The organism is Streptacidiphilus sp. PB12-B1b, from assembly GCF_014084125.1.
Lineage (GTDB): Bacteria > Actinomycetota > Actinomycetes > Streptomycetales > Streptomycetaceae > Streptacidiphilus.
The window spans coordinates 6,789,001-6,845,397 of the sequence record NZ_CP048405.1 but is presented as its reverse complement, the minus strand read 5'-3'; the positions used below and the strand labels follow the sequence as shown (position 1 = coordinate 6,845,397).

At 73.5% G+C, this 56,397-nt stretch carries 49 protein-coding genes, 1 pseudogene and 1 riboswitch (1 of these 51 only partly in view); of the genes and pseudogenes, 26 read left to right on the top strand and 24 right to left on the bottom strand.

Going from position 1 to position 56,397, the window contains the following annotated elements; translation table 11 throughout:
- Positions 1-876: the 3' portion of a succinate--CoA ligase subunit alpha gene (sucD, locus tag GXW83_RS29710; protein WP_182446119.1), read on the top strand. Its footprint begins 6 nt before the window's first position; 876 of the gene's 882 nt are visible here — the last part of the coding sequence; its start codon lies off the left edge, out of view; its stop codon occupies positions 874-876.
- Between the two features lie 10 nt (positions 877-886).
- On the opposite strand, the gene GXW83_RS29705 is transcribed toward sucD, so the two are convergent.
- The gene (locus tag GXW83_RS29705; protein ID WP_182446118.1) at positions 887-2,236 is read right to left on the bottom strand and encodes an RNA polymerase sigma factor; all 1,350 of its coding nucleotides are present in this window, start codon (positions 2,234-2,236) and stop codon (positions 887-889) included.
- Between the two features lie 134 nt (positions 2,237-2,370).
- Between GXW83_RS29705 and GXW83_RS29700 the strand changes: the two genes are divergently transcribed.
- Positions 2,371-3,885, top strand: a complete 1,515-nt coding sequence (locus GXW83_RS29700; protein WP_182446117.1) for a DUF6350 family protein — start codon at positions 2,371-2,373, stop codon at positions 3,883-3,885.
- Here GXW83_RS29700 and GXW83_RS29695 read toward each other — a convergent pair.
- Positions 3,806-4,600: a hypothetical protein gene (locus GXW83_RS29695; protein ID WP_182446116.1), complete on the bottom strand. Its 795-nt coding sequence runs from the start codon at positions 4,598-4,600 to the stop codon at positions 3,806-3,808. The genes GXW83_RS29700 and GXW83_RS29695 overlap by 80 nt on opposite strands.
- Positions 4,601-4,955: 355 nt before the next feature.
- Between GXW83_RS29695 and purN the strand changes: the two genes are divergently transcribed.
- Together purN and purH are read left to right on the top strand one after the other, a co-directional pair.
- A complete protein-coding gene (gene purN / locus GXW83_RS29690) occupies positions 4,956-5,648 on the top strand; it encodes a phosphoribosylglycinamide formyltransferase (RefSeq protein WP_225447580.1) in 693 nt (230 codons plus the stop codon).
- Positions 5,649-5,678: 30 nt separating this feature from the next.
- Positions 5,679-7,274, top strand: coding sequence for a bifunctional phosphoribosylaminoimidazolecarboxamide formyltransferase/IMP cyclohydrolase (purH, locus tag GXW83_RS29685; RefSeq protein WP_182446115.1), 1,596 nt, complete (start codon positions 5,679-5,681; stop codon positions 7,272-7,274).
- 87 nt (positions 7,275-7,361) lie between these two features.
- Here purH and GXW83_RS29680 read toward each other — a convergent pair whose 3' ends face one another.
- Together GXW83_RS29680 and GXW83_RS29675 are read right to left on the bottom strand one after the other, a co-directional pair.
- Positions 7,362-8,084 carry an RDD family protein gene (locus GXW83_RS29680; RefSeq protein ID WP_182446114.1) on the bottom strand — a complete coding sequence of 241 codons (723 nt, stop codon included), beginning with the start codon at positions 8,082-8,084 and terminating at the stop codon, positions 7,362-7,364.
- A 125-nt stretch (positions 8,085-8,209) separates the two neighbouring features.
- Entirely contained in the window at positions 8,210-8,749 is a 540-nt protein-coding gene (locus GXW83_RS29675; protein WP_182446113.1) for a DUF2752 domain-containing protein, read from the bottom strand.
- 228 nt (positions 8,750-8,977) lie between these two features.
- Between GXW83_RS29675 and GXW83_RS29670 the strand changes: the two genes are divergently transcribed.
- The gene (locus GXW83_RS29670) at positions 8,978-9,829 is read left to right on the top strand and encodes a bifunctional methylenetetrahydrofolate dehydrogenase/methenyltetrahydrofolate cyclohydrolase (protein ID WP_182446112.1); all 852 of its coding nucleotides are present in this window, start codon (positions 8,978-8,980) and stop codon (positions 9,827-9,829) included.
- Positions 9,816-10,331 (top strand): DUF3017 domain-containing protein, encoded by a 516-nt coding sequence (locus GXW83_RS29665; protein WP_182446111.1) that lies wholly within the window; start codon positions 9,816-9,818, stop codon positions 10,329-10,331. The genes GXW83_RS29670 and GXW83_RS29665 overlap by 14 nt, the downstream gene beginning before the upstream one ends.
- 82 nt (positions 10,332-10,413) lie before the next feature.
- Here the strand turns inward: GXW83_RS29665 and GXW83_RS29660 are convergent, their stop codons facing one another.
- Entirely contained in the window at positions 10,414-11,016 is a 603-nt protein-coding gene (locus tag GXW83_RS29660; protein ID WP_182446110.1) for a hypothetical protein, read from the bottom strand.
- 185 nt (positions 11,017-11,201) lie between these two features.
- Between GXW83_RS29660 and GXW83_RS29655 the strand changes: the two genes are divergently transcribed.
- From GXW83_RS29655 to GXW83_RS29630, 6 genes are all read left to right on the top strand, one after another.
- The gene (locus GXW83_RS29655) at positions 11,202-12,176 is read left to right on the top strand and encodes an XRE family transcriptional regulator (protein WP_182446109.1); all 975 of its coding nucleotides are present in this window, start codon (positions 11,202-11,204) and stop codon (positions 12,174-12,176) included.
- A 295-nt stretch (positions 12,177-12,471) separates the two neighbouring features.
- Positions 12,472-13,461, top strand: a complete 990-nt coding sequence (locus GXW83_RS29650; RefSeq protein WP_182446108.1) for a malate dehydrogenase — start codon at positions 12,472-12,474, stop codon at positions 13,459-13,461.
- Positions 13,462-13,551: 90 nt separating this feature from the next.
- A riboswitch (ZMP/ZTP riboswitch) is annotated at positions 13,552-13,640 on the top strand.
- Between the two features lie 53 nt (positions 13,641-13,693).
- Complete coding sequence (glyA, locus tag GXW83_RS29645) at positions 13,694-15,001, top strand: serine hydroxymethyltransferase (protein ID WP_182446107.1); 1,308 nt, start codon at positions 13,694-13,696, stop codon at positions 14,999-15,001.
- Between the two features lie 47 nt (positions 15,002-15,048).
- The gene (locus GXW83_RS29640) at positions 15,049-16,407 is read left to right on the top strand and encodes a hemolysin family protein (RefSeq protein WP_182446106.1); all 1,359 of its coding nucleotides are present in this window, start codon (positions 15,049-15,051) and stop codon (positions 16,405-16,407) included.
- Between the two features lie 70 nt (positions 16,408-16,477).
- Entirely contained in the window at positions 16,478-17,491 is a 1,014-nt protein-coding gene (gene trpS, locus GXW83_RS29635; RefSeq protein WP_182446105.1) for a tryptophan--tRNA ligase, read from the top strand.
- A complete protein-coding gene (locus GXW83_RS29630; protein ID WP_225447324.1) occupies positions 17,475-18,086 on the top strand; it encodes a 2'-5' RNA ligase family protein in 612 nt (203 codons plus the stop codon). Before trpS ends, GXW83_RS29630 begins: the two co-directional genes overlap by 17 nt.
- 87 nt (positions 18,087-18,173) lie before the next feature.
- On the opposite strand, the gene GXW83_RS29625 is transcribed toward GXW83_RS29630, so the two are convergent.
- Both GXW83_RS29625 and GXW83_RS29620 read right to left on the bottom strand, forming a co-directional pair.
- Complete coding sequence (locus tag GXW83_RS29625; protein ID WP_370466803.1) at positions 18,174-19,736, bottom strand: hypothetical protein; 1,563 nt, start codon at positions 19,734-19,736, stop codon at positions 18,174-18,176.
- Complete coding sequence (locus tag GXW83_RS29620) at positions 19,733-23,311, bottom strand: bifunctional glycosyltransferase family 2 protein/CDP-glycerol:glycerophosphate glycerophosphotransferase (protein WP_182446103.1); 3,579 nt, start codon at positions 23,309-23,311, stop codon at positions 19,733-19,735. The genes GXW83_RS29625 and GXW83_RS29620 overlap by 4 nt, the downstream gene beginning before the upstream one ends.
- Before the next feature lie 183 nt (positions 23,312-23,494).
- Here GXW83_RS29620 and GXW83_RS35480 point away from each other — a divergent pair, with 183 nt between their 5' ends.
- Positions 23,495-24,709, top strand: coding sequence for a glycosyltransferase (locus GXW83_RS35480; RefSeq protein ID WP_370466801.1), 1,215 nt, complete (start codon positions 23,495-23,497; stop codon positions 24,707-24,709).
- A gap of 2 nt (positions 24,710-24,711) precedes the next feature.
- Positions 24,712-25,695: a CDP-glycerol glycerophosphotransferase family protein gene (locus GXW83_RS35475; RefSeq protein ID WP_370466800.1), complete on the top strand. Its 984-nt coding sequence runs from the start codon at positions 24,712-24,714 to the stop codon at positions 25,693-25,695.
- Positions 25,696-25,733: 38 nt separating this feature from the next.
- On the opposite strand, the gene GXW83_RS35155 is transcribed toward GXW83_RS35475, so the two are convergent.
- Positions 25,734-29,330, bottom strand: coding sequence for a bifunctional glycosyltransferase/CDP-glycerol:glycerophosphate glycerophosphotransferase (locus tag GXW83_RS35155; protein ID WP_182446102.1), 3,597 nt, complete (start codon positions 29,328-29,330; stop codon positions 25,734-25,736).
- 221 nt (positions 29,331-29,551) lie between these two features.
- Between GXW83_RS35155 and GXW83_RS29605 the strand changes: the two genes are divergently transcribed.
- The 5 genes from GXW83_RS29605 (at position 29,552) to GXW83_RS29585 (ending at position 33,757) form a co-directional block, all read left to right on the top strand.
- Positions 29,552-30,658: a YihY/virulence factor BrkB family protein gene (locus GXW83_RS29605; RefSeq protein ID WP_225447323.1), complete on the top strand. Its 1,107-nt coding sequence runs from the start codon at positions 29,552-29,554 to the stop codon at positions 30,656-30,658.
- Between the two features lie 78 nt (positions 30,659-30,736).
- Complete coding sequence (locus GXW83_RS29600) at positions 30,737-31,432, top strand: response regulator transcription factor (RefSeq protein WP_182446101.1); 696 nt, start codon at positions 30,737-30,739, stop codon at positions 31,430-31,432.
- Entirely contained in the window at positions 31,429-32,907 is a 1,479-nt protein-coding gene (locus GXW83_RS29595; protein WP_225447322.1) for a HAMP domain-containing sensor histidine kinase, read from the top strand. Before GXW83_RS29600 ends, GXW83_RS29595 begins: the two co-directional genes overlap by 4 nt.
- 155 nt (positions 32,908-33,062) lie before the next feature.
- A complete protein-coding gene (locus GXW83_RS29590; RefSeq protein WP_182446100.1) occupies positions 33,063-33,509 on the top strand; it encodes a hypothetical protein in 447 nt (148 codons plus the stop codon).
- A gap of 2 nt (positions 33,510-33,511) precedes the next feature.
- A complete protein-coding gene (locus GXW83_RS29585) occupies positions 33,512-33,757 on the top strand; it encodes a hypothetical protein (RefSeq protein WP_182446099.1) in 246 nt (81 codons plus the stop codon).
- Between the two features lie 18 nt (positions 33,758-33,775).
- Here GXW83_RS29585 and GXW83_RS29580 read toward each other — a convergent pair whose 3' ends face one another.
- On the bottom strand, positions 33,776-34,960 hold the full coding sequence (locus GXW83_RS29580) for a D-alanyl-D-alanine carboxypeptidase family protein (RefSeq protein ID WP_182446098.1): 1,185 nt from the start codon (positions 34,958-34,960) through the stop codon (positions 33,776-33,778).
- 106 nt (positions 34,961-35,066) lie between these two features.
- Here GXW83_RS29580 and GXW83_RS29575 point away from each other — a divergent pair, with 106 nt between their 5' ends.
- On the top strand, positions 35,067-35,342 hold the full coding sequence (locus GXW83_RS29575; RefSeq protein WP_182446097.1) for an SCO4848 family membrane protein: 276 nt from the start codon (positions 35,067-35,069) through the stop codon (positions 35,340-35,342).
- Between the two features lie 103 nt (positions 35,343-35,445).
- Here GXW83_RS29575 and GXW83_RS29570 read toward each other — a convergent pair whose 3' ends face one another.
- The 6 genes from GXW83_RS29570 to GXW83_RS29545 form a co-directional block, all read right to left on the bottom strand.
- Positions 35,446-36,225 carry a succinate dehydrogenase iron-sulfur subunit gene (locus GXW83_RS29570; protein ID WP_182446096.1) on the bottom strand — a complete coding sequence of 260 codons (780 nt, stop codon included), beginning with the start codon at positions 36,223-36,225 and terminating at the stop codon, positions 35,446-35,448.
- Positions 36,225-37,979 (bottom strand): succinate dehydrogenase flavoprotein subunit, encoded by a 1,755-nt coding sequence (gene sdhA, locus GXW83_RS29565; RefSeq protein WP_182446095.1) that lies wholly within the window; start codon positions 37,977-37,979, stop codon positions 36,225-36,227. Before sdhA ends, GXW83_RS29570 begins: the two co-directional genes overlap by 1 nt.
- A 28-nt stretch (positions 37,980-38,007) precedes the next feature.
- A complete protein-coding gene (locus GXW83_RS29560; protein ID WP_182446094.1) occupies positions 38,008-38,463 on the bottom strand; it encodes a succinate dehydrogenase hydrophobic membrane anchor subunit in 456 nt (151 codons plus the stop codon).
- Positions 38,464-38,471: 8 nt separating this feature from the next.
- A complete protein-coding gene (sdhC, locus tag GXW83_RS29555) occupies positions 38,472-38,849 on the bottom strand; it encodes a succinate dehydrogenase, cytochrome b556 subunit (protein WP_182446093.1) in 378 nt (125 codons plus the stop codon).
- 274 nt (positions 38,850-39,123) lie between these two features.
- Complete coding sequence (locus tag GXW83_RS29550) at positions 39,124-39,708, bottom strand: 2-oxo-4-hydroxy-4-carboxy-5-ureidoimidazoline decarboxylase (protein ID WP_182446092.1); 585 nt, start codon at positions 39,706-39,708, stop codon at positions 39,124-39,126.
- Between the two features lie 225 nt (positions 39,709-39,933).
- Complete coding sequence (locus GXW83_RS29545; RefSeq protein WP_182446091.1) at positions 39,934-40,701, bottom strand: SDR family oxidoreductase; 768 nt, start codon at positions 40,699-40,701, stop codon at positions 39,934-39,936.
- A 305-nt stretch (positions 40,702-41,006) separates the two neighbouring features.
- Here GXW83_RS29545 and GXW83_RS29540 point away from each other — a divergent pair, with 305 nt between their 5' ends.
- The 3 genes from GXW83_RS29540 (at position 41,007) to GXW83_RS29530 (ending at position 44,129) form a co-directional block, all read left to right on the top strand.
- Positions 41,007-42,227, top strand: a complete 1,221-nt coding sequence (locus GXW83_RS29540; RefSeq protein ID WP_370466799.1) for an amidohydrolase — start codon at positions 41,007-41,009, stop codon at positions 42,225-42,227.
- 142 nt (positions 42,228-42,369) lie between these two features.
- Positions 42,370-42,756, top strand: a complete 387-nt coding sequence (locus tag GXW83_RS29535; protein ID WP_182447642.1) for a cytidine deaminase — start codon at positions 42,370-42,372, stop codon at positions 42,754-42,756.
- Between the two features lie 92 nt (positions 42,757-42,848).
- Positions 42,849-44,129: a thymidine phosphorylase gene (locus GXW83_RS29530; RefSeq protein WP_182446089.1), complete on the top strand. Its 1,281-nt coding sequence runs from the start codon at positions 42,849-42,851 to the stop codon at positions 44,127-44,129.
- A gap of 12 nt (positions 44,130-44,141) precedes the next feature.
- Here the strand turns inward: GXW83_RS29530 and GXW83_RS29525 are convergent, their stop codons facing one another.
- On the bottom strand, positions 44,142-45,518 hold the full coding sequence (locus tag GXW83_RS29525) for an MFS transporter (RefSeq protein ID WP_182446088.1): 1,377 nt from the start codon (positions 45,516-45,518) through the stop codon (positions 44,142-44,144).
- Between the two features lie 110 nt (positions 45,519-45,628).
- Here GXW83_RS29525 and GXW83_RS29520 point away from each other — a divergent pair, with 110 nt between their 5' ends.
- Complete coding sequence (locus GXW83_RS29520; protein ID WP_225447321.1) at positions 45,629-46,573, top strand: LysR family transcriptional regulator; 945 nt, start codon at positions 45,629-45,631, stop codon at positions 46,571-46,573.
- Positions 46,574-46,747: 174 nt separating this feature from the next.
- Positions 46,748-47,179 carry a hypothetical protein gene (locus GXW83_RS29515; protein WP_182446086.1) on the top strand — a complete coding sequence of 144 codons (432 nt, stop codon included), beginning with the start codon at positions 46,748-46,750 and terminating at the stop codon, positions 47,177-47,179.
- A gap of 95 nt (positions 47,180-47,274) precedes the next feature.
- Here GXW83_RS29515 and GXW83_RS29510 read toward each other — a convergent pair whose 3' ends face one another.
- The 5 genes from GXW83_RS29510 to GXW83_RS29490 form a co-directional block, all read right to left on the bottom strand.
- Positions 47,275-47,469, bottom strand: a complete 195-nt coding sequence (locus GXW83_RS29510; protein WP_182446085.1) for a PspC domain-containing protein — start codon at positions 47,467-47,469, stop codon at positions 47,275-47,277.
- Between the two features lie 320 nt (positions 47,470-47,789).
- Entirely contained in the window at positions 47,790-48,404 is a 615-nt protein-coding gene (locus GXW83_RS29505) for a VanZ family protein (protein ID WP_225447320.1), read from the bottom strand.
- A 95-nt stretch (positions 48,405-48,499) separates the two neighbouring features.
- Positions 48,500-48,940 carry a hypothetical protein gene (locus GXW83_RS29500; RefSeq protein WP_182446084.1) on the bottom strand — a complete coding sequence of 147 codons (441 nt, stop codon included), beginning with the start codon at positions 48,938-48,940 and terminating at the stop codon, positions 48,500-48,502.
- Positions 48,937-50,577 (bottom strand): HAMP domain-containing sensor histidine kinase, encoded by a 1,641-nt coding sequence (locus GXW83_RS29495; RefSeq protein ID WP_225447319.1) that lies wholly within the window; start codon positions 50,575-50,577, stop codon positions 48,937-48,939. The genes GXW83_RS29500 and GXW83_RS29495 overlap by 4 nt, the downstream gene beginning before the upstream one ends.
- Positions 50,578-50,620: 43 nt before the next feature.
- A complete protein-coding gene (locus GXW83_RS29490) occupies positions 50,621-51,298 on the bottom strand; it encodes a response regulator transcription factor (protein ID WP_182446083.1) in 678 nt (225 codons plus the stop codon).
- Between the two features lie 522 nt (positions 51,299-51,820).
- Between GXW83_RS29490 and GXW83_RS29485 the strand changes: the two are divergent.
- A pseudogene (locus tag GXW83_RS29485) lies at positions 51,821-52,336 on the top strand (SigE family RNA polymerase sigma factor); the annotation flags it as partial.
- Positions 52,337-52,781: 445 nt separating this feature from the next.
- Here GXW83_RS29485 and GXW83_RS29480 read toward each other — a convergent pair.
- The 3 genes from GXW83_RS29480 to deoC all read right to left on the bottom strand — a co-directional run bounded on the left by GXW83_RS29480 (position 52,782) and on the right by deoC (position 56,277).
- A complete protein-coding gene (locus GXW83_RS29480; protein ID WP_182446082.1) occupies positions 52,782-53,687 on the bottom strand; it encodes an aldehyde dehydrogenase family protein in 906 nt (301 codons plus the stop codon).
- A complete protein-coding gene (locus GXW83_RS29475) occupies positions 53,680-55,119 on the bottom strand; it encodes an aldehyde dehydrogenase family protein (protein ID WP_182447639.1) in 1,440 nt (479 codons plus the stop codon). The genes GXW83_RS29480 and GXW83_RS29475 overlap by 8 nt, the downstream gene beginning before the upstream one ends.
- A gap of 141 nt (positions 55,120-55,260) precedes the next feature.
- Positions 55,261-56,277: a deoxyribose-phosphate aldolase gene (deoC, locus tag GXW83_RS29470; RefSeq protein ID WP_182447638.1), complete on the bottom strand. Its 1,017-nt coding sequence runs from the start codon at positions 56,275-56,277 to the stop codon at positions 55,261-55,263.
- Between the last annotated feature and the right edge of the window lie 120 nt (positions 56,278-56,397).

The following is a 56,397-nucleotide window of genomic DNA, read 5'->3' as shown; positions in this document are numbered from 1 at the left end:
ATCTTCCTCACCAAGGACAGCAAGGTCATCGTCCAGGGGATGACCGGCGCCACCGGCATGAAGCACACCAAGCTCATGCTGGCCGACGGCACCAACATCGTCGGCGGCGTCAACCCGCGCAAGGCCGGCACCAGCGTCGACTTCGACGGCACCGAGGTCCCCGTCTTCGGCTCCGTCGCCGAGGCGATCGAGAAGACCGGCGCCGACGTCTCCGTCATCTTCGTGCCCCCGGCCTTCGCCAAGGCCGCTGTCATCGAGGCGATCGACGCCGAGATCGGCCTCGCCGTCGTGATCACCGAGGGCATCGCGGTGCACGACTCCGCGTCCTTCTGGGCCTACGCGGGCGAGAAGGGCAACAAGACCCGGATCATCGGCCCGAACTGCCCCGGCCTGATCACCCCCGGGCAGTCCAACGCCGGCATCATCCCGGGCGACATCACCAAGCCCGGCCGCATCGGCCTGGTGTCGAAGTCCGGCACGCTGACCTACCAGATGATGTACGAGCTGCGCGACATCGGCTTCTCCTCGGCCGTCGGCATCGGTGGCGACCCGATCATCGGCACCACCCACATCGACGCCCTGCAGGCGTTCCAGGACGACGCCGACACCGACATCATCGTGATGATCGGCGAGATCGGCGGCGACGCCGAGGAGCGCGCGGCGGCCTACATCGCCGAGCACATCACCAAGCCGGTCGTCGGCTACGTCGCCGGCTTCACCGCGCCCGAGGGCAAGACCATGGGCCACGCCGGCGCCATCGTCTCCGGCTCCTCCGGCACCGCCCAGGCCAAGAAGGAGGCCCTCGAGGCCGCCGGCGTCAAGGTCGGCAAGACGCCGTCCGAGACCGCCCGCCTGGCCCGTGAGCTGATCGGCTGACCCGCAGCCGTCACCGACCGCCCCGCACCCGATCGCCTCGGTGCGGGGCGGTCTGCTGTCCCCGGGAGCGCCGGTGCAGCGGAGCCGACCGGGCGGCCAACGGCGCGGGCGCGGGCAGCCCCACCGCCTTGGCGGCGCTCGTGCTCGGCCGTGCCACCGCCCCGGGCTGCGGCGACCGCGCGGGCTGCCGGGGCTGCGCCGGGCCGCTCGGCGCGGACTGCCGTCCGTGCAGGCTGCCGTAGGTGACGAAGGGCATCCGCCCCGGGTGGAACGGTGTGCCCCAGACGATTCCGGCGGTCAGCGCCCCCGCCACGGCCAGGGTGACCGTCGCCGCCCCCACGGTGAGCGTCCGCTCGCGCCGGGCGGAGCGCCGCTGCAGGGCGTCCGGCCCGGCCCCGGTCGCCGGCTCCGGGCAGGCCCGGACGGCGGCGGTGCGCAGCAGGCCCCCCAGCCGGCGTCCGAAACCACGCGCCAGCGGGTTGGCGCCGGTGAGCCCGGGCACGGCCTCGGCGAGCGAGGCCCGGGCCAGGACCACCCTGCGGTAGGCGGTGGGCGTGGTGGACTCCGTCTCGGTGCTGGTCTGCTTCCAGTCCAGGCCGATGGCGTCGTGCAGCACCAGGGCGCGGCGATGGGCCCGGGGGAGCCGCAGCAGCGCGGCCACCAGCGCGCGGTCGTCGGCCCGTAGCTCCTGCGGCTCGACCACGACCGCCGGGACGGTCGGCGGTCCGCCCGGGCGGTGCAGCAGGGAGCGGAGCCGCAGGTTGCCCCGCTGCCACGGAGACAAAGCCAGGTCGAACGCGGCCGCCCGGACCCAGCCCTCGGGCGAGACGTCCAGGCCCACCGCGGCCCACTCGGCCCAGGCCTGCTCGAACGCCCGGCGCACGCAGTCGGCGGCGCGCTCCGGCGAGCCGGTGAGCAGGTAGGTCTGCCGGATCAGCCGCACCGCCGCGGTGTCGTGCAGCCGCGCGAAGTCCGCGGGCTCCGCGGCCGTGGCAGGCCCGTCCACAGCCCGGGCGGGCGGAGCAGCGACCGGGGCAGCCGGTCCGACGGCGGTCGGCCTGTCGGCAGTCGGACCGTCGGGCGTCGGCGGGGTCGGCTCGGCGGGCGCGGGCGCCTCGGCCGGGGAGCGTGCCTCCGCAGGCCCGTCCGCCTTCGGCCGCCCGCCGGGGTCGGAGGGGTCGGAGGGGTCGGAGGGCGCGCCGGGTGCCGGGGCTGCGGGCGTCTTCGGGCGCTCGGGGCGCTGCCGCCGCTCGCGGCCCTGCTGGGAAGTGCCGCCCTGGTTGCGGGCGGCTGCTTTCGCGGTCCGTGCACGCCCTGTCGACCTGCTGCGTCCCGCCGCATTGCCCTTCGGGTCAGTCATGGGCGTGCGCCGGGGGCGTGGGGGCGTGAAGCTGCCGTACAGCCGATGAGTGGCATATCTGAATTCTTGGGGCGAATGTCCGCAATCGCCACGTCAATGGTCACAACGGGTGGCCGGGCGGGGCACAGTGGGGCATGGCCTTCTTGGTGGACCGGTTGCGTCCCACGGCACCGGCCGAGCCCTCCCCGCCCCCGCTGCGCGCCGGGCTGCTCGTCGGGGCCGCTGCGGCGGCTGCGGGGGTGGCGGCCGTCGCGCTCCCGCTCTTCTTCCTGTGGATCGTCTCGCCCTACGTGGAGTCCGGCGGCGGCGGTGTGCTGCACCTCGCCGCCTGCCTGTGGCTGCTGGCGCACGGCGCGGGCCTGCGCTACGGCGGAACCCCGCTCGATGTGCCCCCGCTGCTGCTGACCGCGCTGGCGGTGGCCCTGCTGTACCGGGCCGCCGCGCACACCGCCCGGGACACCGACGCCGCGCAGACCGGACCGCTGCTGGCTGGGATCTGCGCGGGCTACCTGCTGGCGGGCGCGACGGCGGTGGCGGTGGCCGACGCCACCGGGGGGCTGCCGGGCCTGCGCCCGGCGGGCGCGGTCGGCGGCCTGCTGCTGGTGGCACTGCCCACGGCGGCGGCCGGTGTGCGGTCCGGAGCCGGGCCGGTCCGCCCGGAGCTGCCCCGGATCGCCGCTCCCGTCTGGGCGCTTCCACTGCTGCGCTGGGCCCGCCACCTGCTGCTGCGGCTGTACGTGCCGGGTGGCGCGGCAGCCGCCGTGCGCACCGCCGCGGCCGCCGGGGCGACCCTGCTGGGCGGGGGTGCGCTGGTGTTCGCGGTGTCGCTGCTGCTGCGCTTCGGCGCGGCCGGGACGATCTCGGCGCAGCTCGCCCCGGATCTGGTCGGGCGGTTCGCGCTGCTGCTGCTGTGCGCGGTGCTGCTGCCCAATGCGGCGGTCTGGGCGGCGGCCTACGCCCTCGGACCGGGCTTCGCGCTGGGCGGGCGGTTCGCCCCGCTGACCGCCACCACCGCCCAGCCCCCGGCGTTTCCGCTGTTCGCAGCGGTCCCGACGGCCGGACACGCGCCGTGGGGGCTGCTGGCCCTGGTGGTGCCGGTGGCGGCGGGCACGGTGGCGGCCGTGCTGCTGGGGCGGGCGGCAGCCGAGTGGGGCGTGCTGGCGACCGTGCGCGCGGGCGTGGCGGCGGCCATGTGCACCGGCGTGCTGACGGCGGTGTGCGCCGCCGCCTCCGGCGGAGCCCTGGGGACGGCGGCGCTGGCCCGGGTCGGCCCCGCGCCCTGGTGGACCGGACTCGCCGCGCTGGGCTGGACGCTGCTGATCGGCGTCCCCGGCGCGCTGCTGCTCCGCCTGCGCCCGGGTCTCGGCCTCCCGGCCTCCGGCGGCCGGGAGGCCGAATACGCCGAGTACGCGGAGGATGCGTACGACGACTACCCCGACGACGACTACGCCGACAGCGGGTACGCCGACAGCGGGTACGCCGACAGTGGGTACGCCGACAGTGGGTACGCCGCCGACGACGACCCCGACGGCGGGTGCCCCGCCCCGGGGGTCGGCGGGTTCGGCCGGTTCAGCCTCCGAGTTTCACCAGCCAGGCCGGCGGCCTGGGCGTCACGCTGGTGGCGCAGGTGTTGTAGACGGCCTGGGTGAGCGCGTCGCTCTGGCAGTCGTAGTAGTTCTTGTAGTACATCTGCACCCCGAACGCCCCGGCGAACAGTGCCAGCCCGACGACGGCGGCGATCAGCCCGCCGGTCGCGGCGGGCACCTGCGGCCGGGCCGGCGGCTGCGGGACGTACCGGCCGGGCGCCGGAGGCGGCACCGGTCCGGCAGGGCCCGCCGAGGCCGGGGGGCCGCCGAGCGCGGAGGTCGGCGTCTTGGCCTTGCCGCGCAGCGAGCTGATGGACCAGTACAGGGCCAGCGAGCACAGCAGGAGTGTGAGGTCGGGCACACCGAGGATCATGAAGAAGATCCCCCACATGCCGCTGAGCAGGGCGTAGCGGGCCTTGCGCTGCACCGGGTCGCTGGGGTCGAAGCGCGGCCCCTGCGGCATCGGGCCGTACGGCCGGGGCGGCTGCCGTCCCTGGTAGCCGGGGCTCCACGGGTGCGGCGGCGGCACCTGCGGCGGACGGTGCGGGTAGCCCTGCGGCGGGTCGCCGCCGTCGCCGGGGCCGGGCCCCTCCGGGGAGCCGCCGTCCGGCGTGCCGCCGTCCTGGCCACCGGTGCCGCCGGGGGCCTGCTGGTCGTGCGGGAGCCGGGTCGCGCCGCCCCGGGGCTGCCAGGGCCGGTCCGGGGCGTCCTTGGGTGGCGGAGCGAAGGGGTCGCGTGGACCCTCCGGAGGTGTGCCGCTGTCCGATTTCTGGACCATCGTCTTCGCCGTACTCCTGATTCTTGGCTCCGCTTAGGGCATACCCTCTCACCCCCGTGCCCGCCGTGGGGCCTCCCCACCCCATGATCGCCGACCGGGAGTGCGGGCGCGGATGCCCGTGCCGGTATCGTTGCTGACGACCGCGGTCCTCGGCGAGGGCCCCCGGTCGGCCTGCGGCGCCCGCCGCGAGGCGTTCGGCGGATGCGGATGCCGGTCACGAGATGACACCCCGCGTCCGCCTCACAGAGCCCGGCTCGTACCTGTTGCGTGCTTCCTCAAGCCGACGGAAGCCGACGGAGCGGCCGCGCCGTTACGGGAGGACCGAGCTGTGGCGTACCCGCCGACCGATCCGCAGGTGGACTTTCCCGCGCCCGTCGGCGCGGGTGAGGACGGAGCGGCCCGCCTGGTGGTCCTGGTCTCCGGCTCCGGCACCAACCTGCAGGCGCTGCTCGACGCCGCCGCCGACCCGGCCTACGGCGCCCGGATCGTGGCCGTCGGCGCGGACCGCGACGACATCGCCGGCCTGGAACGCGCCCGCCGCGCGGGCGTCCCCACCTTCGTGCACCGGGTCAAGGACCACCCCGAGCGCACCGCCTGGGACGCCGCGCTGACCGCCTCCACCGAGGCGTACCGGCCGGACCTGGTGGTCACGGCCGGTTTCATGAAGATCCTCGGCGGCGACTTCATGCGCCGCTTCGAGGGCCGCATCGTCAACACCCACCCCGCCCTGCTGCCCTCCTTCCCCGGCGCCCACGGCGTGCGGGACGCGCTGGCGTACGGGGTGAAGGTCACCGGCTGCACCGTGCACCTGGTGGACGAGGGCGTGGACACCGGCCCGATCATCGCCCAGGGCGTGGTCGAGGTCACCGACGCCGACCACGAGGACGGCGGCGAGGCGCTGCACGAGCGCATCAAGACGGTCGAGCGCAGGCTGCTCGTCGAGGCCGTGGGCCGGCTGGCCCGCGAAGGCCACCGCATCCGGGGCCGCAGGGTCAGCTACCTCCCGGCGGCCGCCGACCCGGCGCATCCGGCGCATCCGACTCCGTGACACCCACTCCAACCACAAAGGACTTTGGCAATGAGCTCCGGCAGCAACCAGCCCGCGCCCGCCTCCGAGAACGTACGGCCGATCCGTCGCGCCCTGGTCAGCGTGTATGACAAGTCCGGTCTGGAGGAGCTGGCGCAGGGCCTGCACGCGGCCGGCGTCGAGCTGGTCTCCACCGGCTCCACCGCCGGGCGGATCGCCGCGGCCGGCGTCCCGGTCACCGCGGTCGAGGAGCTGACCGGCTTCCCCGAGTGCCTGGACGGCCGGGTCAAGACCCTGCACCCGCGGGTCCACGCCGGCATCCTGGCCGACCTGCGGCTGGAGTCGCACCGGGCGCAGCTGGCCGAGCTGGGCGTCGACCCGTTCGACCTGGTCGTGGTCAACCTCTACCCGTTCAAGGCGACCGTGGCCTCCGGCGCCTCGCCCGACGAGTGCGTGGAGCAGATCGACATCGGCGGCCCGAGCATGGTCCGCGCCGCCGCCAAGAACCACCCCTCGGTGGCCGTGGTCACCTCGCCCGAGCGCTACGCGGACGTGCTGGCCGCCGTCGGCCAGGGCGGCTTCGACCTGGCCACCCGCAAGCGCCTGGCCGGTGAGGCGTTCGCGCACACCGCCGCCTACGACGTCGCGGTGGCCTCCTGGTTCGCCGGCGAGTACGCGCCCGCCGACGAGGCCGCGCAGAGCAGCGGGTTCCCGGTGTTCCTCGGCGCCGCCTGGGAGCGCGAGAACGTGCTGCGCTACGGCGAGAACCCGCACCAGGCCGCGGCCCTGTACGTCGACGGCAGCGGCGCCGGCATCGCGGCGGCGGAGCAGCTGCACGGCAAGGAGATGTCGTACAACAACTACGCCGACACCGACGCCGCCATCCGCGCCGCCTACGACCAGGCCGAGCCCTGCGTCGCCATCATCAAGCACGCCAACCCTTGCGGCATCGCGGTCGGTGCGGACGTCGCCGAGGCGCACCGCAAGGCCCACGCCTGCGACCCGGTCTCGGCCTACGGCGGCGTCATCGCCGTCAACCGCCCGGTGACGGTGGAGCTGGCCGAGCAGATCGCGCCGATCTTCACCGAGGTCGTCTTCGCCCCCGGCTACGAGGACGGCGCGGTCGAGGTGCTGGCCCGGAAGAAGAACATCCGGGTGCTGCGCGGCACCCCGGCCGCCCCGGCGGTCGAGGTGCGGCCGGTGACCGGCGGCGTGCTGCTGCAGCAGGCCGACCGGATCGACGCGGCCGGCGACGACCCGTCCACCTGGACGCTGGCCACCGGCGAGGCGCTGGACGAGGCCGGTCTGGCCGAGCTGGCCTTCGCCTGGCGCGCCTGCCGGGCCGTCAAGTCCAACGCCATCCTGCTGACCTCCGGCGGCGCCTCGGTGGGCGTGGGCATGGGCCAGGTCAACCGGGTGGACTCGGCGCGGCTCGCGGTCGAGCGGGCGGGGGAGCGCGCGGCCGGATCGTTCGCCGCCTCCGACGCCTTCTTCCCCTTCCCGGACGGGCTGCAGGTGCTGATGGACGCGGGCGTCAAGGCCGTGGTCCAGCCGGGCGGTTCGATCCACGACAGCGAGGTCGTCGAGGCGGCCAAGGCGGCCGGGGTGACCATGTACCTCACCGGCGCCCGGCACTTCTTCCACTGACCGGAGGCTGACCGCCGGTCAGCCGACAGCACTGCGGCCCGCCACCCGGTTCGTCCGGGGGCGGGCCGCTGCCTGTCACGGCACGGACTACTGGTTCTTGACGACCACCGTGCTGACGATCTTGTCCGCTAGGGTCTGCTTCTTGCCGTCCCACAGCGGCCACAGGAACCCGACGCAGCAGATCACCTCGTCGACGATGTGGGCCATCTCGCGGCCGAACGCCAGGCCGAAGCTGGCGCTCTGGCCGTCGGCCTCGCGCACCATGCGGATGCCCAGGGCCTTCTGGCCCAGGGACTGCCCCATCGTGCTCTTCATCCAGGCCAGCACGGCCGCGACGACGACGAAGGCGATGAAGTCGGCGAAGAAGTAGAGCCCCTGGCTGCCACTGGTCGTCGAATGAATGGCGCCGGCGCTGTCATAGGTGATCGTGGTGGTGGGCCGGGCCAGCGCGAAGACCAGGCCGTAGGGGATGAGCCCGATGGCTATGTGGTCGATCAGGAACGCGCCCACGCGGGCTATCCAGCTGGCGTAGAAGCCCGAGGGGTCCTGGTAGCCGGCGTACGGGTCCTGCTGCTGCGGGTAGGCGTACGGCGACTGCTGGCCGTAGCCGGGCTGCTGGGCGTACGGGTCGGCCGGCGGCTGCTGCGGGTAGCCGTAGCCCGGCTGCGGCTGCGGCGGCTGCTGGGGGTAGCCGTAGCCGGGCTGGGGCGGCTGCTGGCCGTAGGGATTGGGCTGCGGCGGCTGCTGGCCGTAAGGGTTGGGCTGCTGCGGCTGGCCGTACGGGTTGTTGGGGTCGGGCGGGTAACTCATGGAGCTGCCTCCGGGCAGGAAATGGAGCGGGCAGGACATCTTGCGGGAACGCGCGGGGCGGGGGACGGCGGGGTGTACCGCCGGCCCTGCTGACGCGCGGTGGGATCAGGGGAGCGGGCGGACGCTCAGACGGGCAGGAAACCGAACCGGTGCAGCTGCCACACCCAGGAGACGGCCGCCGCGACCGCGATGACGGTGTTCTGGCGGCGGGCCGTCTGCCGCCACCACCAGGCGCCGCCGCCCAGCGGGGCGAAGAGCAGGCAGACGCCCACCAGCACGGTCACCGGATTGGCCAGGACCGCCGCGCCGACATGCCCGGCGCCGAGGTCCATGAAGACCGACGTGCTGCCGCAGCCGGGGCAGGGCATGCCGGTGAACCTGCGGAGCGGGCACAGCACGCCGGGGTTGTCGTGCGCCTGCACGGCCGCGGCGACCAGGGCGACCACGCCCGCGCCCGTGCCGCGCATCAGCACCTGGCCGGGGGCGGCGTACGGTGAGCGGGCGAAGCGCGCCCAGCGGGCCCGCAGGGACCGGCGCAGGCCCGGCGCGGTCCCCCGGGCGCCGTCCGGCGCGCTGTACGATTCGTGGTACGAAGGGCGGCCGTGCGGCTGATCCAGTGGTGGCCGGTCGCGTGGGACCACCACTGGCTGGTACGAGCTGCTCACGTTCCCCCCGAGTACGTTGCGCTGCGGTCGAGCCCGTCCTCGCGGGCGACTCTGGAGGCAGCGCATTCTCGCGCCCCATGGTGGCTTTCTCCGGTGACGCTGTCCAGCGCCGGAGCGGGGCCCGGCGGAACTGTGCCGATACTGCAACCGGACCCCGGGCGTCCGTCCCGGGCGGCCCGGACCGGCCCTGGTTGCCCGCCACCCCCCGTCATCCAGGAGAATGGCTCCATGACCGCCCAGATTCTCGATGGCAAGGCCACCGCCGCCGCGATCAAGTCCGAGCTCGCCGTAAGGATCGAAGCGCTGAAGGCGCGGGGCATCACGCCCGGCCTCGGCACCGTCCTGGTCGGAGACGACCCCGGCAGCCACTCCTACGTACGCGGCAAGCACCGCGACTGCGCCCAGATCGGCATCGCCAGCCTGCAGCGCGAGCTGCCCGGCGACGCCACCCAGCAGGACGTCGAGGACGTCGTCCGCGAGCTGAACGAGAACCCGGCCTGCACCGGCTACATCGTGCAGCTGCCGCTGCCCAAGGGCCTGGACGAGAAGCGCGTCCTGGAGCTGATGGATCCGGACAAGGACGCCGACGGGCTGCACCCGATGAGCCTGGGCCGCCTGGTCCTGGGCATCGACGCCCCGCTGCCGTGCACGCCCAACGGCATCGTCGAGCTGCTGCGGCGGCACCAGGTGGAGATCAACGGCGCCGACGTCGTGATCGTCGGCCGCGGGATCACCGTGGGCCGCTCCATCGGCCTGCTGCTGACCCGCCGCAGCGAGAACGCCACGGTCACGCTCACCCACACCGGCACCCGGGACCTGTCGCACCACCTGCGCCAGGCCGACATCATCATCGCCGCCGCCGGTGTGCCGCACCTGGTCAAGCCCGAGGACGTGCGCCCCGGCGCGGTGGTGCTGGACGTCGGCGTCAGCCGCTCCGAGACCGGCCTGGTCGGCGACGTCCACCCGGGTGTGGCCGAGGTCGCGGGCTGGCTGTCGCCCAACCCCGGCGGTGTCGGGCCGATGACCCGGGCGATGCTGCTGTCCAACGTGGTCGAGGCGGCCGAGCGTGCCGCGCGCTGAGTCGTCGGAAACCCCGGCGGAGCCCGACGCGCCCGAGGCTTCGGCAGCGCCGGACACCGCCGGGGCGGGCGGCACGGCCGACGCGGGCGGGGCCGACGCGCCCAGGCCGAAGTCCCGCCGCCACCCGGTCGCCACCACCGGGACCTACCCCCCCGAGGGGTCGGCCGCGGCGCTGGGCAGCGGCCACCCGGTGCCGGTACGGCAGTGGCCGATCGTCATCGTGCTCACCATGGTCGGCGTCGGCCTCGCCGTCACCGCGCTGAACCAGTTCCGGCCGGGCGTGGTCACCATCGGAGCCGCCCTGCTGCTGGCCTGCGTGCTGCGGGTCGCCCTGCCCGACGTGGGGATGCTGGCGGTGCGCAGCCGCTTCACCGACGTACTGGTGATGGGGGTGCTCGGGGTCGCCATCATCCTGCTGGCCCTGGCCTCCGAGCCGGACCCGGTGATCACCCTGCCCTTCGTCAACGAGATCGCCCGCTTCCTGGGGCGTGGCGGAGGCTGACCGCACCGGGAACCGGCGACGGCGCCCCGCCCACCGCGTACCTGTGCGCGGAGGGCGGGGCGCCGTCGTGTGGGGCCGGCCGTCAGCCGCGGCGCAGGCGTTGGTGCAGGCGGTGGTGGCCCCGGTGGTGGCGGTGGTGGTGCCGCAGGCCGTGGTCCCAGCCCCGGTCCCAGCCGTGGTGCCCGGCGGCGTAGCTCTGCAGGCCCATCGGACGGGCGGCCAGCGGGACGGCGGCGCGCGGAGCGGCGGTGCGGTGCATCGAGGCGGCGAGGTCGTAACGGGCCGCCTGGTAGCCGGCGCCGCGGTAGCGGACGGCGTGGCTGCGGACGAAGTGGTCCCGGCGCGCGTGGTGGCGGTGGTGCCGGCGGCCGTGGTGCCGGACCGAGCGGACGGCCACCGGACGCACCCCCGGACGCATCGCCGGGCGGTCGGCCAGCGCCGGGGCCAGCTCGACCAGCGGCGCGCCCGGGCCGTCGGCCCGCTCGAACAGCGGCACGCAGTGGTGGTGCCGGAACGGCATACCGGCCGCGACCGTGCCCTGCTGGGCCCAGTCGTTCCAGGGGCCCCAGGGGGTGTGGGCGGTGGCGGCGGAGGCGGCGGGGGCGACGGAGAGCAGCAGGCCGAAGCCGGTGGCGAGCGTCGCGGCCCCCACGGCCAGACGCTTCCCTGCAGAACGTACGGACACGAGAACATCCTTCCCAGCGGCGGGAGGCCAGCCCGGTCGCGGTGGCCCCTCCTGTGACCAAGAGTTGCCAACCGACTACAAAAGCGGTAACCAGGAAGCCGAATCTGGGACAAGATGGGACGTCCCAGGCTGTGACCTGCTGGGACGTCTCGTCGAGTTCAGGAAACTGGGACAGGAGGTGGGACGTGACCCACTGGCAGCAGTTGCCGGACAGCCTCGACCCGGATGTGCGGCGGCTGGTGGAGCAGTTGCGCCTGCTTAAGGACCGCAGCGGGCGCAGCCTGCAGTCGCTGGCCGAGGCCACCGCCTGCAGCAAGTCCGCCTGGCAGCGCTACCTCAACGGGACGAAGTTCCCGCCGCGCGCCGCCGTGGCCGGCCTCGGCCGGATCACCGGCGCGGACGCGCCCCGGCTGATGCTGCTGTGGGAGGTCGCCGAGGCGGCCTGGCTGCCCGATCCGCTGCCTCCCGCCGCTCCGCCGCCGGTTGCGCTGGTCCCGGCCGTCCGTCCGGCGCCGCCGGTGCCGGTCGCCGTCCGGCCGACGGCCTTCCCGGCGCCGGACCCGCTGCCCCTGGTTGTGCCCGGCAGGCCGTCGGCGACACCCCGGCGACCCCTCGTTCCTGTGTTCGCCCTGGCCGGAGGGGCACTGCTGCTGGCCGCCGCCGGGGTGATCGCCGCCCCGACGCTGTGGCCCGGGGCGGACGTCGGCGGCAGCCCGGGCCTGTCCGGCCACCCCGGCCGCCCGGACCAGGACGCGCTCACGGCCGGCCGCTGCTCCGGCTCCTCCTGCCAGGGCCGCGACCCGTACGCCACCGGCTGCGACCGGGGCGCCACCGTGGCCGGATCGGTGGACGTGGACTCGCTCATCGTCCAGCTGCGCTACAGCCCCCGCTGCGGCGCGGTCTGGACCCACGCCCAGGGCGGCACCCGGGGCATGACCCTCCGTTCGCTGTCCATCAGCGGCGACAACGGCAGCGTGCTGGCGACCGTCCCCGTCGCCGGGGCCTCCGCGTCGGCCGACCACAGCCCGATACTGGCCGCTGGGAGCCCGGACCGGGCCGAGGCGTGCGCGGTCGTGGACGACGTCCAGGCGTGCGCGGGCACGGACGACCCGGGCGGCCCCCCGCGCGTGCTCACCTACCTGCCGTCCGGCCCCGGCTGACCGCGGGGGCGCCGGGCGCCACGCCGTCAGTACCGTGCTGATCTGCCTTCATGCCGATCCGGTATGGCCGTTCGGGAAACGTGACGAAGGCCGCGCGGGCAGACCCGGCCAGGAGGCGCACGCACCCCCGGCTCTGGGATAACCTGGCGGGGATCTCTTGAGATCAAGAGACAGATCAGGGACTGGCTCTACGCGGGCGTGCCCGACCGGTCCGAGACCGCCACCCGGCCTCGACCGCGCAGTCTGCTGCGGCCGAAACCTGACCTCCACCAGGTATCCAGCAGGAGACGTCATCATGACCCGCACTCCCGTCAATGTCACCGTCACCGGTGCCGCCGGCCAGATCGGCTACGCGCTGCTCTTCCGCATCGCCTCCGGCCACCTCCTGGGCGCCGACGTCCCGGTGAAGCTGCGTCTGCTGGAGATCCCGCAGGGCGTCAAGGCCGCCGAGGGCACCGCAATGGAGCTGGACGACTGCGCGTTCCCGCTGCTGGCCGGCATCGACATCTTCGACGACCCGAACAAGGGCTTCGAGGGCGCCAACGTCGGCCTGCTGGTCGGCGCGCGTCCGCGCACCGCCGGCATGGAGCGCGGCGACCTGCTCTCCGCCAACGGCGGCATCTTCGGCCCGCAGGGCAAGGCCATCAACGACCACGCGGCCGACGACATCCGCGTCCTGGTCGTCGGCAACCCGGCCAACACCAACGCCCTGATCGCCCAGCGCAACGCGCCGGACGTACCGGCCGACCGCTTCACCGCGATGACCCGGCTGGACCACAACCGCGCGGTCGCCCAGCTCGCCAAGAAGCTCGGCGTCTCCGTCGCCGACGTCAAGAAGCTCACCATCTGGGGCAACCACTCCGCGACCCAGTACCCGGACGTGTTCCACGCCGAGGTCAACGGCGAGAACGCGGCCAAGGCCATCGGCGACGAGTCCTGGCTGGGCGACACCTTCATCCCGACCGTGGCCAAGCGCGGCGCGGCGATCATCGACGCCCGCGGCGCCTCCTCGGCCGCCTCGGCCGCCAACGCCGCCATCGACCACGTCTTCACCTGGACCAACGGCACCGCCGAGGGCGACTGGACCTCCGCCGGTGTCATCTCCGACGGCTCCTACGGCGTGCCCGAGGGCCTCATCTCGTCCTTCCCGGTCACCGCCAAGGACGGCAGGTTCGAGATCGTCCAGGGCCTGGACATCAACGACTTCTCCCGCGCCCGGATCGACGCCTCGGTCAACGAGCTGGTCGAGGAGCGCGACGCGGTCAAGGGCCTCGGCCTGATCTGAGCGCCGCCCGCTGATCCGTCAGCCGCTCTGCCCGTGCCCTGTCCCGCCCAGCGGACAGGGCACGGGCGTTTCCCGGGATCGCCGCTAGGCTGGTGCGGCCGCGACTGGCGCACGTGGAGGGAACCACGAGGGAGCGGCCGAGCAGGACCACCGGTGTGCCGTCCGCCTGGGCACCCGGGTCGACCTCCAGTACGACAGTCGTACGGAGCGGATGACCCGGAGGGGCCCCGCCATGACGGAGCAGCAGCACCCGAACCCCCAGCACCCGAACCCCCAGCAGACCCGGCACCCCGAACTGCGCGAGGCCGATCCCGAGATCGCCGCGCTCGTCGCCGCCGAGGAGCAGTTGCAGGCCGACACCCTGCGGCTGATCCCCAGCGAGAACTACGTCTCCGCCGCCGTCCTGGAGGCGACCGGCACGGTGCTGCAGAACAAGTACTCCGAGGGCTACCCCGGGAAGCGCTACTACGAGGGCCAGCAGAACATCGACCAGGTGGAGACGCTGGCGGTGGAGCGGGCCAGGGCGCTGTTCGGCGTCGACCACGCCAACGTCCAGCCGTACTCCGGTTCGCCCGCCAACCTCGCCGTCTACCTGGCCTTCCTCAAGCCGGGCGACACCGTGCTGGGCATGGCCCTGCCGATGGGCGGCCACCTGACCCACGGCTGGGGCGTCTCCGCGACCGGCTCCTGGTTCAACGGCGTGCGCTACGGCGTGCGCGCCGACACCGGCCGGACCGATCTGGACCAGGTCCGGGAGCTGGCGCTGAAGGAGCGCCCGAAGCTGATCTTCTGCGGCGGCACCGCCGTCCCGAGGACGATCGACTTCGCCGCGTTCGCCGAGATCGCCCGGGAGGTGGACGCCGTCCTGGTCGCGGACATCGCGCACATCGCCGGTCTGGTCGCGGGCGGCGCCCACCCCAGCCCGGTCGGCCACGCGGACGTGATCTCCACCACCACCCACAAAACCCTGCGCGGTCCGCGCGGCGCCCTGCTGATGTCCACCGCGCAGCACGCCCGCGCCCTCGACCGGGCCGTCTTCCCCGGGCTCCAGGGCGGCCCGCACAACCACACCACGGCGGCGGTCGCGGTGGCGCTGAAGGAGGCGTCCGGGCCGGAGTTCCGGGCCTACGCGCACCAGGTGGTGGACAACGCCCGCGAGCTGGGCGAGCAGTTGGCGGCGCGCGGCTTCGACCTGGTCTCCGGCGGCACCGACAACCACCTCCTGCTGATCGACCTGACCGGCAAGGACGTCCCCGGCAAGGTCGCCGCCAAGGCTCTGGACCGGGCCGGGATCGTGGTCAACCACAACACCGTGCCGTACGACACCCGCACGCCGTTCGACCCCTCCGGGATCAGGATCGGCACGCCCTCGCTCACCTCACGCGGCATCCCGCGGAGCGCCATGGCCGCCGTCGCCGCCTGGATCGACCGGGCGGTTCTGGCCGCCCGCAGCGGCGACGAGGACGCCCTGGCCGCCGTCCGCGCCGAGGTCAAGGAGCTGATGGACGCCCACCCGGCGCCCGGGCTGCCGCTCGGCTGAGCGGGCGGGTGGGGGCCGGGCCGGGAAAACTTCCTAGACTGTCGCCCGTGAGCGAAACCCTCCAGGACGCCGGGCTGGTCCTGATCTTCATCATCATCGGCGGACTGTTCAACATCGCGGAGATCTCGCTGATCTCGCTGCGCGAGGGACAGATCCAGGCCCTGGCCGAGCGCGGCACCAAGCGCGCGGTCAGGGCCGCGCACCTCGCCGGGGACCCCAACCGCTTCCTCGCCGCCGTCCAGGTCGGCGTGACCTGCATGGGCTTCCTGTCGGCGGCCTTCGGCGCGGACACCCTGGCCGCCAAGGCGTCGCCGCTGTTCGAGAAGCTCGGCATGGGCTCCGACCTGGCCTCGACCACGGCGCTGGTGCTGCTGACCCTGCTGATCTCGTACGTCTCGCTGGTGCTCGGCGAGCTGACGCCCAAGCGGATCGGCCTGCAGCGCGCCGAGTCCATCGCGCTGCTGGCCGCGCCCATGGTGGACGCCATCTCGGTGGTGCTGCGGCCGGTGATCTGGCTGCTGTCGCGCTCCACCAACCTGATGGTGCGGCTGCTCGGCGGCGACCCCAAGGCGGGCCGCAACGCCATGAGTTCGGAGGAGCTGCGCGGTCTGGTCGCCTCCAACACCGAGCTGGGCAGCGACGAGCGGCGGCTGATCGGCGACGTCTTCGCCGCCGGGGAGCGGCAGCTGCGCGAGGTGATGGTGCCGCGCACCGAGGTGACCTTCCTGGACGCCGGACGCCCGCTGGCGGAGGTGCGGCAGGAGGTCAGCCGCTACCCGCACTCGCGCTACCCGGTGGTGGACGGCTCCTACGACATCGTGGTCGGCTTCGTGCACGTCCGGGACCTCTACCGGGGCGCCGAGCCGGGCGCCGTGGCCGCGCGCACCGTCCGGGACCTGGCCCGGCCGGTGAAGCTGCTGCCGGCGACCAAGCGGGTGCTGCCGTCCATGTCGGAGATGCGGCACGAGGGCCACCACCTGGCCATCGTGGTGGACGAGTACGGCGGCACGGCCGGGATCGTGACCCTGGAGGACCTGGTCGAGGAGGTCATCGGGGAGATCCGGGACGAGTACGACTCGCAGGAGGTCAGCACCACCCGGCGGCTGGCGGGCGGCTCGATCGAGGTGGACGGCCTGCTGAACCTGGCCGACTTCGCCGAGGAGACCGGCCTGGAGCTGCCGGAGGGCCCGTACGAGACGGTGGCCGGCTTCGTCGTGGCCGAGCTGGGGCACCTGCCGGACCTGGGCGAGCAGGTCGGGGTGGCCGACGGCTACACCCTGGAGATCGCCGCGATGGACGGCCGCCGGGTGGACCGGATCCGGGTCACCGAGGTCAAGGAGGACGCCCCGGCCGAGGCCCCCGGCCCGGGTGCGGCGCCCGCCGGGCCCCCGCCGGCGGCCGGGTAGCGGCGGGGATCACACCGTGCCGGGCCCGGGTGGGCGCGGGGCCGCGCGCGACCCTGCGAGAATGGGCCGCATGGTCACTGATCGCCCTCGCGTGCTCTCCGGTATCCAGCCGACGTCCGGCTCCTTCCACCTGGGCAACTACCTGGGCGCGGTGCGCCAGTGGGTGTCGCTCCAGGAGACCCACGACGCCTTCTACATGGTCGTGGACCTGCACGCGATCACTGTCGAGCAGGATCCGGCGACGCTGCGGGAGAACACCCGGGTGTCGGTCGCGCAGCTGCTCGGCGTCGGGCTCGATCCCGAGCGCTGCACGCTGTTCATCCAGTCGCACGTGCCCGAGCACGCCCAGCTGGGCTGGGTGATGAACTGCTTCACCGGCTTCGGCGAGGCCGCACGGATGACCCAGTTCAAGGACAAGTCGGGCAAACAGGGCGCGGATCGCACCACGGTCGGCCTGTTCACCTACCCGATCCTGCAGGTCGCGGACATCCTGCTGTACCAGGCGGACCAGGTGCCGGTCGGCGAGGACCAGCGGCAGCACATCGAGCTGACCCGGGATCTGGCCGAGCGCTTCAACAGCCGGCTCGGACAGACCTTCACCGTGCCCAACCCGTACATCCTCAAGGAGACGGCCAAGATCTTCGACCTGCAGGACCCGACGTCGAAGATGAGCAAGTCGGCCTCCACCCCCAAGGGCCTGGTCAACCTGCTGGACGAGGTGAAGACCAGCACCAAGAAGATCAAGAGCGCGGTCACCGACACCGGCACCGTGGTCTCCTACGACGAGCAGGAGAAGGCCGGGGTCTCCAACCTGCTGCGGATCCACTCGGCCATCAGCGGCCGGTCCGTCCCGGAGCTGGTCGAGCACTTCGAGGGCCGGATGTACGGCGCGCTGAAGACCGAGCTGGCCGAGCTGTACGCCGAGTGGGTCGCCCCGATCCAGCAGCGCACCCGCAGCTACCTGGACGATCCGGCCGAGCTGGACCGGGTGCTCGCCCGGGGCGCGGAGAAGGCCCGCGCCGTCGCCGGGGAGACGCTGGCCACCGCGTACGACCGGATCGGCTTCCTTGCGGCGAAGCGCTGACGGGGTGGTGCGGGCGGAGGCCGACCGGGACGGCATAGCCGGACTGGCCGGCGTACCCGGGCAGCGGGGCGGCACGGTCACCATCGGGGTGTCCCTGGCCGTCCCCGACCCGTGGGCCGCGCAGATCCAGGACGCCCGCGCCGGGTACGGCGATCCGCTGGCCCGGGCGGTGGCCACGCATGTCACGCTGCTGCCGCCGACCGAGGTGCCCGCCGAGCGGCTGGGCGCGGTCGGGCGGCAGCTGGCCGACGCGGCCCGGCGGCACCGGCCGTTCCGGGTGCTGCTGCGCGGTAGCGACAGCTTCCGCCCGGTCTCGCCGGTGGTGTTCGTCCGGCTGGACGAGGGCGCGCGCGAGTGCCGGATGCTGGAGGCGTCGGTCCGCTCCGGGCTGCTGGCGCGGGAGCTGGCCTTCCCCTACCACCCGCATGTGACGGTGGCCCAGGCGGTGGACGAGGCCGTCCTGGACCGGGCGCAGCGGGAGTTCCGGGACTTCCGGGCGGACTTCACCGTGCCCGGCTTCTGCCTCTACCGCTTCGGCGAGGACCGGGTCTGGCGGCCCGAGCTGCACCTCGCCTTCGGCGCCGCCGAGGCCTGAGACACCGAAGGACCGCCCCGGGGGGGCGGTCCTTCGGCCGTGCGGATCGGGCCGGGCGATCAAGTCGTGCTGATCAGGCCGTGCTGATCAGACGTGCTCCAGCTCCTCCGAGGCGCCGTTCTCGGCGGGCGCCGCGCTCGGTGCGTCCTGCGTCTCCGGGGCCTGCCGGGTCAGCTTGCTGAACAGGAACGGCAGCAGCAGGATGCCGAGGTAGGTCGGCGTGGCCATGTAGCGGTAGAGCGCCGACGGGGTCGCCGCCAGGACGTTCAGCTGCATGCCGCCGGTGACCACGGCCAGCGCCAGCACCTCCCGCCGCCACACCTTGCGGACCAGCCCGATCACCACGCCGTAGGCCACATAGCACCACACCGCGCCGCCCCACAGCAGCCAGATGAGCTGGCTGGTGAGCGCCGAGTTGTACCAGGCCGTGCCCAGGGTGTGCAGGGTGTCCGAGAGCGGGCGCACCTTCATCACCGAGTAGAACTGGCTGTGGTACATGTCCGGGTGCCACTTCATCAGCCCGTAGCCGTTGGGCGAGGACGCCACCCCGGCGATGCCGATCGCGTCGTAGCCCGGGAAGACCGCCCAGGCGTTGTGGGCCCGGCACAGGCTGGACTCGAAGACGTACTGCGGGGTGCGCTTCATCACCTCGGAGAAGATGTGCAGCAGCTGCGAGTTGTGCTTGGCCGCGATCCCGGTGTGGAACGCCGGGGTGGTCAGCTTGTCGGTGCTCACGCACACCGCTCCGGCCGTGGACCAGTGCTCCAGCGGCGAGACCTTGGCCATGACCGTCAGGTCGGACGCGGTGAAGGTGGTCGGCGCCTTGCTGTAGGCGTAGGCGATGTCGGAGTAGACGAAGGTGTACGCCGCGCTGTCGGCCGGCTTGGTCACGCCCAGCGCCGGGTAGAGCCCGGAGTCCAGCGCGAAGAAGATCACGATGGGGATCAGGATGACCGCCGCGACCCGCTTCCACAGCCAGGGCAGGGCGAGCAGCAGCAGCACCCCGATCAGGAACACCCCGAGGAAGCCGTTGTTGCGGGCCAGGCAGACCAGGGTCATGCCGAGGCCCAGCAGCAGCCAGTCGCGGCGCAGCCCGACCTGCCGGGCACGGCGCGGGCGGACCTTGAGCATGGCCGCGGTCAGGTGGGTGATCGCGGCGAAGCCGAGCACGCCCCCGATGACGAAGGGGACGTCCTTCCACACGAAGATCATGAACGAGCCGGTCGGCGGCAGCACCAGGCACAGCAGCACGCCCGCGGTGATCCACTTGTTGCTGATGGCGAACTTGCGCATGCCGGCGGCGAGATACCCCAGGACCGCGGCCATGGCGATGGTCTGCAGCAGCGTCAGGACGGCGTAGTCGCCGGTGACGTTGAGCGTCAGCCACACCGCGCCGTCGTAGGCGATGGAGTGGTCGTCCACCCAGTGCCCGGTGGTGACCTCCCAGGTGTAGTCGAAGCTGTCGTAGCTCATCAGGCCCGGGTAGAACGCGGACCACCAGACCAGGAAGACCAGCTGGGACATGGCCGCGATGCCCAGCGGCATCCGCAGCCGAGCCGGGATCCGCTGCACCAGCGGCCGCACCCGGGCGGTGACCGCCCCGGCCAGCCCCGGGCGCCGCCCGGGGGGGATCTCTGCTTCAGTCATCACATTCCTAGCATTCGGTCCACGACCCGGGCCGAGGCGGCGCCGTCGTCCAGGTCGCAGAAGGCCTCGCGGAAGGCCGCATAGGCCGGAGCGTACCGCTCGACCACCGGAGCCAGGTCACGGAGGTTCTTCACCAACTCTTCGGACGTGCTCACCAGCGGGCCGGGCGCGGTGGCCTCGAAGTCGAAGTAGAAGCCGCGCAGCTGGTCCCGGTAATGCTCCAGGTCGTAGGTGAAGAAGAGGATCGGACGGCCGGTGATGGCGTAGTCGAACATCACCGAGGAGTAGTCGGTGATCAGCACGTCCGCGATCAGGTAGAGGTCCTGGATGTCGGGGTAGCTGCCGACGTCCCAGACGAAGCCGTCGCCCTCGCCGGGGACCGGCTCGACCACGTGCGCGTGCGGGCGGATCAGCAGCACGTGGTCCTCGCCCAGGGCCTCCCGGGCGTGCGCCAGATCCAGCCTCAGGTCCAGTGCGTGGCCGCCGTTGTGGCGGACCCGGTCCTCGCGCCAGGTCGGCGCGTACAGCACGATCTTCTTACCTTCGGGCAGGCCGAGCCGCCGCCGGACCTCCTCCGCGTGCTTGTCGCGGTCCTCGGCGAGCAGCACGTCGTTGCGGGGGTAGCCGGACGCCAGGATCTCGCCCTCGTAGCGGAAGGCCCGCTTGAGGATCGGGGTGCTGAAGCTGTTCGGCGAGACCAGCAGGCTCCACTGCTTGCCCTCGCGCTCCAGCGCCTCCAGGTAGGCGGTGTCGCTGAACCAGTCGTTGTCGAAGTCGAAGCCGATCCGCTTGAGCGGGGTGCCGTGCCAGGTCTGGACGATGACCTGGCCCTCGCGGCGCTCGATCCAGGACGGCAGGTGGGTGTTGCCGACGATGTAGCGCGAGCGGGCCAGCGCCTCGTACCACTCGGGGCTCTCGTAGACCACGGCCGTGGCGCCCGCCGGGGGGATCATCCGGTCGTCGCGGACCACCCACAGGTGCTCCAGCTCGCTGCCGCGGCGCACCAGCTCCTGGTGCACGGCGCGGGGCGAGTCGGAGTACGACTTGCCCTCGAAGACGTCGTACAGCACGGCCTCGCGCAGCGGCTTGCGGCGCGCGGCCGGGTACCACTCGTTCAGCAGCAGCCGCTGGTGGTAGCGGCCGCGGGCGCTCGGGTCCAGCTCGTGGGCCGAGTTCAGGAACAGCCGGTCGTACCAGCGGCGGCACAGGGCGACCCGCTTGCCGCGCGCGACGACGCTCGCCGGCAGGTCGGTGTGGGCGGCCGGGGCGATGTGGGCGGTGGTCTCGACGACGCCGTCGGGCGCCTCCGGCACCTCGGTGGCGACGAACAGCTCCCAGTTGCCGCCCTGGAGCGGCAGCTCGCCGGCGTAGCCGTCGTTGGGCAGGGCGGGCAGCACCGAGCGGAAGCGCCCGTCCACCACCTTGCCCGGGTGCCGGTAGACCTTGGCGTGCGTGCCGTGCCGCAGCACCCACGCGAAGGAGTGGCGCCCGGGCAGCGGGTAGCTGCCCTCCAGCACGAAGCCGTCCTCGCCGGCGGTGACCTTCTCCACCAGCGGCTGCACGGCCTGGTCCACCAGCTGCAGGTGACCGCGCGGGGAGCGCTTGAGGTACAGCGAGCGGGGGGCGGCCGCGTCGGAGAGGATCGGGACCTGCACCGAGGAGCCGGCCTGGTGGTCGTCCACGGCGATGTCGAGGGTCTCGCCGCCGGGCAGCACCAGCTCGCTGCTCCACCGGTCGGTGGGGCGCTCCAGCGAGGTCGGCCGCAGCCGGCCCTCGCGCTCGCGGACGGTGTTGACCTGCGCGCCGTCGACGACCACGGTGAACGGCACCAGGCCGCCGGAGGCGGGGCCCTCCAGCGTCACCGGGAAGTCCAGCACGCTGGTGGAGCCGGCCTCCTTGTGGTGCAGCCGCAGCACGGTGCCCTCGGTCGCCAGCGCGGCGGAGATCCGGCCGTGCACAGTGACCCGGCCGCTGCCGTCGGTGGAGGCCACCGCCCGGTCCATCCGCGCCTTGACGGTCTCGACCTGGAGGTACAGGTGCTGGTCGCGGATCTGCGGGCTGACCCGGACGTCCGGGGTGACCCAGGCCGGGGCGGGGAACTGGCCGGAGCCGCTGGGGCCCGCCTTGATCCGGCTGCGGCGAGGGCGGCCCTTGCCGAAGACGCCGATGGTGACCCGCCACACGCCGTCGCGCCACTCGCCGCGCTGCTTCAGTTTGGCCGGGTCGAAGTCCACCTCGAAGCCGGCCCAGTCGCAGTGGCGCAGCGGCTGGTCGTTGGTGTCGGCGGTGACCTCGGGGGTGAAGACCGTGCGGGCGTGCAGCACCAGGCTGCGGCGACTGCCCTGCTCGCGCAGCATCAGCGCCTTGAAGCCGTCGCTGCGCGACTCCGCGCCGATGTGCTTGGGGTAGGCGTAGCCCTTGAGGTGCAGCCTGCCGCCCCGCCAGTCGGCCTCGGTGAGGCCGGTCCGGACGGCGGTCTCCTTCTCCAGGCGCAGCACGCTCTCCGGGACCGGCGGGCGGCCCTTCAGCGAGGGGTAGTCGGCGACGTGCCGGACGGTGCCCTTGACCGGGATGGTCCACGGGTACTGGCGGTCGAAGGCCAGCAGGTCCAGCAGGTCCGGCAGGCGGCGCTTGGCGGTCAGCCAGTACTTCAGCCGCATGGGCGCGGGGAGGCCGTTCAGGGTCTCCTTGTCGATCTCGGTGATCATCGCGCCGATGTGGTCCAGGAACGCCTGCTGGTACTCCTCGCCGCCCTCCGGGAGCGCCTTGAAGAACAACGGCACCTCTTCGACCAGCGAGTTCTCGTTGTAGAAGCGCAGGTGCTTGCCGAACTCGGCGCCGGGCTGCGACTTCAGGAACTCCCGCACCATCCGCATGGAGGTGACCCGGTCGACCAGGCCCTTGGGGTCGGTCCGGTTCTGGGTGATCGAGCGGGCCCCCACCTCGCGCTCACGCCAGTGGTAGATGGGCTCGCTGAGCACGTCCACGCTCTTGGCGAGGAAGTGCAGCGGCACGCTGACCGGGGCGTCCTCGTAGAGGATGCCCGGGTACTCCAGGCCCTGGGCGTCCCAGAAGGAGCGCCGGTAGACCTTGTTCCAGGCGGTCCGGTCGGTGACCAGCAGCGGGCGCTCGCTGATGTGGGTGCGCAGCACGGTCTCGGCGAAGGGGCGGCGGTGCACCGGCGACTGGACGTAGCCGACCGAGCGGAACCGCAGCACGTTGCCGCTGACGAAGTCGGAGCCGGTGCTGTCGAGCGTCTCCACCATCAGCTGGTAGGCGGTCGGCGGCATGGTGTCGTCGCTGTCCACGAACGCCAGGTACTCGGCGTCCGGGTGGATGTGCCGGATGCCGGTGTTGCGCGCCGGACCGAGGCCCTTGTTCTCCTGCCGCACCAGCCGGAACCGCTCGTCCTTCGCCGCGAAGCGCTCGGCGATGGCGGCGCTGTCGTCGGTCGAGCCGTCGTCGACCATCACCACCTCGAGGTCGGTGAGGGTCTGCGCGGCGATGGACTCCAGGCACTCGTCCAGGTAGAGCTTGACGTTGTAGATAGGAACGACGACAGAAAGACGGGGGGCCATGAGGTGCGACGGGCCTTTCTCGTACTGGCTTGGCATTCCCGCGCGGGGAACGGAAACGCTGGGGGCGGCGCAGGGTAAGCGTAACGTTTGAGATATCGCGCGCCCCCGCCAGGACCTGATGGATGCTACAGGCGCTGATGAGGGGAGGCCCAGGTTCGTGATGCTGGCGTATCCTTCCCTGCCATGCCCCGTTTGAGCGTCATCGTCCCCGCGTACCAGGTCCAGGCGTATCTCGGCGAGTGTCTCGACTCCGTCCTGGCGCAGTCCTTCACGGATTTCGAACTGATCGGGGTTGACGACTGCTCGCCCGACGGCAGCGGGGAGATCTTCGACGAGTACGCCCGTGCGGACGAGCGGGTGCGGGTGCTGCACCTGCCGGAGAACGTCGGCCTGGGCCTGGCCCGCAACGCCGGCATCGACGCCGCCTCCGGCGACTACCTGGTCTTCCTGGACAGCGACGACACGCTCACCCCCGGCTCGCTGCAGGCGGTCGCCGACCGGCTGGAGCAGACCGGCGATCCGGACGTGCTGGTCTACGACTACGCCCGCACCTACTGGGACGGCCGGGTGGTGCGCAGCCGGGACGCCGGGCTGTTCGCCCCGGTCTCGGCCGCCGGCGAGCAGCGGCCCGAGACCTTCGCCATCGGCGAGCGCGAGGAACTGCTCGGGCTGCTGATGGTGGTGTGGAACAAGGCGTACAAGCGCTCCTTCGTGGACGCGACCGGGCTGCGGTTCCCGGCCGGGTACTACGAGGACACCCCGTGGACCTACCCGTCGATGCTGGCCGCCGGGACGATCGCGGTGCTGGACCGGGTGGTGGTGCACTACCGGCAGCGCCGCCAGGGCGGGAACATCCTGGCCACGGTCAGCCGCAAGCACTTCGACATCTTCGCCCAGTACGACCTGGTCTTCGCCTTCCTGGACGCGCACCCGGAGCTGGAGGGCTGGCGGCCGCTGCTGCACCGGCGGATGGCCGAGCACCTGCGGACCATCGGCAACCACCCGGACCGGGTGCCGCCCGCCGACCGGGCCGAGTTCTTCGCCCGCGCCGCCGAGGAGGAGCGCCGGCACCGCCCGGCCGGGGCGCCCGCCGTGGAGCTGGCCGCCGACTGGAAGTCCGGCGCCGTGGGCCGGCTGGCCCGCAAGGCCAAGCGCACCGCCCGGCAGGCGCAGCCGCAGGTCAAGCGGGCCGTGGCCGGATCGGTGCTGGGCGCCTACCAGCGGGTGCAGCGGCAGCTGCCGCTCGACGGCGAGCTGGCCGTCTTCGGCTCCTACTGGGGCCGGGTGCCCTGCTGCAACCCGGCGGCGATCCACGCCAAGCTGCGGGAGCTGGCGCCGGGCGTCCGGACGGTGTGGGTGGTCGAGAACCGGCGGCGCGCGGAGGTCCCCCGGGCCTGACCGTGGTCGGCCCCGGCTCGCGCGGCTACCGGGAGGCGATCTCCCGGGCCACCTACTTCGTCAACAACGTCAACTTCCCGGACGGCGCGCCCAAGCGCCCGGGCACCGTGCACCTGCAGACCCACCACGGCACCCCGGTCAAGAAGATGGGCCTGGACCTGCAGGAGTACCCGGCCGCCGCCGGCGGCCTGGACTTCCCCAAGCTGCTGGAGCGGGTGGACCGCTGGGACTACAGCCTGAGCTCCAACCGGTTCTCCACGCTGGTCTGGGAGCGGGTCTACCCGTCGTCCTTCCGGACGCTGGAGTACGGCTACCCGCGCAATGACGTCTTCTACTCCTCGACGGCGGCCGACGTCGCGCTGGCCCGCAAGGAGCTGGGCATCGAGCCCGGACAGACCGCGCTGCTGTACGCGCCGACGCTGCGGGACTACCGCGCCACCTACCGGCCGCAGCTGGACCTGGCCCGGCTGGCGCGCCGGCTCGGCCCCGGGTTCGTGCTGCTCAACCGGGGCCACTACCTCTACGACGAGGACGCCTCGTTCGGCACCGGCAGCCCCGAGGGCGTCATCGACGTCTCCCGGCACCCCTCGGTGGAGCGGCTGGCGCTGGCGGCGGACGCACTGGTCACCGACTACTCCTCGCTGATGTTCGACTACGCCAACCTGGACCGCCCGATCGTGGTCTTCGCCGACGACTGGGAGGTGTACCGGCAGACCCGCGGCGTCTACCTGGACCTCTTCTCCGGCCGGGCCGGCGAGGCCCCGGGCCCGGCGGTCCGCAGCGAGGCGGAGCTCGCGGAGCTGTTCCGCTCCGGCGCCTGGGACTCGGCCGAGGCGGGCGCGCTGCGGGACGCCTTCCGGGCCCGCTTCTGCGCCTTCGACGACGGCCGGGCCGCGGAGCGGGTGGTGCGCACGGTCTTCCTCGGCGAGCGGGAGCCGCTGCCCTTCGTCCCGCTGGCCGACCGCACCCCGGCCCCCCGGCCCTGACCCGGCGGGGGCCCTGAAGCGGCGGGGCCCGACGCCGTTCAGCGCCGGGCCGCGCCCAGCTCCAGCATCCGGTCGGCCACCCGCGCCGCCGCGCCGCCGTCGTCCAGCTCGCAGAAGTCGGCGCGGAAGGCCCGGTACGCCCCGGCGTGGGCGGCGGTGGCCCGGTCGAGGCCGCGCAGCGCCCGCACCAGCTGCTCCGAGGTGCGCAGCAGCGGGCCGGGGGCGCGGCGCTCGAAGTCGAGGTAGAAGCCGCGCAGGGCGTCCCGGTACTCCTCCAGGTCGTAGGTGAAGAACAGCATCGGCTTGCCGGTGACCGCGAAGTCGAACATCAGCGACGAGTAGTCGGTGACCAGGACGTCGGCGGCCAGCAGCAGGTCGGTGACGTCCGGGTAGGCGGAGACGTCGCGGACGAAGCCCCCGTCGGCGCCGGGCACGGCCTCCACCACGTGGGTGTGGGTGCGGACGAGCAGCACGTGGTCCCCGGCCAGCTCCCGGCGGGCGTGCTCCAGGTCGATCCGCAGGTCCATGGCGAAGCCGCCGCGGTGCCGCCCCAGCGTCTCCCGCCAGGTCGGCGCGTACAGCACCACCCGCTTGTGCTCCGGCAGCCGCAGCGCCCGGCGGACCCGCTCGGCGGTCTTCTCCCGGTCGGGCGAGCAGAGCGCGTCGTTGCGGGGGTAGCCGGACTCCAGGATCTCCCCGTCGAAGCGCAGCGCCCGGCGCAGGATCGGGGTGCTGAACCGGTTGGGCGACAGCAGCAGGCTCCACTGCCGGGACTCCCGGTCCAGGTCGTCCAGGTAGCCGGTGCTGCTGAAGAGGGTGTTCTCGAAGTCGTGGCCGATCCGCTTGAGCGGGGTGCCGTGCCAGGTCTGGACGACGACCTGGCCCTCGCGGCGCTCGATCCACGGCGGCAGGTGGGTGTTGCCGACGATGTAGCGGCAGCGCGCCAGCGCCTCGTACCACTCGGGGCTGCGCACCGGCAGCGCGGTCGCGGTCGCGGGCAGGTCCACTTGGCCGTCGCAGACGGTCCACAGGTGCTCCAGGGGCGCGCCGCGCCGTACCAGTTCGGCGTGGACGGCGCGCGGGGAGTCGCCGAAGCGCTTGCCGCCGAAGTCGTCGTAGAGCACGGCGTCGCGCAGCGGGAGGCGGCGGGCGGCCGGGTAGTCGACGGTGCGCAGCAGCCGCTGCCGGTAGCCGTTGGCCGTCCCGGCGTCCAGGGTGTGGTGGACGGTCAGCGACAGCTGGTCGTAGCCGACCCGGTCCAGGGTCATCCGGGCGCCCTTGACCGTGGTCGCGGCCGGGACCAGGTGGTGCGCCCGGGAGGCGAGTTGCAGCGGCAGCGGCTCCGGGGCCGGGCAGCCGGGCCAGCCGGTCACGGCCAGGGTCCAGGAGCCGGGCTGCAGCGGGACGTCGCCGGCGTAGGAGTGGTCCGCCGCGCCGTGCAGCCGGGCGGTGAAGTGGCCGTCGACGGCCTCCACCGGGTGGTGGTGCACCTCGCCGCTCCAGTCCCGGGCCAGCCGCAGCTGCAGTTGGTGACGGCCGGTCAGCGGCAGCCGTCCGGCCAGGGTGAAGCCGCTGCCGTCGGGCAGCGGCGCCAGGTACTCGACCAGCGGGCGCGGCAGTTGCTCGCAGACCTGGAGGTAGCCGCGCGGTGAGCGCTTGACGTGCAGCACCCGCGGCGGGGCCCCCTCCGGGCCGGACGACAGCTGCTGCAGGCTGTCCGGGCTCTCCCGCTCGTCCAGCACCAGGGGCAGCAACCGGCCGCCCCGGAGCAGGAGTTGGCTGTCCCAGAAGCGGTCGTCACGGGGGAGCGCGGCGGGCGCGGCGGGGTCGCCGAGGGCCTGCGGGGTGAGCCGGACCCGGAACGGGCTTGCGCCGCCGACCGGTTGGCCCAGGTGCAGCGGCAGGTCCACCGGGGCGCTGTCGGGGGCGTCCGAGCGCCGCAGCCGCAGCCAGGCCCGGACGCCGTCGCCGTCGCTGATGCCGTTGGCGGCGGCGGTCTCGGCGCAGACCGTGCCGGTCAGTTCGATGCCCCCGGCGAGCGCCGCCGCGCCGGTGATCCGCGCCCGCACCCGCTCCACCTCGACGTACAGGTGGGAGTCCCTGATCTGCGGGACGATCCGGACGTCCCGCTCCACCCACTGCGGCGAGGGGTGCCGGGCGCTGCCGGCGCCGGCCGTCCGGATCCGGCTGCGGCGCAGTCGGCCGCCGCCGGGCAGCAGCACGCTCGCCCGCCAACTGCCCTCCCGCCACTGGCCCCGGTGCCGCAGCCGGAGCGGGTCCAGCCGGCCGACGAAACCGGCCCAGTCGTAGCTGAGCAGGCTCTGCCCGGACTCCGCGGTGGCCTGCGGGCCGCTGACGGTCCGGGTGGGCAGCAGCAGGGCGCGTCGGCCGCCGACCTCGCGCAGCACCAGGGCCTTGGCCGAGGTGGCCCGGCGTTCCGCGCCCAGGTGCGCGGTCCAGGCCCGGCCGGAGAGCTGCAGCACGCCGTCGCGCCAAGCCGTCGCGTCCAGCCTGGTCTCCACGGCCAGTTCCGGGCCGACCTTCAGCACCGCGGCCGGGACGGGCGGGCGGTCGCGCAGGAAGGGGTAGTCGGCGCGGTGGCCGAGGGGGCCGCCGCGCAGCGGGATGGCGGCGCCGTACTCCTCCTCGTAGGCGAGCAGCTCGAGCAGGTCGTCCAGGCGTCCGGCGGCGGTCAGGTGCAGCTTCAGCCGGGCGGGCTCGGGGCAGGCGCGCAGCGCGGCCGGGTCGATCCGGCCGAGCAGGCCGCCGACGGCCTCCATGTAGGCGCTGCGGAACTCCTCGTCGGCGCGGCGCAGCACCTTGATGAACAGGTGCAGCTCCTCGTTGGCGACGTTCTCGTCGTACAGCCGCAGGTGCTGCGCGGCCTGCGCGGACCGCTGTCGGCCCAGGAAGGCGCGGACCAGGTCGATGGAGGTGATCCGGTCGCGCATGCCCCGGGTGTCGTTGCGCCGCTGGGTGATGGAGGGCGCGCCGGCCTCGCGCTCACGCCAGTTGTAGACCGGGGTGCGCAGCACGTCCACGCGTTCGGCGGCGAAGTGCGCGGGGATGGTGACCGGGGCGTCCTCGTACAGGATGCCCTCGGGGTAGCGGAACGTGTGCCGGTCCCAGAAGCTGCGCCGGTACACCTTGTTCCACACGGTGCGGTCGGTGACCAGGGCGGGCGTACGGGTGATGTGGGTGCGCAGCAGGGTGTCCGCGAAGGGCTTGCGGTGGATCGGGGACGCCACCGAGCCCACCGAGCGGAAGCGCATGACGTTTCCGGCGGCGAAGTCGGAGCCGGTCCCGTCCAGGGTGTCCACCAGCAGCCGGTAGGCGTCCGGCGGCAGGGTGTCGTCGCTGTCCACGAAGGCCAGGTACTCGCTGCCGGGGGAGATCCGCAGCAGTCCTGCGTTGCGGGCCGCGCCGAGCCCCTCGTTGGGCTGCCGGAACAGCCGGAACCGGGGGTCGCGGGCGGCGAAGGACTCGGCGATCTCCGCGCTGCGGTCGGTGGACCCGTCGTCGATCAGGACGACGTCGAACTCCCCGAAGCTCTGCCCCCGGATCGACTCCAGGCACTCCTGCAGGTACGCCTCGACGTTGTGGACGGGGACGACGACGGAGAGTCGGGATTCCATGGGCGGCGCGGGCCTTTCCTGGGTGTCGTGCCTGGGCGGCGTCGGCGGAGGGTTCCCACCAATACGGACCTATAGTTATGTACCGTCATCAACCCTAGCGAGGTGCCGCATCCCGCCCATGATGCCTCGTCAGCCCCGGCCGCCGGACGCTCCGACACGAGCCCCCGCGCCCCGCCTCCGGCCCCGCCGCCGGCGGTCCGAACCCATGGAGGTGCGGTGACATGGACTGGTTGACGCGGCTGCCGATGATCGGCCCGGTGGCGGCCTGGGTGCTGAAGTCCCGTCCCTACCGGGTGTTCGAGCACTTCAACGACGTCGGCTCGAACCAACTGGCCGGGGCCGTCACCTTCTTCGGCTTCCTCGCGCTGTTCCCGCTGCTCACCGTCGCTATGGCGGTCGCCGTCAGCGCCCTCAGCGGCAGCCAGGTGCGGCACTTCCAGGACCGGATCGAGGACCAGCTCCCCGGGCTGGCCAACGCCCTGGACCTGGACGCGCTGGTGCGCAACGCCGGGACGGTCGGGGTGGTCGGCGGAGCGCTGCTGCTGGTCTCCGGGCTCGGCTGGGTCAACACCACCCGGGTCTCCATCCGCACCGTGTGGCGGCTGCCGGCCGAGCCCGGCAACCCGGTGCTGCGCAGGGTGCTGGACGTCGGCGTGCTGCTCGGCCTCGGCCCGGTCGCCGCGGTGTCGCTCGGCGCGTCGGCGCTCACCAGCGCGCTCACCGGGCAGCTCGCCCACTGGCTGGGGATCCAGCACTCCAGCGTCGGCCGGTTCCTGCTCTCGGCCGCCGCGGTGCTGATCGCCATCGGCTCGGACATGCTGCTGTTCGCGTACGTACTGGTGGGGCTGCCGCGGATCGGCGACCAGCGCCGGACGGTGGTGGCGCAGGGCGCGCTGATGGGCGCGGTCGGCTTCGAGCTGCTGAAGCAGCTGCTCTCCGCCTACCTCAGCGACGTCGCCCGCAAGAGCGTCTACGGCGCCTTCGGCACCCCGGTGGCGCTGCTGCTGTGGATCAACTTCATCTTCCGCTGGCTGTTCTACTGCACCGCCTGGACCGCCACGGCCGACCCGGACGCCGCCCGCCGACGCGCCCTCGACCGCGCCCAGGAAGCCTGGCAGTCCGCCACCGAAGCCACCCCCACCCCCGCGCCCGCACCCTCACCTTCGCCCGCCCCGCCGTCCCCCTCTCCCTCTCCCTGCCGCACCCGCCCGCTCCCGCCCCCGCGCCCGGCCGCCCTCCTCGCCGCCCTCGCCACCGCCTTCGCCACCGGCGCCGCCACCACCCACCTCGCCCACCGCCGCCGCCACCCCACCCGCCCCCGGGGCTGAGCGGGGATCCCCTGGGCCGCCCTTACCCGGGTCTGAGAGGGTGCTCTGGGCTCGGGCGAGTGGAAGTGGGCGAGGGCGATGGGTGAGCGGCACGGCAGGGTGCTGGTGGTGGACGACGATGCGGCGATCCGGCGGTCGCTGGAGCGGGGGCTGCGGCTCAGCGGGTTCTCGGTGGAGCTGGCGGAGGGCGGGGAGGCGGCGCTGGCCGCGCACCGGGGGTCCGCGCCGGACGTGCTGGTGCTCGACGTCTCCATGCCGGACCTGTCCGGCACCGAGGTGTGCCGGCGGCTGCGCGCCGCCGGGGAGGAGACGCCGGTGCTGATGCTGTCCGCGCTGGACCAGCTGGACGACCGGCTGGCCGGGCTGCAGGCAGGGGCCGACGACTACCTGGTGAAGCCGTTCGCGCTGCAGGAGCTGGTGCTGCGGCTGCACGCGCTGCTGCGCCGCAGGCCGCCCCGGCCCAGCGACCCGCTGCGGGTCGGCGAGCTGACCGTCGACCCGCACACCCGCGAGGTGCTCTACCAGGACCTGCCGGTCGGCCTCACCCGGCGCGAGTACGAGCTGCTGGAGGTGCTGGCCCGCAACGCCGGGATCGTGCTCACCCGCGACCAGCTGCTGGAACGCGTCTGGGGCTACGACTTCGACGTCCGCACCGACGTCGTGGACACCTTCGTCAGCTACCTCCGCCGCAAGCTCGAAGCGGGCGGGCGGCCACGGCTGGTGCAGACCGTGCGCGGGGTCGGCTTCGTGCTGCGGGCCGGTGGCGCGCGATGAGGCTCTCCACCCGGATCGCCCTGGTCACCGCCGCCCTGGTGCCGGTGCTGGTGCTGCTGTCCGGGGTGCTGCTGCTGGGCCTGGTCAACCGCGACCTGCACAGCGGGGAGGACGGCCGGCTGCGGCAGCGCGCCGCCGCCGCGCTGCCGGACGCCCGGACCGTCCTGCGCGCCGCCGACGACGGGCGCTCCCGGCAGGAGGCCAACCAGCAGCACCGGCTCACCGCCGCCGCGCTGGACGTCGGCGTGCGGGTCACCACCGCCTCGGGAACCACCCTGGTCAGCGAGGGCGGGCAGCCCGACCCCTCGGTGGCGCTGCCCGTGCCCACCGGCAACCCGGTGACCGTGCTCGCGGACGGCACCGGCTGGCGGGCGCTGGGCCAGCCGGTCGCCGCCGCCGGGGGTCAGCCCGCGGGCACCCTGTGGCTGTTCTCGCCCGCCTCCGCCGTCAAGGACGAGGCGGCGACCGTGCGCCGCCGCATCCTGCTGGTCGCGCTGATCGCCGCCCCGGTCGGCGGCCTGCTGGCGTTCCCCATCGCCGAACTGGCCGCCCGCCCGCTGCGGCAGTTGCAGCGCCGCACCAGCGGGCTCGACCCGGACGACCCGGCCGCCCGGCTGCAGCACCGGCCGACCCGGGTCACCGAGGTGGACGACCTGGCGCTGACCCTGCAGACCGTGCTCAGCCGCTACGACGACCAGGCCGCCCGTACCGCCGAGGCGCTGGAGACCGCCCGGGCCTTCGCCGCCTCCGCCTCGCACGAACTGCGCACCCCGCTGATGAGCATGCGCACCAACCTGGACGTCCTGGCCCACCCCGACCTCGCCCCGCAGGACCGCGCCGAGGTGCTGGACGACCTCCAGGCCGAGCACGCCCGCATGCTCGGCCTGCTCACCGCGCTGCGCTCGCTGGCCCAGGGCGACCTGGTCCAGGCCGACGCCTTCACCGCGCTGGACCTCGCCGAACTCGTCGAGGCCTCGGTCGCCGACGCCCGCCGGCTCCGCCCGCACGCCGACATCGAGGTCAGCTCCGCGCACTCGCTGCGGCTGCACGGCTGGGAGCCGGGCCTGCGGATGGTGGTGGACAACCTGATCGGCAACGCCCTGGTCCACGGCGCCCGCCGGGATCCCCGCCAGGGGCCGCCGCCACGGGTCTGCGTCAGCCTGCGCCGCAGCGGCGGCGAGGCGCTGCTGACCGTGGACGACACCGGCCCCGGCATCCCCGCCGACCAGCGCGAATCCGTCTTCGCCCGGTTCCGGCGCGGGCCCGGCAGCCCCGGCTCGGGGCTGGGCCTGACCCTGGTCGCCCAGCAGGTCGCGCTGCACCACGGCACGGTGCGGATCACCGACCCGCCCCCGCCGCCCGGCTGGACGCAGCCGCTCGGCACCCGGGTCGAGGTACGGCTGCCGCTGGCCCAGGAGCCGGCCGCCGCGGCCACCCTGCGGCTGCGCCGCGACTGGCTGGCCTACCGGCCCTGATCCCACCGGCCCTGACCCCGCAACCGGCCCTGACCTGCGGTGATGCGGGCCGGGGTCGAGCCGGGGTCCGCCACAGGGTTTCCACAAGGATCCCTCCTAGCCTCCTGGGCAGACGGGGCGTCAACCGCGTCCCGACGAGCAGGAGGAGACCTCCCATGTCCATCCGACGAACCTCCGTCGTCTCGGGCGTCGCCGCCCTCGCCCTCGCGGGGTCGCTGCTCGGTGCGAGCGCCCCGGCCTTCGCCGCGAGCAGCCCGGCGGCCGGGAGCACGGCGGTCGGGAGCCCGGCCGCGAGCAGCCCCGCCGCCGGGCCGAAGTCGGACGGGGCCCACGCCGTCTGCCTGCGGGCCGGCCGGGTGCAGCAGCGCATCACCCGCGACCTCGCCCGCCTGGACGGCCCGGCCACCGAGGTCGGCTCGGTCGCCCGGCTCTCGCAGCGCGTCCAGGACGCCAAGAACGCCGGTCACACCGCGATCGAGACCTATCTGCAGGACCGGCTGACCTACCGGCAGTCGCTGGTGCCGATGCTGCACCAGCGCCAGTCCGACCTGGCCTCGGTGAAGACCTGGTGCGCCGCCAACGACAACGGCAAGGACAAGTGACGATGCGCCGGACCACCGCCCTGGCCGTGGCGGCCTGCGCCGCAGCGGCCCTCGCCCTCACCGGCTGCTCCGGCCACGGCAGCCAGGCGGCCACCGTGCCCGCGGGCGCGGCTGCCACCGGCGGACCGGCCGCAGCCGCCACCGGCGGGCCGTCGGGCAGCCTGGCGCAGCAGATGGCGCAGAAGGTCGCCGCCGCCGAGAGCGCCGCCGGCGCGGCCGAGTCGGACGCCACCACCGACCCGAAGTAGCAGCCTGCGGGCGGCGGGTCAGCCGGTGCGGCGGCGCCTGCGCACCACCAGCACCGCGCCGGTGGCGATGGCCAGGGCCGCGGCCCCGCAGGCCGCCGTCCAGCCGAGCGTGCCCGGGGCGTTGCCCGCGTCCGACGCGGTCAGCGCCCCGGCGCCGGGACGCTTGGAGCCGGGCACCCTGCCCCGGTGCGCCCCGGCCGCCGAGGGCGCCGCCGGGGCCGGGTTCAGGCTGCCGACCGGGCGTACCCGGCCGTCGGCGGCGAAGCCCCAGTCCAGCAGCTCCCGGGCCTCGCCGTAGACGGCGTTGAACTTGCCGCTCTGCGGGTTCATCACGGTCACCAGGATCGTCCGGCCGCCCCGCCGGGCCGCCACCACCAGGGTGTTCCCGGCGTTGGTGGTGTAGCCGTTCTTCACCCCGATCAGTCCCGGATAGCGGCTGACACCGTCGATGCCGGACAGCATCCGGTCGGTGTTGTCGATCTCGAAGGGCTTGTTCCGGGTGCTCGGCCCGCCGGGGAACTCCGCCGAGGCCGTCGCGCAGTACGCGGCGAACTGCGGGTTCCGCAGCCCGGCCCGGGCGAACAGGCTCAGGTCGTACGCCGAGGAGACCTGTCCGGGTTCGTCGTAGCCGTCCGGGGTCACCACATGGGTGTCGTCCGCGCCCAGCGCCCGCGCCTGCGCCTGCATGGCGGTGACGGTGGCCGGTACGCCGCCGTTCATCGCCGCCAGCACGTGCACCGCGTCGTTGCCGGAGCGCAGGAACACCCCCAGCCACAGGTCGGACACCTTGTAGGTCTGCCCGGGCACCACCCCGACCTCGCTGCTGCCCTGGCCCATCCCGGCCAGGTCCGCCGCGGTCACCAGATGGGTCTCCGAGGCGGGAATCCTGGGCAGCACGGTGTCCGCGAACAGCGTCTTCAGCGTGCTCGCCGGGGGCAGCTGCCAGTGGGCGTCCTTGGCCGCCAGCACGTCGCCGCTGCCGGCGTCGGAGACGATCCACGCCAGCGCCGACAGGTCGGCCGGCAGTGCCGGGGAGCCGGGCAGCGGCTCGCTGCGCACCCCGGCGAGGGCCAGTTGGGCGCCGCCCACCGAGGACATCACGGCGGGCGGACGGGGGGCCGCCTTGGCGGAGGCCGGGGCGGCGGCGGAGGCGGCCGAGGCCGGGCCGCCGAGGACCACCGCGGCGCACAGGGGTGCTGCCATCCATACGAGACGATTGTCTAGACGCACGGACCGACGGTACCCGATCCATCGGATCGCTCACCGGACCCGCCGGAAGACCCCCGGTCGGCCCTCTCATACTGGGGGCATGAAACTGAGCCGCCGCGCCTCCTGGTTCCTGACCGCCTTCGGTGTCTGGAGCGTCTGGATCTGGGTGACGTTCTTCAAGAACCTGTGGGCCGACGGCGAGGGCCTGGCCTTCGTCCACGGCGACCACTCGCGCCCCACCGCGTACTTCTGGATCCATGCCACCCTCGCGCTGACCTCGCTGGTCCTCGGCGTCATGGTCGGCTGGGTGGGCGTCCGCGCGCTGCGCTCCCAGCGCGCCGCGGCGGCCCGGGCGGGCGAGGCCGCGGCGGAGTAGCGCACGGCCGACGCACATGGCGAAGGCCCGCCGTCCGGTTCCACGGGACGGCGGGCCTTCGTCGTTCGAGCAGGTCAAGCAGGTCGAGCCGGGCGGGCAGGGCTCAGAAGCGGCGCGTCACCAGGGCGCGCTTGACTTCCTGGATCGCCTTGGTGACCTCGATACCGCGCGGGCAGGCGTCCGTGCAGTTGAAGGTGGTGCGGCAGCGCCACACACCCTCGCGGTCGTTCAGGATCTCCAGCCGCTGCTCCCCGCCCTCGTCGCGCGAGTCGAAGATGAAGCGGTGGGCGTTGACGATGGCCGCCGGGCCGAAGTACTGCCCATCGTTCCAGAACACCGGGCAGGAGGTGGTGCACGCCGCGCAGAGGATGCACTTGGTGGTGTCCTCGAAGCGCTGCACGTCCTCCTCCGACTGGATCCGCTCCCGGGTGGGGGCGTTGCCGGTGGTGATCAGGAACGGCATGACGTCGCGGTACGCCTGGAAGAACGGGTCCATGTCCACGACCAGGTCCTTGAGGACCGTGAGCCCCTTGATGGGCTCGATCGTGATCGGCTTCTCCGGGTTGACGTCCTTGATCAGCGTCTTGCAGGCCAGCCGGTTCTTGCCGTTGATCCGCATGGCGTCCGAGCCGCAGACGCCGTGGGCGCAGGAACGGCGGTACGTCAGCGTGCCGTCCTGCTCCCACTTGACCGTGTTGATCGCGTCCAGGACGCGGATCTTGGGGTCGACGGTGAGCTGGTAGTCCACCCACACCGCGTCCGGGTGCTCCTCCGGGTTGAACCGGCGGATCCGGAGGGTGATCGTGACCAGCTCGACCTTGCCGGACTCGGCGGCGTCCAGGCCGGCCGAGTGGTGCGGGGAGTCGATCGTGGGGGTGCTCATCAGTACTTACGCTCCATCGGCTGGTAGCGGGTCACCACGACCGGCTTGTAGTCCAGGCGGATGCTGTCCTTGCCGTCAGCATCCACCTCGCGGTACGCCATGGTGTGCTGCATGAAGTTGACGTCGTCGCGCGTCGGGAAGTCCTCGCGGAAGTGGCCGCCGCGGGACTCCTTGCGGGCCAGCCCGGACACCGCCGTGACCTCGGCCAGGTCGAGCAGGTTGCCCAGCTCCACGGCCTCCAGCAGGTCGGTGTTGTAGCGCTTGCCCTTGTCCATGACCGAGATGTTCTTGTAGCGCTCCTTCAGCGCGGCGATGTCCGCCACCGCCTGCTTCAGGGTCGACTCGGTGCGGTACACCATCGAGTTGGTGTCCATGGACTGCTGCAGCTCGATGCGGATGTCCGAGACCCGCTCGGTGCCGTTGCCGCTGCGGATCCGCTCCAGCTGCTCGACCACCAGCGCGGCCGGGTTCTCCGGCAGCTCGACGAAGTCGGCGGTCGCCGCGTACTCGGCGGCGGCGATGCCCGCCCGGCGGCCGAAGACGTTGATGTCCAGCAGCGAGTTGGTGCCCAGGCGGTTGGCGCCGTGCACCGACACGCAGGCCACCTCGCCCGCCGCATACAGGCCGGGGACGACGGTGTCGTTGTCCTTCAGCACCTCGCCCTGGACGTTGGTGGGGATGCCGCCCATGGCGTAGTGCGCGGTCGGCTGGATCGGGATCGGGTCCGTGTAGGGCTCGATGCCGAGGTAGGTCCGCGCGAACTCGGTGATGTCCGGGAGCTTGGCGTCCAGCTGCTCCGGCGGCAGGTGGGTCAGGTCCAGGTAGACGTGGTCGCCGTCGAGGCCGCAGCCCCGGCCCTCGCGGATCTCGGTGTAGATCGCGCGGGAGACGACGTCGCGCGAGGCGAGGTCCTTCATCACGGGGGCGTACTTCTCCATGAAGCGCTCGCCGTGCTTGTTGCGCAGGATGCCGCCCTCGCCGCGGGCGCCCTCGGTGAGCAGGATGCCCATCCGCCAGATGCCCGTCGGGTGGAACTGGAAGAACTCCATGTCCTCCAGCGGCAGCCCGCGCCGGAAGGCGGCGGCCTGGCCGTCACCGGTCAGGGTGTGGGCGTTGGAGGTGACCTTGAAGAACTTGCCGTTGCCGCCGGAGGCGAAGATGACCGACTTCGCCTGGAAGACGTGCACCTCGCCGGTGGCCAGCTCGTAGGCCACCACGCCGGCGGTGCGGGTCTGCCCGTCCACCTCGCTGAGCAGCAGGTCCAGAACGTAGAACTCGTTGAAGAACTCCACGCCCTCCTTGACGCAGTTCTGGTAGAGGGTCTGCAGGATCATGTGTCCGGTGCGGTCCGCGGCGTAACACGAGCGGCGCACGGCGGCCTGGCCGTGGTCGCGGGTGTGCCCGCCGAAACGGCGCTGGTCGATCCGGCCCTCGGGCGTCCGGTTGAACGGCAGGCCCATCTTCTCCAGGTCCAGGACGGCGTCGATGGCCTCCTTGGCGAGGATCTCGGCGGCGTCCTGGTCGACCAGGTAGTCACCGCCCTTGACCGTGTCGAAGGTGTGCCACTCCCAGTTGTCCTCCTCGACGTTGGCCAGTGCGGCGGCCATGCCGCCCTGGGCCGCGCCGGTGTGGGACCGGGTGGGGTAGAGCTTGGTCAGCACAGCGGTGCGGCTGCGCTTGGTCGACTCGATGGCCGCGCGCATCCCGGCGCCGCCTGCGCCGACGATGACGGTGTCGTACTTGTGTACCTGCATGTCTGTTGGCTGCCTCGTCCGTCCGCGCTCAGCTGATTGTCGGGTCGAAGGTGAAGATGACCAGGCTGCCGAGCAGCACGGTGAAGACCGTGGCGGTCACCAGCAGCACCTTCAGCCAGAACCGGGTGGTGTCCCGCTCCGCGTAGTCGTTGATGACCGTGCGCATGCCGTTCGCGCCGTGGAGCATCGCCAGCCACAGCATCAGCAGGTCCCAGACCTGCCAGAACGGCGAGGCCCAGCGGCCGGCCACGAAAGCGAAGCTGATCTTCGAGACCCCGCCGTCCAGCAGCAGCTGGATGATCAGGTGGCCGAGGACCAGGAAGACCAGCACGATGCCGGACAGGCGCATGAACAGCCACGCCAGCATCTCGAAGTTGGTCCGGGACCTGCGTCCGGTCCGCTTGGTGCGGGTGCGGGGCGGCTCGATCAGGAAGGCGCCGGGGTCGGCGGCCTCGGTGAGCTCGATGTTGCTGTCGATAGCCATTTCTCGCCTCACCCGAACCAAGTGCGGAGGGTCACGCGCAGGATCGGGTAGAACGCACCCGCCATGAGGAGGACCCACAGGGTAACGACCGACCAGAGCATCTGGCGCTGGTACTTCGGGCCTCTCGCCCAGAAGTCCACCGCGATGACGCGCAGGCCGTTCAGCGCGTGGAACAGGATGGCGGCCGTGAGGCCGTACTCCATCAGGTTGACGGGCCAGGTCTTGTACGTCGCAATGACGCTGTTGTACGCCTGCGGGGAGACGCGTACGAGAGCGGTGTCGAGGACGTGGGCGAACAGGAAGAAGAAGATGAGGACACCGGTGACTCGATGAGCCACCCACGACCACATGCCTTCCCGGCCGCGGTACAGCGTTCCAGCCGGCACGGAAAACCCTCCGGAAGCGGGGCGGGGGCTCGTCCGGCATCAGCGTCGGTCGGCCCGGCCGGGTATGGTCCACCGGCCCTCGCCATCGTAGCCACGCTGCGGCGTTGCCAGCCCGCCGGGGGTCTACCCTGTGATCAAAGAGCCTCGTGCGGCCTAACCCGGGGCCGTGACCTGTCAACTCCCGGGCGGCTCCCACCCGGGATTCTGTCGTGATTCCCACCCGATCCGGGCCTTCCGCCCTGGTGCGGATGTGTCAGAGATCACCCCGGACGTCTCACGTTGCCGCCGAGGCGTGAGACGCGACCAGGTGCTCCAGCCGGCTCAGCGCGATCCGCCGCAGTTCCTCGGCGGTGGTGCTGCGCTCCTCGTCGTGGTCGCTGGCGAGCCGCTCGCGCAGGCTGACCAGCACGCGGTCCAGCATCTCGTCGGCCGGGCAGTCGTCCAGCGAGACCACGAAGACATGGCCGAACCGGGCCTCGTAGGCGGCGTGGGCCGCCCGCAGCGCGGTGTGCGCCGCCTGGCTCCCGGGGGCCCGCACCCCCAGCAGCGGCTGCGGCATGCAGCTCTCGTCGGCCAGCGCCTCGGTGAGGTCCGCGAAGGACATGTCGTACGACGCCTCGCTGGCGGCGGCCAGCAGCGCCGAGGTGTCGGGGTAGGGGCGGTGCGCGGCCAGCCGCAGCGCCCAGCGGCGGCTGCCGCAGCAGGCCAGCAGGGCCTCCTCGGCGGCGCCGGGGGTGGCCTGGTTCAGCCTCTGCAACCCGGTTGTCGCGGCTTCCGGCTGGGCCGGAATGTCACTGGCCAGGGGGTCCTCCTCGGTCGACGGTTGCAGGAAGGGCGCGGAGCGGCGACGGTAGTGCATTCTCACCGTGGTGCCCTGTCCTGCGTGCGACGGCTGCGACGGCGTGGTGACGCGTGCGGTTCCGTGGTGCGGAGGCTCCCGTACGGGTGACGAGGGCCCCGGAGGCCTTCTGCCGCAAGGCAGACCGGGCTTCGGGCAGTTCCCTGCCCAGGACAAGGATTCACTCGAATTGGCTATCAAGTCGAGACTCTTGCGGCCGAATGATGGGACGGCCGCGCCGGGCCGTCAGCCCTCGCGGTGCACCTTGTGCGCGGCGGCCTGCGCGCGCGGGCGCAGCACCAGCAGGTCCACGTTGACGTGCGGCGGGCGGGTGACCGCCCAGGCGATGGTGTCGGCCACGTCGTCCGCGGTCAGCGGCTCGGCCACGCCCGCGTACACCGCCGCCGCCTTCTCGGCGTCGCCGCCCAGCCGGGTCAGCGAGAACTCCTCGGTGCGCACCATGCCGGGGGCGATCTCGACGATCCGGATCGGCTGGCCGACCAGCTCCAGTCGCAGCGTCCCGGCGATGGCGTGCTCGCCGGCCTTGGCCGCGACGTAGCCGCCGCCGCCCTCGTACGGGACGAACGCGGCGGTCGAGGAGAGGACCACCACCACGCCGTCGCCGCTGGCCCGCAGCGCGGGCAGCAGCGCCTGCGTCACGTGCAGCACCCCGATGACGTTGACCTCGAACATCCGCCGCCAGTCGGCCGGGTCGCCGCTCTCCACGCTGTCCGCACCGTAGGCCCCGCCGGCGTTGTTGACCAGGACGTCCACCCGCTCCAGCGAGGCGGCGAAGGCGTCCACGGCGGCCCGGTCGGTGACGTCCAGGGTGTGTGCGCAGGCCCGGCCGCCGGCCGCGGTGATCTCCTTGGCCAGCGCCTCGATCCGCTCGGTCCGGCGGGCGACCAGGGCCACGCTGAAGCCCTCCTCGGCGAGCCGCCGGGCGGTGGCCGCGCCGATGCCGCTGCTGGCGCCGGTGACCACGGCGACCCTGTTGCTGAAACGACCCGCCATCAGTGCTGCTCCTCCGGTCTCGTACAGGTGCCCGGGCCATCGTAGGCAGCGGGGCGCCGTGGGCGGCGGAGCGGTGGCCACCGGGCCGACCGGGGTGATCCAGATCACGCCGACGCGGCCGTGCCCTTTGCCGGGCGAGCTCGTTGGCCGGGTGTCCGACGAGCGGATCATGGGGAGGCGGTAACGGGATGTCATACCCATCAGGGGGCGGCGTATGCGCCGTGCGGGCGACTTCATCCCCGTCCGGCGGTACTTTTTCCGGTGATCGCCTGCCCCGCGCGCCACTCGGCCGTAGCCTTGTCGGGGTGAGCCATCCTGTTGACGTTCCATCCGTCCCGGCAGCCCCCTTCGACCACGGCAGCCGCGTCCGCGCGCTGCTGCCGGAGCTGATCGGCATCCGCCGCGACCTGCACATGCATCCGGAGCTGGGGCGGCAGGAGTTCCGCAGCACCGAGCTGATCAGGGCCCGGCTGGAGCAGGCCGGGCTCGCCCCCCGGGTCCTGCCCGGCGGGACGGGCCTGATCTGCGACATCGTCCCCGAGGGCACCCCGGCCGGTACGCCGCTGACGGCGTTCCGGGCCGACATCGACGCCCTGCCGATCGACGACGCCAAGCCCGCCTCCGTGCCCTACCGCTCCACCGTCCCCGGGCGGGCGCACGCCTGCGGGCACGACGTCCACACCGCGATCGTGCTGGGCCTCGGGCTGGTGCTGGCGGAGGCCGCCGGGTCCGGCGCGCTGGCCCACCCGGTGCGGCTGCTGTTCCAGCCCGCCGAGGAGGTCATGCCCGGCGGGGCGCTGGACATGATCGCGGCCGGTGCCATGGAGGGCGTCGGCCGGATCTTCGCCGTGCACTGCGACCCCAAGGTCGAGGTGGGCCGGATCGGGCTGAAGGTCGGCGCGATCACCTCCGCCTGCGACCGGCTGCTGGTCACCCTGGACGGCCCCGGCGGCCACACCGCCCGTCCGCACCTGACCACCGACCTGGTGATGGCGGTCGCCAAGACCGCCGCCGAGCTGCCCAGCGCGCTGGGCCGGCGGATGGACCCGCGCTGGGGCGTCAGCCTGGTGTGGGGCCGGATCGCCAGCGGCTCGGCGGTCAACGCCATCCCGCAGCACGCCGAGCTGGAGGGCACCGTCCGCTGCCTGGAGCTGGAGGGCTGGCGGGAGACCCCGGGCGCGCTGGAGGAGCTGGTCGGCCAGGTCGCCGAGACCTACCGGGCCAAGTGGGTGCTGGACTACCACCGAGGTGTGCCGCCGGTGGTCAACGAGGAAAGCTCGGTCCAGCTGATCGGCGAGGCCATGGAGCGCGGCTTCGGCCCCGGCCGGGTGGAGGGCACCGAGCAGAGCCTGGGCGGCGAGGACTTCTCCTGGTACCTGGAGCACGTGCCCGGCGCGCTGGCCCGGCTCGGCGTCCGGCCGGTCGGCGACACCGCCACCCGCGACCTGCACCAGGGAACCTTCGACGTGGACGAGGACGCCATCGGCGTGGGCCTGGAGCTGTTCGCCCAGCTGGCGCTGGGCTGAGCTGGGATCGGTCGAGCTGGGCTGAACGGTCTACGCGCGTTACTGTTCGGCAGCGGCGCGCACGCGGGTGCGCGCCGGAAGCGCCGGCAACGGTGACCCGTAGGTGAGGAGGCCCGTCGTGAGCGACGGTCAGCAGCTGAGTGTGGACGCCGTCGACTGGGAGGCGCTGCGCGCCGCGGCCAAGGCCGCGATGGAGCGCGCCTACGCGCCGTACTCCAAGTACCCGGTGGGCGCGGCGGCGCTGGTGGACGACGGCCGCACGGTCAGCGGCTGCAACGTCGAGAACGCCTCCTACGGGGTGACCCTGTGCGCCGAGTGCGGGCTGGTCTCCGCCCTGCACGCGAGCGGCGGCGGCCGGCTGACCGCCTTCACCTGCTGCGACGGCAGCGGCGCGGTGCTGATGCCCTGCGGCCGCTGCCGGCAGCTGCTGTGGGAGCACGGCGGCCCCGACCTGCTGGTGGAGTCGGTCTCCGGGATCAGGCCGCTGTCGGAACTGCTGCCGGACGCCTTCGGTCCGGAACGGCTGTAGCGCCTTCCATCGGCGCGCGTGACGCGCGTAGAGTTGCCCGGCCGGTCGCTGTACCGCCGGTCGCACCGCCCGAACCCGCCGAGGAGCCCTCCATGGACGCCGTCTCCGTCATCCGCGCCAAGCGCGACCGCGCCGAACTGACCGACAAGCAGATCGACTGGGTCATCGACGCCTACACCCGCGGCGAGGTCGCGGACGAGCAGATGTCGGCGCTGGCCATGGCGATCCTGCTGAACGGCATGGTGCCGCGCGAGATCAGCCGCTGGACCGAGGCGATGATCCGCACCGGCGTCCGGATGGACTTCTCCTCGCTGCCGCTGCCCACCAGCGACAAGCACTCCACCGGCGGCGTCGGCGACAAGACCACGCTGCCGCTGGCCCCGCTGGTCGCCGCCTGCGGCGCGGCCGTGCCCCAGCTCTCCGGGCGCGGCCTCGGCCACACCGGCGGCACCCTGGACAAGCTGGAGTCGATCCCCGGCTGGCGGGCCGCGCTCAGCAACGACGAGATGATGACCGTCCTGCGCGACACCGGGGCCGTCATCTGCGCCGCCGGCGACGGCCTGGCCCCCGCCGACCGCAAGCTCTACGCCCTGCGCGACGTCACCGGGACGGTCGAGTCCATCCCGCTGATCGCCAGCTCCATCATGTCCAAGAAGATCGCGGAGGGCACCGGCGCGCTGGTGCTGGACGTCAAGGTCGGCACCGGGGCCTTCATGAAGTCCCTCGACCAGGCCCGGGAGCTGGCCCGGACCATGGTGGGCCTGGGCACCGCCGCCGGAGTCAACACCGTCGCGCTGCTCACCGGGATGTCCGTCCCGCTCGGCCTGACCGCCGGCAACGCCCTGGAGGTCCGCGAGTCGGTCGAGGTGCTGGCCGGAGGCGGCCCCGCCGACCTGGTGGAGCTGACCGTGGCCCTGGCCCGGGAGATGCTCGCCGCCGCCGGGGTCAGCGGCAAGGACCCGGAGACCGCCCTCAAGGACGGCTCGGCCATGGACCACTGGCGCCGCATGATCACCGCCCAGGGCGGCGACGTGGACGCCCCGCTGCCAGTCGCCCGCGAGCAGCACGTCGTCACCGCCCCGGCCACCGGGGTGCTCACCGGCCTGGACGCCTACGCCGTCGGCGTCGCCGCCTGGCGCCTGGGCGCCGGCCGGGCCCGCAAGGAGGACCCGGTGCAGGCCGGCGCCGGCGTGGAGATCCACGCCAAGCCCGGCGCCGAGGTGACCGCCGGCCAGCGGCTGCTGACCCTGCACACGGACACCCCGGAGCGCTTCGCCTACGCCCTGGAGGCCCTGGAGGGCGGCATCACCGTCGACGCCCCGGGCACCCCCTACACCCCCGAACCCCTCATCCTGGACCGCATCGCAGTCTGACCGGCACCCCCGTCAGCGCGCGGTGGCCAGGACTCTGGTTCGGGTCACCGCGTGGGCGCGGGCGGTGGCGTAGAGGGTGACGGCTGCGGCGAGGGCCATGGCTGCCAGGCCGACGTAGACGGTGTCGGTCCAGCCGCCCGCGTGGTAGGCGCCCGCGCCCAGCGTCCCGCCCAGGCTGTTGCCGAGGTAGTAGGCGGCCAGGTACAGCGCGGACGCCTGGGCCCGGCCGCGGGTGACCGCCCGGCCGACCGAGGCGGAGGCCACGCAGTGGCCGGTGAAGAAGCCCGCGGTGATCAGCACCAGCCCGAGCAGGGCGGTGGGCAGTGAGTCCGGCAGGGTCAGCAGCAGCCCGGCCGAGGTCGTCCCGACGGCCAGGTAGAGCGTGCCGCGGCGGCCGAAGCGGCCGGTGATCCGGGCCGAGAGGGCGGACGCGAACGTCCCCACCAGGTAGACCGCGAAGATCGAGCTGGCCAGGCCCTGCGGCAGGTCGAAGGGCGCGGCGACCAGCCGGTAGCCCATGACCGTGTAGACCGCGCCGAAGACCGTCATGAACAGCATGCCGAGCACGAACAGCCGCCCCAGCAGCGGATTGCGCAGGTGCGAGCCGACCGTCCGCAGCAGCGCCGCCGGATTGATCGGGCCCGGGCGGAAGTGCCGGGCCCGGGGGATGAGCACCCGGAACGCGACCGCGCACAGCAGCGCCAGCACCGCGACCGAGGCCAGCCCCCAGCGCCAGCCGAAGGAGCCGGCGACGATGCCGGAGACCAGTCGCCCGCTCATGCCGCCGATGCTGTTCCCGGCGACGTACAGCCCCATGGCCGAGGCCAGCGCCGAGGGGTGGACCTCCTCCGCCAGGTAGGCCATGGCGGTCGCGGGCAGCCCGGCCAGGGCCACGCCCTGCACCGCCCGGAGCGTGGTGAGTACCGCCAGATCCGGGGAGAAGGGGATGACCGCGGCCAGGGCGACGGCGGTGAACACCGAGCAGGTCATCACCGCGGTCCGGCCGTACTTCTCGGACAGCGCGCTGGCCGGGATCACCGCCAGGGCCAGGCCGATCGCGGCGGCCGAGACGGTGAGGCTGGCCTGCGCCGGGGTCAGCCGCATCGAGGCCGAGAGCGCCGGCAGCAGCGCCTGGGTGGAGTACAGCAGCAGGAAGGTCGCCAGGCCCGCGCCGAACAGCGCCAGCTGGGTGCGGCGCAGGCCGCGGCTGCCGGGCAGGTGGCGCAGGTCCGCGTCGGGCGCGGATGCCGATGCGGGCGCGGGCGCGGGGGTCGGCTTCGGCGCGGTGTGGGGAAGGGAGGTCGGGGGAGCGGCCTGGGCCGCGTCGGCAGGGGAGACGGGGGCACCCGGCTGCTGCTCGTCGGATGCCCCCCTGGTCGCAGAGGGCATGCACCGAACGTAGATCCGCCGCTTTGATGCGTCCAATGCATGGAACGGCGATGATTGATGCTGTGAGGAATGAACACAGGTCAGCGCGGGAGCTGCAACAGCACCGAGACATGGACGTCACAGCATCGTCGACTGCGGAGCTGTCGCCGCAGGCCCCGGCGGTGCTGCTGGCACCGCTGCTGGCGCAGTTCGCCGCTGTCGCCCGGCTGGAGCATGTGACGCGCGCCGCAGCCGAGTTGGGCATGCCGCAGCCGACCCTGAGCCGGGCCGTGGCCAGGCTCGAAGCCGAGCTGGGGGTCGCGCTGCTGGCCCGGGAGGGGCGTACGGTACGGCTGACCCGGGCCGGTGAGGTCTTCCGGACGGCCGTGGAACGCGCCCTGGGCGAGGTCGAGCGCGGCGCCGAGGCGGCCCGGGCCGAGGCCGATCCGGTCGCCGGGCGGGTGGCCTTCGGCTTCCTGCACACCATGGGCTCGGAGGCGGTGCCGATGCTGCTGCGGGGGTTCCGGGTGGAGAACCCCCGGGTGCGGTTCCAGCTGGTGCAGGACTACACCGACTCCATGCTGCAGCGGCTGCGCGGCGGCGAGCTGGACCTGTGCCTGGTGTCGCCGCGCCCGGAGGGCCCGGAGCTGACCGCGCGGCGGCTCGGCGAGCAGCGGCTGCGGCTGGTCGTCCCGGCCGAGCACCGGCTGGCCGGGCGGCAGCGGGTACGGCTGGCGGAGGTCGCCGGGGACGCCTTCGTGATGCTGGAGCCCGGGTACGGGCTGCGCCGGATCACCGACACCCTGTGCACCGAGGCCGGGTTCACGCCGCGGGTCTCCTTCGAGGGCGAGGAGGCCGAGACGCTGCGCGGGATGGTCGCGGCGGGGCTGGGCGTCGCGGTGCTGCCCCCGGCGACCGCGCCCCGGCCGGAGGTGGCCGAGCTGCAGCTGACCTCGCCGGGCGCGCGCCGGGAGCTGTCGCTGGTGTGGGTGACGGGCCGTCCGCTCACCCCGCCGGTCCAGGCATTCCGCTCCTACGTGCTCTCGGTGCGGGACCAACTTCCCTTGCACAGTTGAGCATTGCCGCTGTGGCGGCGCTCCGGGCGGCGGGCGCCGCTCATCCGATCAGGGGACACCGATTTGGGTGAGTCGGCACCACGTGGATACGTTGTGCGGCACGTCGGACACGCGGAGTAGCCATCCGTGGACCGAACGCTGTCCCCACTCGAATCCCGACGCGAGGAATCCGCCATGAACAAGGCAACGCTCAAGGCCGCCGGTACCGCCGTGCTCGGCGTGGCGATCGCCGCAGCCGCGATCACTCCCGCCGTCGCCGCCGAGCAGACCGGCACCCCGCTGACCGGCCTGCCCACCAGCGGCGTCCCGCTCCAGGGCCTGGCCAAGGCCCCGCTGGCCGACGGCGCGCAGGCGCTCACGTCCAGGAGCGGCAGCGTCCACGAGGTGACCGGGACGGCGCAGGACCTGGTCGACACCGCCGCCCCCTCGGTGCAGCAGGCCTCGCAGAACCTCCCCGGGCTGCGCGCCAAGGCCCCCACCACCCGCGGCCTCGGCGGCGCCCCGAGCCTGGGCAGCCTGCCCGGCGCGGCGAGCCTGCCGGCCCTGCCCGCGGCGGGGGCGCTGGGCGCGCTCGGCGGCCTGCCGGTGCACTCGCCCCTCGGCTGACCGGCACGGCCGGAGCGGAACGCGGTCGGAGCTGGAACGCGGTCGGACCCGCCTCCCCCCGGAGGCGGGTCCGACCCGCTGTGCGCGCCGCGGCCTCACGATTCCTGCGGCAGCAGCACCCACAGCGCCAGGTAGACCAGGAACTGCGGGCCGGGCAGCAGGCAGGAGGCCAGGAACAGCAGCCGGACGGTGAGCGGGGCCAGGCCGAAGCGGGCGGCTATCCCGGCGCAGACGCCGCCGATGACGCGGTTGTGGCGGGGGCGGCGCAGGGTGGCGGCGGTGGCGGTCATGGCAGGTCTCCCGTTGGTCGTCCGAAGGCGGTCCTTCGTGCTGCCTCAAGCCTCCCGCCCGGCCCGGCCCCGGGCGTCAGCCCGGACGACGATCCACCGCCCCCAGCCGCACCGCCTCGGGGATGACCCGGCGTGGGGGACGGCTCGGGGGTCAGCTCAGGGATCGCCTCGGGGGCGGGGTTGGGGGTCGGCCGCGCGGGGCGCTACTGCGCGAGCCCGGGTGTGGGTGCCGGGGCCGTCGGCACGCGGGCCGCCCGTGCGGGGGGTGTCTGTGCGTGGGGCAGTCAGCGCGCGGGGCGCTTCTGCGGGCTGCTCGGGGGTCAGTGGGGGGAGGGGGCGATTTCGAAGGTGGGGCGGAGGGGCGGGGTTGCGCGTAGGCGGTCGCGGCGGCGCAGGGTGGCTCGGGCCGCCGGGACGACGAGCAGGTGCACCAGGCCGATGCCGATGCCCGCCAGGAGCACGTCGTCCACGTCCAGCAGGTGGCTGCTCAGGGTGGACTGCAGCAGTTCCACGCCGGTGGCGACGAGCAGGCCCGCGAAGACGGTGCGCAGGAAGGACGGCAGCAGGGCCGCATCCCGGCGTCCGCCGGCCAGCGGCAGCAGTACCCCGAGCGGGGCCAGCTGCAGCAGGCCCCGGAGCAGTTCCAGGTAGGCGTGGGCGGTGCCGACGGTCAGTTCGGAGCGGACGGTGGCGAACGGGGTGAGGTTGGTGTCGGCCATCCACGCGGCCGAGATCGGCCGGAACGCCAGCCAGAGCACCAGGCCCAGGTGGACGGCGATCAGCAGCAGGCCCAGTCGGCGGCTGCCCGGGTTCACGTCGGCCGGATCGTCCGGGACTGCGGCTGTGGCTGTGGCGGTGTCGGTCCGGTCCGGGCCGGTCGGGTGGTCGTCGACATGGCCCGGTCTGACTGACCTGTGGCCGATTCCCGTACCCACGACGGTGCCTCCTCGATGCACGCCGAGAAGGACGCGCAACGTCGTCATTGCGGTTCCCCCGCCTGGGCCGGGGGCTGAACTCTGGTTCACGCGTGTCAGCGGGTGGCGGTCGGCGCGGCGGCGGGCGTCGCGCCGGTGGTGGCGGTGTCCGTGGCGGTGGCCGTCGCCGTCGGCTGGAGACAGGACAGGGTGCCTCCGTCGTCGGGCGTCGCGGTCGGCGTCGCGGTCGGGGTCGGGCTGGGGCTGGGGGTCGGCGCGGAGCCGGGGAGCGACGGCGGGACGGCCGATCCCGCCCGGCCGCCTCCGGACGCGACCGGCAGCCCCCAGTCTGCGGCAGGGGAAGGGTACCCCTCGCGTCCCAGATTCGACAGGCTCGCCCCGGGCGACGGCGGGCAGGCGGTGCGGGAGGCGCCCTCGCCCGCGTCCACCGGCAGGGTGGTGTCGCGGATGCCGCAGCCGCTGACCAGCGCGGCGAGGGCCACGGCCAGGACCGCGGCGGCGATCCGCGCGGGGAAGGTGGTGCTGCTGTGCTTCACGCTGTGGTGCCCTTCGAACTGCTGTCGGTGCCCGGCGCGCCGCCGCCCGTGCCGCCGCCGCTGCCCGTGCTGCCGCTGTCCGTGCCCGGTGCCGCGCCCGGCGCGGGCGCGGGGCCGGTGCGCCGGGGTCCGCCGTCCGCCGCCAGCGGGTGGCCGGGCTCGACGGCCGAGGTCATCGGCAGCCGCAGGGTGAAGCAGGCCCCGCCCTCGGCGGAGTTGGCGGCGGTGATGGTGCCGCCGTGGATGCGGGCGTTCTCCGAGGCGATGGACAGGCCCAGGCCGCTGCCCTCGGAGCGGCGGCGGGCGGCGTCCGCCTTGAAGAAGCGGTCGAAGACGTGCGGCAGGACGTCCTCGGGGATGCCCGGGCCGCTGTCGGTGACGGTCACCACCAGCTCGTCCCGCTCGACCCGGACCCGGACCCGGACCGGCGAGCCGCCGTGCTTGAGCGCGTTGCCGATGAGGTTGGCCAGCACCACGTCCACCCGGCGCGGGTCCACCCGGGCGACGATGCCGCGCGGCGCGTCCAGCTCGACCGCGTCCAGCCAGGCGCGGGTGTCGATGCAGGAGGTGATCAGGTCGGAGACGTCGACGTCGTCGAGGACGACCTTGGCCGTGCCGGCGTCGAAGCGGGTGACCTCCATCAGGTTCTCGACCAGGTCGGTGAGCCTGCGGGTCTCGTTGACGACCAGCCGCACCGCCGGGGCGATCATCGGGTCGAGGGTGTCCGCCTCGTCCTCCAGGATGTCGGTGACGGCGGTCATGGCGGTCAGCGGGGTGCGCAGCTCGTGCGACATGTCGGCGACGAACCGGCGGCTGGCGTGCTCGCGCGCGCTGAGCTCCTCGACCTGGGCCTGGAGCGACTCCGCGGTCTGGTTGAAGGTCTGCGACAGGTCGGCCAGCTCGGCCGCGCCGCTGATCTCCAGCCGGGTGTCCAGGCGTCCGGCGCCCAGCTGCCGGGCGGCCTCGCCCAGCCGGGCCACCGGGCGCAGCACCGTGGACGCGGCCAGCTGGGCCAGCAGCGCCGAGCCGACCAGGGCGAGCAGGGTGGCGATGCTGAGCGACCAGGCCAGCGAGTCCAGGTCGCTGCGCTCGTCGTCCAGGGACTTGAACATGTACGCCGTGGGGCCGACCGGCTGCACCTGCACCCCGCCGATCAGGTAGGGCGTGCCGTCCAGCGTGGTCCGCTGCCAGAACAGGTGGTACTGGCCGGGCCCGGTGGCGCAGTGCGCGCAGGGCTGCCCGACCGAGGTGACCAGCGTCGCGGGCACCATGGACATGGTGATGCCCCGGGCCGAGGTCGCCACGCAGCCGCTCTGCACCAGCACCACGTCGTACTGCAGGCCGGTGTCGGCCATCAGTGTCGCGGCCTGGTGCAGCTCGTCGCAGCTGGGCTGGAGCGGCAGGGCGGTGACGGTCCGGTCCAGGGCGCTGCGGAAGTCGCTGAGCGCGGCGTCCTGGGTGCGCTTGAGCACGGCGTCGCGGTTGAGCCAGTACGAGATGCCGGACACCGACACCGCGGCGGCCAGCGCCACCAGCGCGAAGACGACGATGAGCCGTATCCGCAGCGAGGTGGTCTGCAGGCGGCGCAGCAGCCCCAGCCCGGGCCTGGGCCGGGTGGCCTTCGAACGGTCTGTCACGTCGCCTTCGCAGGGTGGGGAGTGGTCGCGGTCGCCGCAGAGCCTACTGGGGCGGGTCCAGCCGGTAGCCCACGCCGCGGACGGTGCGGATCAGCGTGGGCGCGGAGGGGACGTCCTCGACCTTGGCCCGCAGCCGCTGGACGCAGGCGTCCACCAGCCGGGAGTCGCCCAGGTAGTCGTGCTCCCAGACCAGCCGCAGCAGCTGCTGCCGGGAGAGGGCCTGGCCGGGGCGGTTGCTGAGCTCCAGCAGCAGCCGCAGCTCGGTGGGGGTCAGCTGGAGGTCCTGTCCGGCCTTGGTGACGGTCATGGCGCTGCGGTCGATCACCACGTCGCCGTAGGTGAGCGAGTCGGTGCTCTCGCGCTCGCCGCGCCGCAGCACCGCCCGGATCCGGGCGTCCAGCACCCGCGGCTGCACGGGCTTGACGACGTAGTCGTCCGCGCCCGACTCCAGGCCGACGACCACGTCGATGTCGTCGCTGCGGGCGGTCAGCAGGATGATCGGCAGCTGGTCGGTGCGGCGGATGCGGCGGCAGACCTCGAAGCCGTCGATGCCGGGCAGCATGACGTCCAGGACGATCAGGTCGGGGCGCTTCTCCTTGAACAGTTTCAGGCCGTCCTCGCCCGAGGCGGCGGCCGATACCTGGTGGCCCTGCCTGGTGAGGGCCAGTTCAAGACCGGTCCGGATGGCGTCGTCGTCCTCGATGAGCAGCAGATGTGACACGCCCGCCATTCTGGACCATCGGGCTGCCGGTGATCGACCCTGTCCGATTCTTCGCATCCGTGTTCGCCCGGTGGGGGCACGGCGCGGAGGTCACTGCCGACCGGAGCTCTGTGACAGTGCTGTGACAGTCGGCGGACACCGCCATGACGCGAGCCAGGCAGGCTTCTGGTTGTCGGAGTCGGGGGACCCCGGCAACACCAGCACCAAAACCACCAGGGAGCGCATCATGAACGCAGTCACCGAGGGCCGGAGCGTCACGGCACTTCGAACCGCGCGACCTGGACGCCCGCCGCAGCACCGCCACGGAGCGCACGGCGCGCACAGCACCACCTCCATGAACACCATGACGCTGTCGCTGCGGGGTGTGGTTCTCGGAACCACGGTCCGCGAGCTCCCGACGGGCAAGGGGACGCCCAAGGGGTTCGCGGGCACGGCGGCAGGGGGAGCAGTGCCGTACAGGGCGGCGCGCAGGGGGAGACCCCGGCCGCCGCCGGTGCCCGCAGCGGCACCAGCAACGACGAGGAGTTCTCGGCGTACGTCCGGGAGCGCCGCGCCGCCCTGTACGCCACCGCGTATCACCTCACCGGTGACCGCTACGCCGCCGAGGACCTGCTGCAGAGCGCACTCTTCAGCACCTACCGGGCGTGGGACCGGATCACCGACAAGGCCGCGGTCGGCGGCTACATGCGCCGCACCATGACCAACCTGCACATCTCCGCGTGGCGCCGCCGCAAGGTCAACGAATACCCGACCGAGGAGATGCCGGAGACGGTCGGCGACACCGACGCCATGGGCGGCACCGAGCTGCGCGCCGTCCTGTGGCAGGCGCTGGCCAAGCTGCCGGAGAACCAGCGCACCATGCTGGTGCTGCGCTACTACGAGGGACGCACCGACCCGGAGATCGCGGATGTGCTGAACATCAGCGTCGGGACGGTCAAGAGCAGCATCTGGCGCGCCCTGCGCCGGCTGCGCGAGGACGAGACCCTGGCGTCGGCCGACGGCGACCTGGGTATGGCTTTCGGCGAGCTGGTCGCCTGAACGGGGGCGGTCGGCGCACGTCGCCGGAGGAGCACCACCGCGGGGTCCGCGTGGTCCGGGGGGATCACGGGGTCGCAGGCCCGGGGAGTTCCGGGGGACGGGGGAGCAGGGGGAGCCGCTGCCGGTCCGGGGGACGGTCCGGGGGGACCGCCGACCGGCGGCGGCAACGACAGGACGGGTGCGGCACCTCGGGGGAGGGAGCCGCACCCGTCCTGTTTCCGTACGCCGGGGGCAGTGCGCCGGGGCCGATGTGTCGCCGGGCCGGTGCGTCCTGGTGCCGGTGCGTGGCGGTGCCGGTGCGTGGTGGCGCCGGTGTGTCGTGGGGCGCGCGAACGGACACGCACTCGGGGGGAGGAGCGCGTGCCCGTTCTCAACGGGCGACCGGACCCAGGGGGGGTGGGTGAGGGCCGCCCGGCTCGCGGGGGTCTCCGGGGCCGCGGGGGCCTCAGATTCCCATCGGGTGCCAGACCGTCTTGGTCTCCAGGAAGGCCAGCAGGCGGTCGGTGCCCGGAGCGGCGGTCCAGTCCTCGCCGTCGGGGCCGGGGGCTGGACGCCGTACTCGTTTAAGGGTATCCGCTGCGAGCGTCTCCAGCGCCCGCGCCGAGCCGGGGCCTTCGGACGGATTTGCCCCGGACAGGTCCAGCGCGTTCACATCGCTGTGCGAGGCCAGCGTCGGGGCGATCGACTCGGTCTCGCCGGAGATCAGGTTGACCACGCCGCCGGGCAGGTCGGAGGTGGCCAGCACCTCGCCCAGGGACAGCCCGGGCAGCGGCGCGCCGGGCGCCAGGGCGACCACCGCGGTGTTGCCGGTGGCGATCACCGGGGCCAGCACGGACACCAGCCCGAGCAGCGAGAAGCCGGTGCCGGAGTGCGGCGCCAGCACCCCGACCACGCCGGTGGGCTCGGGCGTGGACAGGTTGAAGTAGGGGCCGGCCACCGGGTTGGCCGAGCCTGCGATCTGGGCGACCTTGTCGGTCCAGCCCGCGTACCAGACCCAGCGGTCGACGGCGGCGTCCACCAGCGCGGCGGCCTTCTTGGCGCCGACGCCCTCGGCGGCGGCCACCTCGTCGGCGAACTGCGCCCGGCGGCCCTGGAGCATCTCGGCGGCGCGGTAGAGGATCTGGCCCCGGTTGTAGGCGGTGGCCCCGGCCCAGCCGGCGGCGGCGCGGCGGGCGGCGGCGACGGCGTCACGGGTGTCCTTGCGGGTGCCCTTCGGCGCGTTGGCGATCCAGTCGCCGGTCCTGTGGTCGGTCACCTCGTACACCAGTCCGCTCTCGGAGCGGGGGAAGGCCCCGCCGACGAACAGCTTGTAGGTCTTGAAGACGGGGAGGCGGAGCAGGGGTTCAGACATCGAGGTACGCCTCCAGGCCGTGGCGGCCGCCCTCGCGGCCGTAGCCCGACTCCTTGTAGCCGCCGAAGGGCGAGGTCGGGTCGAACTTGTTGAAGGTGTTGGACCAGACGACGCCGGCCCGCAGCCGGGACGCCATCCACAGGATGCGCGAGCCCTTCTCGGTCCAGACGCCCGCCGACAGCCCGTACGGGGTGTTGTTGGCCTTGGCGACGGCCTCCTCCGGGGTGCGGAAGGTCAGCACCGACAGCACCGGGCCGAAGATCTCCTCCCGGGCGATCCGGTGGGTGGCGCTGACGCCGGTGAACACCGTCGGCGCGAACCAGTAGCCGGAGGACGGCAGCTCGCAGGCGGGGGACCAGCGCTCGGCGCCCTCGGCCTCGCCGGCCTCGGCCAGCTCGGTGATCCGGGCCAGCTGCGCGGCCGAGTTGATCGCGCCGACGTCGGTGTTCTTGTCCAGCGGATCGCCCACCCGCAGCGTCTCCATCCGGCGCTTGAGCGAGGCCATGACCTCGTCGTGCACCGACTCCTGGACCAGCAGCCGCGAGCCCGCGCAGCAGACCTGGCCCTGGTTGAAGAAGATGCCGTCGACGATGCCCTCGACCGCCTGGTCGATCGCCGCGTCGTCGAAGACGATGTTGGCGGCCTTGCCGCCCAGCTCCAGCGACAGCCGGGTGCGGCTGCCGGCCAGGGTGCGGGCGATGGAGCGGCCGACCTCGGTGGAGCCGGTGAAGGCCACCTTGTCCACACCCGGGTGGCCGGTCAGCGCCGCGCCGGTGCGGCCGTCGCCGGTGACGATGTTGACCACGCCGCGCGGCAGGCCCGCCTGGCGGCAGATCTCCGCGAAGCGCAGGGCGGTCAGCGGGGTGGTCTCGGCGGGCTTGAGCACCACGGTGTTGCCGGTGGCCAGCGCCGGGGCGACCTTCCAGGCCAGCATCAGCAGCGGGAAGTTCCACGGGATGACCTGCGCGGCCACCCCGAGCGGGCGCGGCACGCCGCCGCCGGAACCGAGGCCGGCGTACTCCAGCTTGTCGGCCCAGCCGGCGTAGTAGAAGAAGTGCGCGGCGACCAGCGGCAGGTCGACGTCACGGGTCTCGCGGATCGGCTTGCCGTTGTCGATCGACTCCAGCACGGCCAGCTCGCGGCTGCGCTCCTGGATGATCCGGGCGATCCGGAAGAGGTACTTGCCGCGCTCGGCCCCGGGCAGGGCGGACCAGCCGGGGAAGGCGTCGCGGGCGGCCTTGACCGCGCGGTCGACGTCCTTGGCGGTGCCCTGGGCGAACTCGGCCAGCGGCAGCCCGGTGGAGGGGTCGAGGGTGGTGAGCGACTCGCGGCCGGTGCTCTCGATGAACTCGCCGCCGATGAAGTGGCCGTACGCCGAGGCGATCTCGCCCGCCGCCGAGCGGGACTCGGGGGCGGGGGCGTACTCGAACAGCTTGCGGCTGGTCGGCGCGGCGGCGGGGGCGGCGGCCGGGGTCGCTTCGGCGGGGGCGGCTGCTTCGGCGGCGGGGGCGGCCGGGGCCGCGGCCGTCTTCTTCCTGGCCTTCGCGGGGGTCGTGCTGGAATGTGCCACGGCTCAGTCCACCGTCACGTAGTCGGGGCCGGAGTACCGGCCGGTGGTCAGCTTCTGGCGCTGCATCAGCAGGTCGTTCAGCAGGCTGGAGGCGCCGAACCGGAACCAGTCGGGGGAGAGCCAGTCGTCGCCGAGCGTCTCGTTCACCGCGACCAGGTACTTCAGGGCGTCCTTGCTGGTGCGGATGCCGCCGGCGGGCTTCACGCCGATCTGGACGCCGGTCGCCGCGCGGAAGTCGCGGACCGCCTCCATCAGCACCAGCGTCACCGGCAGGGTGGCGTTGACGGCGACCTTGCCGGTGGAGGTCTTGATGAAGTCGGCGCCGGCGGCCATGGCCAGCCAGGAGGCGCGGCGGACGTTGTCGTACGTCTGCAGCTCGCCGGTCTCGAAGATCACCTTGAGGTGCGCGGCGCTGCCGTCCGGGCGGACGCAGGCGGCCTTGACTGCCTGGATCATCTCGAAGACCTCCAGGTAGCGGCCGGAGAGGAAGGCCCCCCGGTCGATCACCATGTCGATCTCGTCCGCGCCCGCGGCGACCGCCTCGGCGGTGTCGGCGAGCTTCACCGGCAGCCCGGCGCGGCCGGACGGGAAGGCGGTGGCGACGGCGGCGACCTGGACGCCGCTGCCGGCCACCGCCGCGCGGGCGATGCCCGCCATGTCGGGGTAGACGCAGACGGCGGCGGCGCTGGGGGCGGTGGGGTCGCTCGGATCGGGACGCAGGGCCTTGGCGCAGAGCGACCGCACCTTGCCGGGGGTGTCCGCACCCTCCAGCGTGGTCAGGTCGATCATGGAGATGGCGAGGTCGATGGCGTACGCCTTGGCAGTGGTCTTGATCGACCGGGTGCCGAGCGCGGCGGCGCGGGCCTGCAGGCCGACGGCGTCGACGCCGGGGAGCCCGTGCAGGAAGCGCCGCAGGGCGGCGTCCGAAGCGGTGACCCCGGCCAGGCGGGCGGGGCCGCCGTCGGCGGTGCCGGCGGCGGGGGGCGCCGGTGGCGGCGCGGCTGGGGGAGAGAGGGGCATGCTCACCAGCTGAGCATATCTACACGCGTAGCATTTCGTCTCCGCCCTGGCGGTCTGAATTTACCGCCCCGGCGTCCGGGCCCACGGCGGTGGGTGGTACGTCCCTTTATGTGGCGGTCG

Coding starts and splice junctions, on each gene's coding strand:
- GXW83_RS29705 (WP_182446118.1), bottom strand. CDS start 2,236: ATGACTGACCCGAAGGGCAATGCGGCGGGACGCAGCAGGTCGACAGGG.
- GXW83_RS29700 (WP_182446117.1), top strand. CDS start 2,371: ATGGCCTTCTTGGTGGACCGGTTGCGTCCCACGGCACCGGCCGAGCCC.
- GXW83_RS29695 (WP_182446116.1), bottom strand. CDS start 4,600: ATGGTCCAGAAATCGGACAGCGGCACACCTCCGGAGGGTCCACGCGAC.
- purH (WP_182446115.1), top strand. CDS start 5,679: ATGAGCTCCGGCAGCAACCAGCCCGCGCCCGCCTCCGAGAACGTACGG.
- GXW83_RS29680 (WP_182446114.1), bottom strand. CDS start 8,084: ATGAGTTACCCGCCCGACCCCAACAACCCGTACGGCCAGCCGCAGCAG.
- GXW83_RS29670 (WP_182446112.1), top strand. CDS start 8,978: ATGACCGCCCAGATTCTCGATGGCAAGGCCACCGCCGCCGCGATCAAG.
- GXW83_RS29650 (WP_182446108.1), top strand. CDS start 12,472: ATGACCCGCACTCCCGTCAATGTCACCGTCACCGGTGCCGCCGGCCAG.
- glyA (WP_182446107.1), top strand. CDS start 13,694: ATGACGGAGCAGCAGCACCCGAACCCCCAGCACCCGAACCCCCAGCAG.
- trpS (WP_182446105.1), top strand. CDS start 16,478: ATGGTCACTGATCGCCCTCGCGTGCTCTCCGGTATCCAGCCGACGTCC.
- GXW83_RS29620 (WP_182446103.1), bottom strand. CDS start 23,311: ATGGCCCCCCGTCTTTCTGTCGTCGTTCCTATCTACAACGTCAAGCTC.
- GXW83_RS35480 (WP_370466801.1), top strand. CDS start 23,495: ATGCCCCGTTTGAGCGTCATCGTCCCCGCGTACCAGGTCCAGGCGTAT.
- GXW83_RS35155 (WP_182446102.1), bottom strand. CDS start 29,330: ATGGAATCCCGACTCTCCGTCGTCGTCCCCGTCCACAACGTCGAGGCG.
- GXW83_RS29605 (WP_225447323.1), top strand. CDS start 29,552: ATGGACTGGTTGACGCGGCTGCCGATGATCGGCCCGGTGGCGGCCTGG.
- GXW83_RS29600 (WP_182446101.1), top strand. CDS start 30,737: ATGGGTGAGCGGCACGGCAGGGTGCTGGTGGTGGACGACGATGCGGCG.
- GXW83_RS29595 (WP_225447322.1), top strand. CDS start 31,429: ATGAGGCTCTCCACCCGGATCGCCCTGGTCACCGCCGCCCTGGTGCCG.
- GXW83_RS29590 (WP_182446100.1), top strand. CDS start 33,063: ATGTCCATCCGACGAACCTCCGTCGTCTCGGGCGTCGCCGCCCTCGCC.
- GXW83_RS29585 (WP_182446099.1), top strand. CDS start 33,512: ATGCGCCGGACCACCGCCCTGGCCGTGGCGGCCTGCGCCGCAGCGGCC.
- GXW83_RS29580 (WP_182446098.1), bottom strand. CDS start 34,960: ATGGCAGCACCCCTGTGCGCCGCGGTGGTCCTCGGCGGCCCGGCCTCG.
- GXW83_RS29575 (WP_182446097.1), top strand. CDS start 35,067: ATGAAACTGAGCCGCCGCGCCTCCTGGTTCCTGACCGCCTTCGGTGTC.
- GXW83_RS29570 (WP_182446096.1), bottom strand. CDS start 36,225: ATGAGCACCCCCACGATCGACTCCCCGCACCACTCGGCCGGCCTGGAC.
- sdhA (WP_182446095.1), bottom strand. CDS start 37,979: ATGCAGGTACACAAGTACGACACCGTCATCGTCGGCGCAGGCGGCGCC.
- GXW83_RS29560 (WP_182446094.1), bottom strand. CDS start 38,463: ATGGCTATCGACAGCAACATCGAGCTCACCGAGGCCGCCGACCCCGGC.
- GXW83_RS29550 (WP_182446092.1), bottom strand. CDS start 39,708: ATGCACTACCGTCGCCGCTCCGCGCCCTTCCTGCAACCGTCGACCGAG.
- GXW83_RS29545 (WP_182446091.1), bottom strand. CDS start 40,701: ATGGCGGGTCGTTTCAGCAACAGGGTCGCCGTGGTCACCGGCGCCAGC.
- GXW83_RS29530 (WP_182446089.1), top strand. CDS start 42,849: ATGGACGCCGTCTCCGTCATCCGCGCCAAGCGCGACCGCGCCGAACTG.
- GXW83_RS29525 (WP_182446088.1), bottom strand. CDS start 45,518: ATGCCCTCTGCGACCAGGGGGGCATCCGACGAGCAGCAGCCGGGTGCC.
- GXW83_RS29520 (WP_225447321.1), top strand. CDS start 45,629: ATGGACGTCACAGCATCGTCGACTGCGGAGCTGTCGCCGCAGGCCCCG.
- GXW83_RS29515 (WP_182446086.1), top strand. CDS start 46,748: ATGAACAAGGCAACGCTCAAGGCCGCCGGTACCGCCGTGCTCGGCGTG.
- GXW83_RS29510 (WP_182446085.1), bottom strand. CDS start 47,469: ATGACCGCCACCGCCGCCACCCTGCGCCGCCCCCGCCACAACCGCGTC.
- GXW83_RS29480 (WP_182446082.1), bottom strand. CDS start 53,687: ATGTCTGAACCCCTGCTCCGCCTCCCCGTCTTCAAGACCTACAAGCTG.
- deoC (WP_182447638.1), bottom strand. CDS start 56,277: ATGCCCCTCTCTCCCCCAGCCGCGCCGCCACCGGCGCCCCCCGCCGCC.